Raw genomic sequence first — 47336 nt, 5'->3', positions numbered from 1 at the left:
TAAAAAAGAACGAGAAAAACAGAATATGTTCCTTCCCGTTCTCACTATTTCCTCCGTTAAAGTAATCTTGACCTCTATCAGAATCCTATTAATATTTAATTTTCTGCTTATATATCTCAGCACGTTCCGTTACTTCACGTACAAAATTATACGTTTCTGTTCCACGGAAATATCCATTCTTGCAGACAGGATCTTGATAATATTCCTCATGACTTTTCAGCAAAATATAATGAGCTACATTATGCTCCCAAATATAATGATTCCTTCCATATTTCTCCGAAAGCGCCATTGCATCCGTTACATGTCCACTACCCGCATTATAAGCGGCCAATACAAACTTTGTTCTTTCTGATGCATCCGGAACCTCGGCAAACATATTCTGTAATATCTTTATATACTTCACTGCTGCTTTGATGCTTTCCTCCGGATCGTGCTCTTTACCGGCAGGCACTCCCATTGCTCTTGCTGTTTTTGGCATCAGTTGCATCAGGCCACATGCACCCGCCCAAGATACTGTAGATGGATTGAAATTAGACTCTGTATAAGCCAAAGCTGCAAGCAGACGCCAGTCCCACCCTATGGTTGTCGCATATTTCTTGAACAAATCGTCATAATACGAAATCTTACCTTCCTTTACAGACAGAATTGCTCCATGTGAGACCCGCTTATTCAGTTCGAAATAACGCCGGGCACTTGCTTTAAACTCCGGAGAATTCACATGCTCCCGATGCCATTTATTGGCAGCCTCAGCCAACAACGGAGAAGTTTTCCTTACCGCCCAGGAAGAGCGTTGATCAAAACTAATTACCAATCCGATATCCAGATTCTGATAATAAGTACGGTTTATCTTGGCCACATCATTGGTAGCAATGGTATAATCAATTTTCCCTTCTGCTACCCACGTGATAAGATCCTCCTCCGAAAGACTATCCGGTTCCACTTTATGAATACGGATACCTCCTCCAAGTTCATTATTCAGATTGACAATTCGCGTATAAAACTTACCCGGATACACGTAAATATCCTTATCCACCAATTGAGTCACATCCTTCAATGCTTCTTTCCCTCTTCTCTGTACTACTACCTGATGGGTAATATGTTCCTCACCGCAATACAACAAACTGTCTTTACCCGAATTGGTCATAGCAAGATTGTAAGCTATCAGGTCTCCATCTCCCCTCAGCAAACTATTGATCATCTCCGCAGAGGAATTCATTACTTTCAGTTTCAATTTAACTCCTAATGAATGAGCAAACTGCAGTGCCAGTTCATACTGAAACCCCATCGGTTCTCCCCGATAGTTAAAATAAGAAGTAGAACTGTTGGTTGTAAGAACAACCAACTCTCCCCTCTCCTTGATTTGCGGCAAATCAAACTTACATTCTTCCTGCTGCTTCCCTCCCTGACAAGCGTACAGCACAAAGCAAGTCATCAATGCAACAAGCGAAAGCCATTTCATTTTTCAACGATTCTTTCAATGTACATTTTCAGAATTTCTATAGCTTTCTTATTATGTCCACCTTGAGGTACGATCAAATCTGCATATCTTTTTGCCGGTTCTATAAACTCCTGATGCATGGGTTTCAACACTTTCATATAACGGTCCATCACCGCTTCAGCCGTACGTCCCCGTTCCACCACATCACGCTGGATAACACGAATCAAACGTTCATCAGGATCTGCGTCTACAAATATCTTCAAATCCATTTGTCCGCAAAGTTTCTTATCACTGAGAGCCAGAATCCCCTCAATAATAATAACTTTCCGCGGTTCCAGATGAATAGTTTCCGGCTGTCGGGTACAGGTAAGGAAAGAATACACAGGCTGTTCTATTGATTCTCCTTTGCGCAAAGCCGCTACATGCTCGGACAGCAACTTCCAGTCGAAAGCATTAGGATGGTCAAAGTTAATATTCTGTCTTTCTTCTACCGGCACATGGCTACTATCCTTATAATAAGAATCTAAAGGAAGTATAACCACTTCATTTTTTGGTAAGCTTTCAATAATACTTTTCACTACTGTTGTTTTTCCGGAGCCTGTTCCTCCTGCAATTCCGATAATAATCATATCTATAAATTCAATAATTAGTTATACCTTTGTCTAAATACAAAAATACAAGAATTAATAAAATAAATAACTATGGTCAAGCACATTGTTTTATTCAAACTGAAAGAAAATTTATCTCAAGACGAAAAGCAGAACGTAATGAAAAGCTTTAAAGAGGCTATTGAAGCCCTTCCATCTACCATTACCTTTATCCGGAAAATATATGTAGGCATCAATATAAATGCAGACGAAAAATGGGATATCTGTCTGGAAAGTGAGTTCGACTCATTGGAAGATGTAAAAAACTACGCCATACATCCCGCTCACCAAGCAGCTGCCGCCATCCTCAAAGATGCCAAGCAAGACAGGGCATGCACCGATTATGAATTTTAAAACGACATTGTAATGAAAAAGATTATCAACCCTTGGAAAGATACAGAAGGATATTATTGCTTTGGGTGTGCTCCTCAAAATGAATCCGGACTTCAGATGGAGTTCTATGAAGAAGGCGATGAAATCATCAGCTTCTGGCAACCCGAAGCCAAATATCAAGGATGGTTCAATACGCTGCATGGAGGCATACAAGCCACACTGCTCGACGAGATATGTGGATGGGTTATTATCCGTAAGCTACAGACAGCCGGAGTCACTTCGAAAATGGAAACCCGATACATGAAACCTATCTATACAACGGGAGGTAAACTTACATTACGTGCTTCTATTCGGGAGCAAAAGCGAAATATCGTCATCATTGATGCTTGCATCTGCAATTCAGAAGGAGAAGTCTGTACCAGCGCCGTATGTACTTACTTTGCCTATCCGGCAGAAAAGGCCATCAAGGAAATGCACTTCCACGGCTGCAGAACAGAAGAAGAGACAGAAGATTGTCATACCCATGAGTAAAAAAGCAAGCCTCAAAAAGGAACAACATACAATTTGAAAGAAAAATATATTTTTTTACATCAATCTTTTGGATATTACAAATAAACAATTTACATTTGCCACAAACAACAAAGCAAAATGAATAAATTTACATCTACATACTTGCACCATCATCATCCTAACGAAATAAAAACGGTAGGCTGAGGTGTCGTGTAGTTATGTAGTCCAATATAAAGGCTTGCCGTTTATTCCGGTAAGCCTTTTTTATTATTATTCAAAACGTCTAACCTCTAAAAAAGAAACAATATGCTTAGAATTGCAGTACAATCGAAAGGACGCTTATTCGAAGATACAATGTCCTTACTAGCCGAAGCAGATATCAAATTATCGACTTCCAAACGCACCTTGCTGACTCAGTCTACCAATTTCCCGATAGAAGTATTGTTCCTCAGAGACGATGACATTCCTCAATGTGTAGCCAGTGGAGTGGCCGACCTGGGAATTGTTGGAGAAAACGAATTTATAGAACGCAACGAAGATGCCGACATCATATACCGGTTAGGATTCAGCAAGTGCAGACTATCCTTAGCCATTCCTAAGGAAATAGAATACAACGGAGTACAATGGTTCAACGGAAAGAAAATCGCCACTTCCTACCCATATATCCTCCAGCAATACCTCGACAAACAGCAAATCGAAGCCGATATCCACCTCATCACCGGTTCTGTAGAGATTGCACCGGGCATTCATCTGGCCGATGCTATTTTCGACATCGTCAGCTCCGGTTCTACCCTGATAAGCAATAATCTTAAAGAAGTAGAAACGGTAATGAAGAGCGAAGCCTTGCTCATTGGGAATAAAGCCTTGAGCGAAGAAAAGAAAGAAATTCTCGAGGAACTGCTCTTCAGAATCCGTGCCGTAAAAGCTGCTGAAGACAAGAAATACATTCTGATGAATGTACCCAACGACCGTCTGAAAGAAATCACAGAAGCATTGCCCGGTATAAAAAGTCCTACCATTATGCCTCTGGCTACCGAAGGATGGAGCAGTATACATACCGTACTCGACCAGAAATGTTTCTGGGAAATCATCGGAAAACTAAAAGCATTGGGCGCACAAGGCATACTGGTATTGCCTATAGAAAAGATGGTTCTTTAAAAATTAAAAGAAAACTACTATGAATACGATATACTATCCTGCAGAAAACGAGTGGAACAGTTTGTTGAAACGGTCTGCCTTGAAAACAGATGCCATACAAGAAACTGTATCCAGTATCTTAAAGCAAATCAAAGACGAAGGAGACAAAGCCGTAATAAAATTCGAAGAACTGTTCGATAAGGTACAGCTGAGCACACTTCAAGTTTCTTCGTCCGAATTTGAAGAAGCTGAGAAAGAAGTTGACGAAGAGCTGAAAGCAGCTATTCTTCTGGCTCACCGGAACATTACCACCTTTCATGCTGCACAAAAATTTGAAACCAAGAAAATTACCACACAACCGGGAGTAACATGCTGGCAAAAGGCTGTCGGCATTGAAAAAGTAGGTCTGTATATTCCCGGAGGAACTGCCCCTTTGTTCTCTACCGTACTGATGCTTGCCACTCCGGCCCAGATTGCAGGGTGTAAGGAAATCATTCTATGCACCCCACCCAACCGTGAAGGAAAAGTACACCCGGCTATCCTATATGCAGCCCAAGTATCCGGAGTAAGCCGCATCTATAAAATAGGAGGCGTACAAGCTATCGGAGCCATGGCTTATGGAACAGAGAGTGTACCTAAAGTATACAAGATTTTCGGACCGGGAAATCAATATGTAACTGTAGCCAAACAGCAGGTATCCTTGCACGATGTAGCTATCGACATGCCGGCAGGACCTTCTGAGGTCGCTGTTTTAGCCGATGGAACCGCCAATCCTGTATTTGTGGCTTCCGACCTACTCTCTCAGGCAGAACACGGAGCAGACAGTCAGGCTATTCTGATAACCACATCCGAAGAGCTTCTCAAGCAGGTGGAAGCCGAAGTCGTGCGCCAGCTGGAAGAACTTCCCCGCAAAGAGATTGCTCAAAAGGCCTTGGAAAGCAGCAAGCTGATTCTGGTAAAAGATATGCAGGAGGCAATACGGATGACCAACGAATACGCTCCGGAACACCTCATTATCGAGACTGAAAACTACATGGAAGTAGCCGGACAAATAGTCAATGCCGGTTCGGTATTTTTGGGTTCTTATTCACCGGAAAGTGCAGGCGACTATGCCTCCGGAACCAATCATACTCTTCCTACCAACGGATATGCCAAAGCATACAGTGGCGTCAGTCTCGATAGCTTTATACGCAAAATTACTTTCCAGGAAATTACACGCGAAGGCATCAGACAGATTGGACCAGCCATCCAGACTTTAGCCGCCAACGAACACCTGGATGCACATAAGAATGCAATTACCGTCAGACTACTTTAACACAAGTTTATGAAATCTTTACAAGAACTTACACGACCCAATATTTGGAATCTCAAGCCTTATTCATCGGCCCGCGACGAATACAGTGGAGCGGAAGCATCGGTCTTTCTGGATGCTAACGAAAATCCATACAATCATCCCAACAACAGATATCCGGACCCTTTGCAACATGAACTGAAAAGCATCATTGCTTCAGTAAAGAAGGTAAGAACAGAGGAAATCTTTCTCGGGAACGGAAGTGATGAGGCTATCGACCTCGTTTTCCGCGCTTTCTGCCGTCCGGGAGTCGACAATGTAGTAGCTATCGACCCTACATACGGAATGTATCAGGTATGTGCCGATGTAAACGATGTGGAGTATCGAAAGGTACTGCTCGACAAAGACTTTCAGTTCAAGGCAGCCGACCTGCTTGCCGCATCCGACGAACATACCAAACTCATCTTTCTCTGTTCGCCGAACAATCCTACCGGAAATACCTTGAACAGAAAAGAAATATACTCTCTACTCTCCGACTTTCAAGGGATTGTTGTACTCGACGAAGCATATATCGACTTCGCCAACGAGCCTTCTTTTCTTGAAGAACTGAGCGAACACCCTAACCTCATCGTACTACACACTTTCTCCAAAGCCTGGGGATGTGCAGCCATACGCTTAGGCATGGCATTCGCATCGCCACAGATTATACAGATTCTGAATAAGATAAAATATCCGTACAATGTAAACCGCCTGACGCAGCATGAGGCTATATTAATGAGCCAGAAGCATTACGAAGTACAGCGTTGGGTGAAATCGTTATTAGAAGAACGGAAACGGCTTATCGACGAGTTCTCTGCTTTGGACTGTTGCCTGCATATCTATCCAACGGAAGCTAACTTCTTCCTTGCAAAGGTAACCGATGCCAAACAGATATACGAATATCTGGTACAACAGGGCATCATCGTCCGAAACCGTACACACATCGCTCTGTGTCACAACTGCCTGCGTATTACCATTGGTACACGCCCGGAAAACGACGCACTGCTGGAAGCATTAAAACAGTTTCACCCTTCTCAAGCATTATGAAAAAACAAGTATTATTCATCGACCGAGACGGAACATTGGTCATAGAACCTCCTATCGACTATCAGCTCGACTCCTTCAACAAGTTGGAGTTCTACCCCAAAGTGTTCCGCAATTTATATTTCATCCGTCAGAAGATGGATTTCGAGTTTGCCATGGTCACCAATCAGGACGGCTTGGGTACGGCTTCTTTTCCGGAAGACACCTTTTATCCGGTGCACAACTTTATATTGAAGACTTTCGAACAAGAAGGCATTACGTTCGACCAAATCTTTATCGACCGCAGTTTTCCCGAAGACAATGCTCCTACCCGAAAGCCTCGCACCGGTATGCTGACTCAGTATCTGGATAATCCTGACTACGACTTGGCTCACAGTTTTGTCATCGGAGACCGTGCGACCGACGTAGAATTGGCATTGAACTTGGGATGTAAAGCCATTTTGCTCCAAAACGACAAGTCTCTGCTGACTTCTCCCGAACTGCAATCTGTCTGCGTACTTGCCACAACCGACTGGGATAAAATAACCGAATATCTGTTTGCACAGGAACGTACAGCAGAAGTCCGGCGTACCACACACGAAACAGATATCTATATCCGGATGAATCTGGACGGTGAAGGAAAATGCAACATTTCTACGGGACTGAAATTCTTCGACCACATGCTGGAGCAGATAGCCAAACATGGAAAAATCGACCTCACTATACAAGCACAAGGAGATCTGGAAGTAGACGAGCATCATACCATCGAAGATACTGCCATTGTATTGGGCGAATGTCTTTATAAAGCCTTGGGAAGCAAGCGTGGAATAGAGCGCTACGGTTATTGCCTTCCGATGGACGACTGCCTGTGTCAAGTGGCTCTCGACTTCGGAGGACGGGCGTGGCTGGTATGGGATGCCACATTCAAACGCGAGAAAATAGGAGAAATGCCTACGGAAATGTTTCTTCATTTCTTCAAGTCGCTGAGCGATGCCGCCCACATGAACCTTCATATTCAAGCCAAAGGTGAAAATGAACATCACAAGATAGAAGGTATTTTCAAAGCCTTTGCCCGAAGCATACGGGCTGCCGTACGCCGCGACATTTACCACTACGAAATACCTTCCAGCAAAGGCAGTCTGTAATCCAAGAATCGGCAGGTTGCAGGAGTTATCACGTACTGCAATCGACGACGTCGGCTGTAAAATCGGCAACGTTGGCTTTATAACCGACGTCGCCGACCGTGCAGCCGACGTCGTCGGATACAAAACACAAGCGGTATCATGTAAGGATTATTCCATATCCTAAACGACTTATCCGATACACATACCACATAAAAAAGGGTGTATTTCTCTCTTTCATTGAGAAGTACACCCTTTGCTATCTAAGAATAAGTTTTATTCTATTCCATCAAACTTACTGATGTTGTTCACGCAACAAATCGTTGACAGTTTTTACCGGATTGAAAGTACTCAAAGGCACTTCTACAAACACAGTGCTCCAGTCGCTCATCGAACCGTTCCACAAACCTGGCAACTCAAGTGCTTTCAGGTCTTTACCATTCTTCGACTTGTAAGAGATGAATCCTGTAGCTTTGTCTACATAATCCAGCAAATTGAATTTGTTACCTTTGTAGTCGCGTATTGCACAAACCAAATCAACCGGATTGAAGTGTGTACCCTGTTCGAACATAGCTTTCTTTTCCGGATCCTTCATGTCAATCTGCGAGCTTTCCAAAATCTGCAAAGAAACAGTTCCATCAGGATTGTAAGCCAAGAACGGGCCACCACCCGGTTCGCCTACATTCTTCACCATACCACATACACGCATCGGGCGGTTCAGTTTCTTACGCAAATAGATTACCAGGTCGGCATCTTCCAAATCCTTGATGTCTTCCTTTCGGCAACGCAACTGCTGCTGTACGAAACGGATAATGGTTTCCAACTGATCGTGGCTATAATGTCCGCCATCCAGCAACTTCAAATACTGGAAAGCCTGCTGCTGCAAAGTAACCAATACACCGGCCAGCAACTTCTTATAAGTAACTGTATCCCCTTTCAGTCTGTCTGGTACTACGTTGTCAATATTCTTAATGAACACGATATCCGCATCCAGATCGTTCAGGTTTTCAATCAATGCACCATGACCACCCGGACGGAATACCAGTTTGCCATTATCGCGGAAAGGTTTGTTTTCCATATCGGCAGCCAATGTATCTGTGCTCGGTTTCTGTTCAGAGAAACTTACATTGAAGCTTACTCCATACTTCTTGGCATATTCTGCCACTTTTTCTTCAACCAGCTGGCTGAACAAAGCCTTGTGTTCGGTAGAAACGGTAAAATGTACATTTACCTGTCCGGTTTTACCAGCTGCATACAACGCTCCCTCAACCAAATGTTCTTCCAACGGAGTGCGAACGCCATTCGCATAACGATGGAATTTAAGAAGTCCTTTAGGCAACGCTCCATAATTCAAGCCGGCACCTTCGAGCAAATTAGAAACAACAGCCTTGTAGTTGTGTTCTGCAACCAGTGCATCGATATTTTTACCGGTATTGTCCAAGCAAGCAGCATTCAAGTCATTATAGAAAGCAAAGCTATGAATATGATCGAAGAATTTTTTCTCGAAATCAGTAGTAGGTACGCTATAGTCTGCTCCTAAAAATTCAAACAGGTTTTTGAACATACGGCTGGCTGCTCCCGAAGCCGGAACAAACTTCACGACCTTTTTATCAGTATCTTTATACGCATCCCATGCAGCCAGATATTTTTTCTGTTCGTCTGCATCAGCAATCATAATTCCCCTGTTTTCCACCGAGGCTGCTCCAGCCAATTTTAAATAAGGAAAGCCTTTTTCAAAACAAGCCAACTGTTCAGCAATCTGCTGTTCTGAAATCCCCTTTTTTGCTAATAATTCCTTGTCTTCGTGTGTTAACATATATGATAAATTTAATAAGTTAATATAAACGGTCTATCCTAATAACTTTGCCCAAATGTATAAAAAAACCTGCAAGATTATCAAAAAGAGAAAGAAAAAAACTATCTTTACCCACAACGAAATGAATGCATGTCATGGAAAAGCAAGATTTTTTTAATCCTAAAGAGTATAAACAGCTATTTACACTATACAAAAAACTTCTGCAACTATCGGGAGATACTCTTCAAAAAGATGACTGTAAACATCTAAAAACACATCTTATAAAAGTCATGTCGGAAGGAAACATTCCACGCAATGCATTCGGCATGAATCCGATTATCAAAGATATGCAGACAGCCGTAATTGTAGCTGAAGAAATTGGTATGCGCCGGGCTTCCATCATTGGCATCATGCTACACGAGTCTGTAAAGTATAATCTATGCACATTGGAATCTGTACGGCAGAAATACGGAGAAGATGTAGCCGGTATCATACATGGCCTGGTAAAAATCAATGAACTTTATGCCAAAAGCCCTACCATAGAATCGGAAAATTTCCGTAATCTGCTGCTTTCTTTTGCTGAAGATATGCGGGTTATTCTGATTATGATAGCCGACCGTGTCAACTTAATGCGACAGATTAAAGACAGTGACAACGAGGAAGCTCGTCTGCAGGTATCCAATGAAGCTGCTTATCTTTACGCTCCATTGGCTCATAAACTGGGCTTGTATAAACTGAAATCGGAGCTGGAAGATTTATCGCTGAAATATACCCAGCACGATATTTATTATCATATCAAGGATAAATTAAATGCAACCAAGGCTGCACGAGACCGCTACATTGAAACTTTTATCCAACCTATACAAAAGAAACTGGAAGAAGCCGGACTGCACTTTCATATGAAAGGACGTACCAAATCTATTCACTCCATCTATCAGAAGATGAAGAAACAGAACTGTCCTTTCGAAAATGTGTACGATCTCTTCGCCATACGTATCATCCTTGACTCTCCTCTTGAAAAAGAGAAACAGGAATGCTGGCAGGCTTACTCCATTGTAACCGATATGTATCTGCCTAACCCCAAACGTTTGCGCGACTGGCTTTCTGTGCCCAAAAGCAACGGATACGAATCTCTTCATATCACAGTAATGGGTCCGGAAGGAAAATGGGTAGAAGTACAGATACGTACCGAGCGTATGGATGAAATAGCAGAAAAAGGTCTGGCAGCTCACTGGAGATATAAAGGAATAAAGGGAGAAACCGGACTGGATGAATGGCTGAATTCTATCCGCGAAACACTGGAGAATGCAGACAGTGACATGGAAGCAATGGACCAGTTTAAGCTGGATTTGTACAAGGACGAGGTCTTTGTATTTACTCCTAAAGGTGATTTGTATAAGTTACCGCAAGGAGCTACCATTCTGGACTTTGCATTTACCATCCATTCCAACCTGGGATGCCGGTGTATTGGTGCACGGGTAAACGGCAAGAATGCCCAACTGCGTCAGACACTGAACAGTGGCGACCAGGTGGAAATCATGACTTCGAATACCCAGACTCCCAAACAAGACTGGCTGAACTTTGTTACTACGTCGAAAGCCCGTACAAAAATACGTCAGGCACTGAAAGAAATAGCAGCAAAGCAAACTCAATTTGCCAAAGAGACATTGGAGCGTAAATTCAAAAACCGCAAACTGGAATATGATGAAGCGGTATTGATGAGACTGATTCGTAAATTGGGCTTCAAGACGGTCACCGACTTCTATCAAAGTATTGCCAGCGAAACGATGGACATCAACGAGGTCATTGACAAATATCTTGAACTGCAGCGTAAAGAAAATGAACAGCGGGATGAAATTATCTACAGAAGTGCCGAGAACTTCAACATACAGCAAAGTACAGAAGGAAAAGACTATTATAAAGATGATGTGCTGGTAATCGACCAGAATCTGAAGGGAATAGACTTTAATCTGGCACGATGCTGCAATCCTATTTACGGAGATGAAGTGTTTGGATTTGTAACCATTTCCGGAGGTATCAAAATACACCGCTGCGACTGCCCCAATGCAAAGGAAATGAAAGCACGCTTTCCTTACCGCATCGTACGCGCACGCTGGGCAGGCAAAAGTACCGGCAAGCAATATCCTATTACGCTGAGAATTGTAGGACATGATGATATAGGAATCGTGACCAATATCACTTCTATCATAAACAAAGAAAACAGTATTCTGTTGCGCTCCATCAGTATTGATTCACACGACGGACTGTTTTCAGGAATGCTGACTGTCATGGTAGATGATACCTCTAAACTGGAAGCACTGATAAAGAAAATTAAAACAGTAAAAGGTGTAAAACAGATAAGTAGAGGATAATTAAAATGTTAAAAAACAAACGAATCGCCTGATAATACAAACAAAAGCAGTATTTTTAGACGTTTTTTAATAATGAATAAAAATGAAAAAGATTTTTCTTACAACCTTATTTTTAGTATCAAGTATCTTGATTGTACTGGCACAAGGTACTGCGGAGATTACATTCGACAAGACTACACACAACTTTGGAACTTTCTCTGAAAATAATCCTAAAGTAACATGTAAATTCCAATTCAAGAATACGGGAGACGGACCATTGGTTATCCATCAGGCTATTGCCTCATGCGGTTGCACTGTTCCACGCTATCCCAAAGAACCAATCAAACCGGGAGAAGGTGGTGAAATTACTATAATTTACGATGGAACAGGTAAATTTCCTGGACATTTCCGCAAGTCTATCACACTTCGTACTAACGGAAAAAAAGAAATTACCAGACTTTACGTAGAAGGAACCATGATGCCTAAAGACGACAAATAAATTTAGAATACAAAACATAAGGCCAATCCGGTACCACTGCCAGATTGGCCTTTCTTCTTTCTCTCTTTCTATAAAGTGTTATATGTCTGAAAAATCAAATTAGATTAGAAAAGAATACCCAAACGGAATCCGACATCACTCTGTCCGTCGATATCTCCCAATAAGGTTTGAGTATGATTGGTTGCATAGTTATAAAAACCTGCTACATGAAAGCCAAAACGTCTGTCTGTTCGAGGATAGATTTTCAAACCAATCTCTGGAGATACATAAAAGCCCCAAGCCTCATCATACAATCCTCTGCTGCCATAATATGTGGTATTGCGAGCAAACATTGTTCCAAGTTTCACTCCCACATAGGGCTTTACGTGCGAACCCTCATACAGATTATATGATGTAGTAACACCAAAAGGAAGCTGATAGGCAGAACGCTGCTGATCTGTTGTAAGTGATTCTGTAGGCGACAAAGCTAATGTTTGGCGACCTACATATTTATGATTAGTATGAAAATTGGCAAATACTCCAACCTCCCATTTGGGAAGTACCTCATAAGCAACCTCAAAGTTCATTCCCCAACCACTTATTTTCTCTGCAAAATCAGTACCTAACGGAGCATTCATCTGCCAGTCTACTGTAAAATGCAACTTTTCAGAATTCCATTGTGCATGTGCCTGCACGGTAAAAAACGATAATGCACAGGCTACTATTGCTACTTTTCGAAACAATTTATTTGTCTTCATATTATATCCTCCCCTTAATTGTTACGTGTAATATAATCCGACTGAGCAAAAGCCTGATCTACACCATCCAACAAAAACAACAGATTGGTTTTTCCATTGCCATAACTATAGCCCGATGCACTGGCATACCATACCACAGGAAGCTGTTTATTTTCATCCCCTTCCTCTTTTGACGTCAAGTCAACCATCTCAATAATCAATGCATTGGTATCATAAGAATAAGATACAGGATACGGATAATACCATCCTCCCCACCAGTCTCCCCAGAATCCCCAGTTCCACCAGCCATTCCAATAGCCACCTGTTACAATCTGAGTAGATTGGGCAAGATACGACAACTGTAAACCAATATTTGCGTCTTCTTTTTGTTCTGGTTCTGTCAGACGTGTATACCCTCTCTCATTCATATACTGTTCTACTTTGGAAATAAGTTGCATTGCATTCTCGTCTTTCCAATAAGTTGCTTTATATCCACCTATTTCCAATATACTATCTGGCAGAAAATAAGTCTGATATTTGCCAAAATCCACATTGTTGTCGTGATCTGTATATACAACCAAGTTGGCATCCATTTGTCCAAAATCCGGATCTTTCTCGCATGACATCATCCCCAATGTCATACAAGCCAATAATAACATTTTTTTCATAAGTCTCAACAATTTTCTTGTTTTATACTAAAACGAGCGTCCTTTATACACATTACTCTTTTCTATAGGCAATAATGCACCTGACAAAGAAAGTCTATTTGAATTAAAATTCGGTGTAATGTCTACTGAAGCATTATTTCCTCCATTAGGTAAGAAAATGTCTATACGAGCAGAAATTCCAGTACCCATCACATTCATAGACACTCGAATATTATTCTTCTTGTCTTTTTTCACTTCATAGTTGGTAAGCTTACCTTCTACCGTTACTCCTCCAATACCATTGGGGCCGCTTACCGGAATATTGAAAGCAACCTGTACCACAGCTTCATCACCGTTTACAGAAACAAAATTAGTATTCGAAGACACGTAAGCAGTCTGGCCATATTTAAAAACTACACGATCTGCTTCCAATGTAAAAGCCTTCTGATTAATAGCTTGTTCTGCCTCACAGAACATAAGACTGTCTAAGCGTGCCTGCAACTCTTTCTTTTGTTCCCGAGTCAATTCTTGCTCCGGAGTCTGTATTTGAGCATACCCTCTCATTGAGATCAGGGCTACTACCATGAAAAATAAAATCCGTTTCATAATCTCCATTTTTTAATGTTCATCTATAAAACAACGAAAAGAGAATTTCGCTGCATGAAACTCATTTAAAAAAGTATAAAAGCATCATAAAAGACACATGTTATCTCTTTTCTTTTTATATTTAGATATTCAATAGTAAGAAACCTTAAACTTTTATCTATATGAACAGCATTTCAGATATAACCATGCTTATAGCCGTCATTGCATTGGCTATGTGGCCCATCGCTTTATTCATTCTCCACTTTTTGAATGAACGCAAAAGAAAACTGGAACATATCGAACGAATGACAAAAAACGAACTCGACGATATCTCAACTCAAGACCTTGTCCTCAGTGTATTGAAAAAAATAGGATGCCAACCGGAAATCAATTCTGAAGAACATATATGTTTCAAATACCAAGGTGAAGACTTTTACATTGCAACCGAACCGGAAAACCGGTTCATCATGATATGGAACCCATGGTGGGGATCCATCAGTACAGATAATGAGGCACTGCCATTCTTAAAAGAAATCATTAATCTAACCAATATAAACTCTCTTATTACTACAGTCTATATGGCCGATGAAGATGAAAAGACTATAGGCCTGCACTCTCGATGTCATACCTTCTTCTCCCCCAATGAAGGAGAATTGGAAGAACACATGAAAATGCTATTGGATTCGTTTTTCGATACACACAATGCCGTAAAAGACAATATGAACCAATTAAGCTCAGCTGCAATAAATGAAGAGACCCAAAAAGAGCGTGTAAAAATCAAAGGATTTGCTGCATATAAAAAAGAAAATACAGTCCCCATAGATCCTGAAACTACAAAATAATATACCTTTGCAACCATGAAACAAACATTAGAAGACAACAAAGGTATTCCATCCTCCTTATTATGGACTTTAGCCATCATCTCCGGTATATCCGTAGCTAATCTGTATTACAACCAACCACTACTAAATCGGATTAGTGAAGACTTAAACATATCCGAGTTTACTGCCAATCTTATCCCTATGGTTACACAAATAGGTTATGCACTGGGATTGCTGTTCATTATTCCTTTGGGTGACTTGTACAAGCGGAAACATATCATTGTAACAAACTTTCTGCTATTGGCTCTATCCATGTTCGGATTTGCCATATCCAGTCATATATACTTTACCTTGGCAGTATCTTTGATTACTGGAATCTGTTCGGTAATGCCACAAATCTTTATCCCCATTGCCGCACAATTCTCCCAACCAGAAAAGAAATCACAGAATATCGGTATATTGGTAAGCGGACTACTGACCGGAATTTTAGGTTCACGGGTCGTCAGCGGTATAGTAGGAGAATATTGGGGATGGAGAACCATGTATTATATTGCAGCCATTTTAATGCTGCTCAGTATTCTTGTCGTTATACGTACCCTTCCCAATATGCCCGTCAACTATAAAGGAACTTATTGGGGGCTGATGAAATCTGTTTTCTCTTTCATCAGAGACAATGCTACATTGCGTATGGTTTCTGCCCGCGCCGGACTGTGTTTCGGATGCTTTCTGTCTTTATGGGCCTGTCTTGCCTTCAAGATGAGCGGTGAACCGTTTTACGCAGGAAACAACATCATCGGTATGTTAGGGTTATGTGGTATAGCAGGAGCCATGACCGCTTCACTGGTAGGTAAGTACGTCCGTATATTGGGCGTGAGAAAATTAAACTACATCGGATGTTCCATCATGATTCTATCATGGATTATACTATATGTATTTCAAAACAGCTATATCGGAATCATTGCCGGTATTATTTTGATAGACATTGGTATGCAGTGTGTGCAATTAAGCAATCAGACTTGTGCACTTTCTCTGGCTCCTCATGCATCCAACCGAATGAATACAATTTTCATGACCACTTACTTTTTAGGTGGGTCGTTGGGAACATTCCTTGCCGGAACTTTCTGGCACAGTTTTGAATGGGCCGGTGTAACAGGAGTAGGTATCTGCATGGCCGCCTGCTCCATGCTCATCACTCTTTTTACCAAACATTAAGTTCCATTTTATGAATCAATCTGCTATTTATCCTAAAGACTGGCTATCTATACACCCCTATACAAGTCAGCAGCCCTCAGACAAATACTTTATCGATTTGTCCAACCAGTTATATACTGTTTCTATCCCGGAAGAACTCCCGGTTCATTTCCGGAAAAAGCTCTGTACATATACGGCTGCCTATCTGGAAGACATTATTTCCAATCTTGGTTTATGGAACAGCTTCCGCCAAGAACATCGTCGTCTTTATCATACTGCATTACCTTTTTATGCGGTTTCCACCGACTATATAGATGAAGAAGTAAACGAAGAGGATATTCGCTTTATTATATGGAATACATGGCAGAAGGCACTCTACCCTCACAGTTATATCAACCCTAACGACGAGCGGATTCATCGCCTGTCCCAATCATTCTATCAAATTTTATGTAAGGCATACGAAGAAGCTCCCGAAAACGATGTACTGGAAAACTATTTCCACGATTTCAAAGATGAGAAGGATGCCGACCGGAAACTGACCTGGCTATTCGGACACACCTATCTGACTGAACCATCCATGCAGCCTTATATCGAACGAGTTACTCCCAAGGACCGATTCATTATACCTACCGGACCATTGGCACTGTTCTTGCACGAATGGATGGATTTACTGAGCAAGAATGCTTCGTGGAAACAAATCAAAGGACTGTACACTCCCGAACCGGTTATTCCACTGAAAACAAAAGAGAAGAATGCCAACACCTACCAGCGTTTTACCAATGGAAACAACGGCAAACATATTGCCTACCTCAACGGATACGGCGAGTTACGCCATTTCCTTACCCAAATATTGGGATGGGCAGACGATGATGAACATACACTGCCACAAATGAAAAACCACCGGAACTTTATTTTGGTGAGTAATCCGGAAAAAGGTATTCTGCTGGCCAAAGACATTTGCGAATACATTGCAGACAGCGCCAACAAGCTATACAATAAAGAAGAGGCTCAAAAACACGCTTTCCGTCTGCTCACCGAAGAAACAGTCTGTCCGCCCGACTTACTGTCTTATTGCATCGAGCATCAGCTCATTCCAGATGCTCAGTTGCCGGTGCATGGCGAACAGGAATTAGTACAGCGTAATGCCGACTTCATAGCCCGTCATTCTCTCCTGTATTATTATCGAGGAGACTAAAAAGATACTGAAAGAACAATCAAGCCATATAAAAAAGGATTCTGCAATTTTCCTTACAAGAAGATTACAGAATCCTTTTATATATAATCTCATTAAAACGGACTATAACTCTTTCAGTTCCTTATACAAGCGCTGTACCGGAAGCCCCATCACGTTATAGTACGAACCTTTCAGTCCGGTCACACCTACAAAGCCAATCCACTCCTGTACTCCATACGAACCGGCTTTATCCATCGGATGGTATTTCTCTACATAATAACCGATTTCCTCGTCCGACAGCATATCGAATGTCACTTCCGTTACCGAAGCAAAAGACTTCTGAAAGTCTACAGTCGTCAGACAAACTCCGGTAATTACCTGATGCGTACGCCCCGAAAGCATGCGCAACATACGGCAGGCACCAGCCTCATCTACAGGCTTACCCAGCACCATGCCGTCTACATACACTATCGTATCAGCTGTAATCACCAACTCATCCGGCTGCAGGGAAATACGATATGCATTCGCTTTTTCCTGGGCAATGTAAACCGGTATTTCCTCTCCGTTCAATGACTCCGGATATGTTTCGTCTATACCCGGTACAATCTTCACTTCGTAATCCACTCCCAGGCCAGACAAGAGTTCGCGGCGGCGTGGCGAATTGGAAGCCAATATTATCTTATATTTCTTCAAGTTATCGAGCATAACCAACTCCTTTCTTACCAGCCAAAAGCAGCTTCGTGAGACATCCATTTACCTTGAGCACGCAATACCTGTTCTACCACGTCACGTCCACAGCCATATCCCCCGTTACGATGAGAGATATATGTACAAACCGCCTTTATTTCGGGAGCAGCATCAGCCGGACAGCAAGGCAGTCCTACCAGACGCAAGACTTCATAATCGGGAATATCATCTCCCATATAGAGCACCTCTTCTGCTTTCAGATTGTATTTCGAAAGAAAATCGGCATATTCTCTGGTCTTGACAGCAGCCCCCATATAGATATCCTTGATACCCAATCCTTCGTAGCGCAAACGTACAGCCTCGGTTTTTCCTCCGGTAATGATGGCTACATGCAACCCACATTTCACCGCAAGCTGAAGCGCATATCCATCTTTAATATTGACGGTACGCATAGGTTCTCCATTGGGGTGAAGAACGATGGTTTCCGCACTCAGCACACCATCTACATCAAAGACCAATGCCTTTATTTTTGTCAAATCGTAATTTATCATGGTTTCTGATTTTTAGAAATCGTATAATTGTGAATATTCTTACTTATCTGTTCGTACATAGCTGCCAGTTCCGGTTCGGAAGCCAACATCTCCAGATGACGTTCGATGACGTTTACATCATATCGGCAGGCCGGACCTGTCTGTGCTTCTACTGGCGACAAGTGATGTACCTTACGTGCCGTTTCGTCGATAAGCGGAAGCATAGCCTCAAACGGCAAATGCTGTGCAGACAGCAAATGTGCACACACGGCATACATATGATTTGTAAAATTGCAGGCAAATACTGCTGCGATGTGCAGATAACGGCGCTGTTCGGACGTAGCTTCGTAGACTTTAGGAGACAATGTACTTGCCAACTCTTTCAACAAATGCAAGTCGTCTGCCACACAGGCTTCTACAAAAAAAGGAACTTCAGCAAAGTCCACCGGTCGCTGCTTACTGAAAGTCTGCATCGGATAAAGCACTCCGTAGCGTACAGCATGACCTTCCCATACACTTTGAGGCATGCTGCCGGCAGTATGCACAAACAAGGCTTGCGGATTTCTTTTTACCAGTACCGGAATCAAATCCTGCAACACTGCATCTTTTACCGATACGATATACAGTTCTGCTTCTGCCGTTACATCCTCCAGAGAAGTAGTATAAGCACAGTCCAACAGTGTACCCAATGCAGCGGCAGACTGCTCGGTACGACTGTATACCTGACAGACTTCATATCCTTTCTCCTTCAAGACCTTTCCCAGATGTGTAGCTACATTTCCTGCACCAATCAGTGCTATTTTCATCAGTCTATCCTTATTCATCTTTCATTTTATTTCATTTGGACGACAGCCAATAGAGCAATACCCCTATCAACAACAATGTAAGTGGAAGCAAATAGGTTGACACCTGTCCTAATAAAGCAGTCACCAATGCAATATTCTGAATGAGCCAGATACCAGCTAAAATAAGTCCTACCGATTTGTCCGACTTAAACCACAGAAATGTAACAGCTGCATACAGCAACATAGTATCCTTCTGCATTACCCAATCCAGATTATAATCGGAGAAGTCAATCCATTTGTCCAACAGATACAACACTCCCATCAGTACCAGGAAAACTGCCGTAGCCTTATATGTATCCTTTTGCGAAGAAACCTTAACAGCCATGCTTACTGTCCTCCATACTTATTAATATGCACTTTCTCCCATTGCAGATGTTCCTCGTTGAAAGGCTTCCGTTCCATTCCCTTATGCCCGATGGCAATAATAGACAACACCTGAAGCTGCAAAGGAAGCCCCAATATGGCACGCACATACTCATCAGACGGCATTCCGGTAGCCACATAACGTTCGCGTACCTGAATCCAACAACTGCCCAATCCCAAATCTTCTGCCTGCAACTGTATCAGAATAGAAGCTACCGAAGCATCTTCAATCCATACGTCACTGGCCAAAGGATCGGCTGCAACTACAATCGCAAGTGCAGCCTCTTTCAGAAAAGCAGAGCCCGATTCCTTGCAACGAGACAACTTGTCGAGGGTTTCCTTGTCGTCGACAACTATAAACTGCCAACAATTGCTGCGCTTGGAAGAAGGAGCCATCAGAGCGGCTTTCAACAAAGTCACCACTTCTTCCTGAGTCAATTCCTCCTCCGTAAACTTACGCATGCTGCGTCTGTTTTTGAGTAAATCGCTGAAATTCTCCATAAATTAAAAGTTTTAGCCAGACAAATATAAGAGTTAAACTCGGAATGCTCAACAAAAAATTATATATTTGCATAAAACGATGAGTATCCGACTGACTACATATTATAATTCCAAAGATCTTCCCTCCCTGCCCGGTTCGAACATCTTCCACTCTTCAGAGTTGTTTCAAGTATTGGAACAGACCTCTGGATATCAGCCTATCATGCTGGTAGCTACGGAAAAAGAGAAAGTCATCGGCAAATTATTATGTATCACAAGGCGTAACTTCCGTCTGCTGGGCTTTACGAATAAGACTTATGTTTACGGCACCGGAGAATACTTTACGACACCAGGCAAAGAGGAAGCAATTTTCGGCGAGTTCCTTTCCTATTTTACCCGGCGATTTTCCGATCAGTCCTTTCTTATCGAATTCCGCAATTTAGAGAAGCCTCTTTTCGGATACAAATATTTCCGGCAGAACGGATACTTCCCGATACGATGGTTACGTGTACGAAACTCCATCCACCATGAAACAATAGACAAATGGATGAGCGCATCGCGCAAGCGCCAGATAAACCACGGCATAAGAAACGGAGCCGTTATAGACATTGCCCACAACGAGCAAGATGTAAAAGCCTTTTTCTCTATGCTGAAAAAATATTATTCTCCCAAGATACACCGTTATCTCCCCGATTACTCGTTCTTTATATCACTCATCCGCCAATCCGGCAACAAAGAGTTAGGAAAAATCTTTTTAGTCAGGTATAAAAACAAAATTATAGGAGGTGCAGTCTGCCTGTTTTCGGGCAATACCGCTTACCTGCTGTTCTCCGGTGGTATGAGAAAGACATACGCCCGATTGTATCCGGGAGTTTTATCCGTATGGAATGCCATGACATACGCAGCCAAACACCAATATACACATTTTGAATTTATTGATGCCGGCCTTCCTTTCCGCAAATACAGTTACCGCGATTTTATCCTACGCTTCGGAGGGAAACAACTCAGTAGCCGACGCTGGTTTAAAATCCGCTGGAACTGGCTGAACAAACTGCTTATCAAGATCTACGTATAACCATAACCCCTATTCCACTGTACGTTATTTTATCTTGCAAATAAAGTATTTTTACATGGTGAGATAAAACATATAGCCCACGTCGTTGAATATATAACCAACGTCAACGGCTATACATCCAACGACGCCGAATCTGCATCCGACGTCGCCGATTAAAAGGAAGGACTTACTCCATAGAAGATAAATCACTGAAAAACAAAATTTTTCCATTATCTACAATATTTATACTTCCCGTTCATCTCATTTAATCCTCGCCGTATCACTACAAAATAAAAAACATCACCCATTAAAATAAATCTTGCAAAAGTTTCGTTTTTCAGCACAAAATTACTTTCTTTGTGCAACTGATAAATGAAACTTTAAGCTTAATACCAATAAAAAACAACACGATTATGAAAATTTCTCACATCGAACATTTGGGTATTGCTGTAAAAAGCATCGAAGAAGCCCTTCCTTATTACGAAAACGTACTTGGTTTAAAATGCTATAATATTGAGACTGTAGAAGATCAGAAAGTCAGAACAGCCTTTCTTAAATGTGGCGATACCAAACTGGAGTTGCTTGAACCGACTTGTCCGGAAAGTACAATTGCCAAATTTATAGAAAACAGAGGCATGGGAGTACATCATGTAGCATTTGCAGTAGAAGACGGAGTAGCCAATGCACTGGCAGAAGCAGAAACCCAGGGTATCCGACTCATCGACAAAGCTCCACGCAAAGGAGCAGAAGGATTGAACATTGCATTCTTACATCCAAAATCTACAATGGGAATCCTGACCGAATTATGTGAAAAATAATTTCAGAAGATGAACTGATTTTTCAGGATTCAGCAACTGCAAAAAGAAATAGAGGTGTATCAAAACAAAATGATAATATCGTTTTTGACATTCTGAACGTAGCGAAAATCTCAAATGCAATCATGAGACAGGCTTTGCCGAAATTATCCCTTCGCTATGTTCAGAATGCAATCTTGTGTTAACCTTTTGCTTTCAACTCTTCCCTCTCTTTGCTGCTGCAAGCCTGAAATCTCCATCTTTTATTTATCAATCAATAAATATTCTAATACCATGAGTAACCAACTTGAAAAAGTAAAAGAGCTGATTGAACTACGTGCCCAGGCTCGTTTGGGTGGTGGTGAAAAAGCAATCGAAAAACAACACGCAAAAGGAAAATATACAGCCCGCGAACGTATCGCCATGCTATTGGACGAGGGCAGTTTCGAAGAAATGGATATGTTTGTCAAACACCGTTGTACAAACTTCGGTATGGACAAGAAACATTATCTGGGCGATGGTGTCGTAACCGGTTACGGTACAATTGAAGGACGTCTGGTATATGTATTTGCACAGGACTTTACCGTATCGGCAGGTTCCTTGTCGGAAACTATGTCTCTGAAAATCTGTAAAGTGATGGATATGGCCATGAAAATGGGTGCTCCTTGTATCGGTATCAACGACTCGGGTGGTGCACGTATTCAGGAAGGTATCAATGCACTGGCAGGATATGCTGAAATTTTCCAGCGTAACATTCTTGCTTCGGGAGTGATTCCTCAGATTTCGGGTATCTTTGGTCCTTGCGCCGGTGGTGCAGTGTATTCTCCGGCATTGACAGACTTTACTTTGATGATGGAAGGTACATCGTATATGTTCCTTACCGGACCTAAAGTAGTAAAAACTGTAACAGGTGAAGATGTTTCGCAAGAAGATCTGGGAGGTGCAAGCGTTCACTCTACCCGTTCGGGAGTAACCCACTTCACTGCCTCCACCGAAGAAGAAGGTCTGGCATTAATCCGCAAGTTGCTGAGCTACATTCCTCAGAACAACCTGGAAGAACCTCCTTATGTAGACTGTACAGACCCTATCGACCGTCTGGAGGATTCCTTAAACGAAATTATCCCCGACAGTCCTAACAAGCCATACGATATGTACGAAGTCATCGGAGCTATTGTAGACAACGGTGAATTCCTTGAAATACAACGTGACTTTGCCAAAAATATCATTATCGGTTTCGCACGTTTCAACGGCCAGTCTGTAGGTATCGTGGCAAACCAGCCTAAATTCCTTGCCGGAGTATTAGACTGCAATGCATCTCGTAAGGGTGCACGCTTCGTACGCTTCTGCGACGCATTCAACATTCCTATCGTATCTTTAGTCGATGTTCCAGGATTCCTTCCGGGTACCGGACAAGAATATAACGCAGTCATTCTGCATGGAGCCAAACTGTTGTATGCATACGGCGAAGCTACTGTTCCTAAAGTTACAGTTACTTTACGTAAATCGTACGGAGGTTCACATATCGTAATGAGCTGTAAGCAGTTGAGAGGCGACATGAACTATGCATGGCCTACTGCAGAAATCGCAGTAATGGGTGGTGCCGGAGCCGTAGAAGTATTGTATGCAAAAGAAGCCAAAGAAGCTGCAGATCCTAAAGCATTCATGGCTGAAAAAGAAGCAGAATATACCAAACTGTTTGCCAATCCGTACAATGCTGCCAAGTATGGCTATATCGATGATGTAATAGAGCCACGCAATACACGTTTCCGTATCATTCGTGCATTGCAGCAGTTACAGACCAAGAAATTGAGCAATCCAGCCAAGAAACATGGCAATATTCCATTGTAATAACCTTAAAAAAAGAGTATTTATGAACAAACATAAAGCCGGAATATTCCTATCCTTGCTGCTGTTGGCTGTTTTCAGTTCCTGCACCAAGCAGAAACCGAACAACAAGCTGGTGATTAATGAAGTCTTAGTAGACAACCAAAGTAACTTCCAAGACGATTATGGTATTCACAGCGGATGGATTGAAATATTCAATAAAGCATATAGCACAGCCGATCTGGCAGGATGTCTGCTGAAAGTAAGCAGTCAGCCAGGAGATACCATTACCTATTTTATTCCTAAAGGTGATGTATTGACCAGCATCAAACCACGCCAGCATACTTTATTCTGGGCAGACGGGACTCCAAGAAGAGGAACATTCCATACCAATTTTGTATTAGACAAAAACAATGCCAACTGGATTGGTCTTTATGACTCGGGACGTAAACTTCTGGACCAGGTCGTAGTACCTGCCGGCATTCTAAAAGCCAACCAATCGTATGCACGCGTCAGTGATGCAGACAACCAGTGGGAGGTAAAAGACGACAGTGCTGAAAAGTATGTAACTCCAAGTACTAACAACAAGACGATAGAAAGCAATCCTAAAATGGATAAATTCGAACAACACGACCCAGCCGGAATCGGTATGGCTATTTCTGCCATGAGTGTCGTATTCTTAGGATTGATTCTGCTTTATATCTGCTTTAAATTTATCGGTAAGACAGCCATCGTTTTGCGTAAACGCAATGCAATGAAAGCACATAATATTACAGATAAACAAGAAGCAAAAGAAAAAGGACTGGGAGAAGCACCGGGAGAAATCATCGCTGCTATTTCAATGGCACTTCACGAAGCTCAAGGAGCCGACCATGATGTGGAAGAAACCATTCTTACCATCAGCCGTGTGAAACGAAGCTATTCTCCTTGGAGTTCAAAAATCTATACTTTGCGCGAAACGCCTCATAAAAAATAATCTCTAAAGAATAAAACAATGAAAGAATATAAATATAAAATTAACGGTAATCTCTATAAAGTAACTGTAGGCGATATAGAAGACAACAACGTACGTGTAGAAGTAAACGGTACTTCATACACTGTAGAATTGGAAAAACAGGCTAAACCCAAAATCAAACCTGTAGTACGTACTGAATCTACTACACCGGCAGCACCTCCTACTCCAATCAGCAGACCAGCTGTAAGTGGTGGTAAATCGGGTATTAAATCACCGTTACCAGGTGTTATTCTGGAAATTAAAGTAAAAGAAGGAGATACTGTAAAACGCGGACAAACACTGATGATACTGGAAGCCATGAAAATGGAAAACGATATCAAGTCTGACCGCGACGGTAAAGTGACAGCAATCAATGTCAGCAAAGGAGAATCTATTCTGGAAGGTACGGACCTTATAATCATTGAATAATTATGGGAGAATTTGTTAGTTTTTTACAAAATAACTTGGCAGATTTCTGGACATATACCGGCTTCTACAATGCAACATACCAGCATATTATCATGCTGCTCATCGGTATATTCTTCATTTATCTTGCCGTAGCAAAAGAATTTGAGCCAATGTTGCTCATTCCTATCGGATTTGGTATTCTGATAGGCAATATTCCATTCAATATGGAAGCCGGATTGAAAGTAGGTATTTACGAAGAAGGCTCCGTGCTCAACATTCTCTATCAGGGAGTTACATCCGGATGGTATCCGCCGCTTATCTTCCTGGGAATTGGTGCCATGACCGACTTCTCGGCTTTGATATCAAATCCAAAACTGATGCTAATCGGTGCAGCCGCTCAATTCGGTATATTTGGAGCTTATATGATTGCACTGGCAATCGGATTCGATCCGATGCAAGCTGCCGCTATCGGTATTATCGGTGGAGCAGACGGTCCTACGGCTATCTTCCTCTCCTCCAAACTGGCACCTAACCTCATGGGAGCGATTGCTGTATCAGCCTACTCATACATGGCATTAGTTCCAGTGATACAACCGCCTATCATGCGTTTACTGACCACCAAACATGAACGTCTGATTAAAATGAAAGCTCCTCGTGCTGTATCACATACAGAGAAAGTAATGTTCCCTATCGTAGGTCTGTTGCTGACTTGCTTCCTTGTACCGTCAGGTCTGCCGTTGCTGGGTATGCTTTTCTTCGGTAATCTTTTGAAAGAAAGTGGAGTTACACGCCGTTTGGCAGAAACTGCCCGTGGTCCGCTGATTGACACTATTACCATTTTGTTGGGACTCACAGTAGGTGCTTCTACTCAAGCTTCCGAATTCCTTACTATGGACTCTATCAAAATCTTTGCATTGGGAGCGTTATCATTTGTAATCGCGACTGCATCCGGAGTTTTATTTGTCAAGATATTCAATCTGGTTCTGAAGAAAGAAAATAAAATCAATCCGCTTATCGGAAACGCAGGTGTATCTGCAGTTCCCGACTCAGCCCGCATTTCGCAGGTTATCGGTTTGGAATACGATCCAAGCAACTACCTCTTGATGCATGCCATGGGTCCTAACGTAGCTGGCGTTATCGGTTCTGCCGTTGCTGCCGGTATTTTACTGGGATTCCTTATCTAAAAGATGTTTATTTATACACTATAAGAAGAGGCTCTTATCAAGGGTCTCTTCTTTTTTATATCATTTTTAAGCAAAAATCAAAATCTAAACTATTGATTTATGTCATTAAAAATAAAAGATATCTCATATTTTTCCAATTTTTATTCTTACTTGATAAGACTGCTGTATATCTTTGCACCCGCAAATCAAAACTAGACAAGAAGATGTTAGAAAACAAAACTGTAAAGTACCATATTCCGCAGAACGGAATATACGTGTATGTTCGTACTAATGAAAGCAAAACCGAAATGATTGTTTTAAACAGTACCGACAAAGAACAAGTACTACCCAACAATCATTACAACATCTTGACAAAAGATCACAAGGAAGGGAAAGATATCTCGAGTGGAAAAAAAGTAGACTTTACCCAAAACTTGATTTTAGCAGCACACCAATCTATGATTATTGAATTTGGAAAATAAAAGTAAAGGTCGGTACATATAGTTTACCGACCTTTACTTTTTTATCACAAAAGTTTATACCATATCATCTCCTGTTTTAGCAAATGTTACACGAATAGTCTTATGGAAAGGTATAAAGCGTGATATCACAGCAATCACCAATGTCACAATAAAAAGCCATCCCAGCATTTCTTTTAAAGCTAACAACAAGCTTTGCTGCTGTAAAGTAGTATAAAGTGTTGAAGTAGCCAGCTGAGTAGCCTCCATATATCCATGTCCCTGAGAAAGATTACTGGTCAATGCCTGAGAAAATTTCATAGAAGAGAGTGGATCCACCTCCGTCATAGTTTCCGACAAAGAAAACATGTATTTCTGCTCCAAATGATAAAGCACATTACTATAAAAAGATGTAGCTGCAATAGGAGTTAAAACAGAGCGGAATATTATCAGAAAAAAAGCATTCGACAATAAGAACTTTGGGTTCAAGTCTTCTACTGCAAACAAAGCAAAAGCTATAATCAGCGTCAACATCCCTACTCCACGTAAAAAGACAGGAAAGTAAAGCATTTCATACGTGCTATCCGGCGAAATTCCAAAATATAAAATTCCGAAGAAAACAACAAAGCATCCCATTCCTCCTGCTATCAGAAAACGGAAGCGCCAACGCTGCCAACGAAACCACCAGAAACAGATAAATGCCCCCAATACATATCCCGGCAACAAAAATATATAAAGAGAATAAGTATGTGTCGTATCTACTTTCAAGATAACGGACAAATAGTTGGTAAGCAGAGTAGTAGACGTACTGAAAAACATGACCAACATCATATAGAAATATCCGATAATTGTTTTAGTATGATAAAGCGGCATCAAACTTACATAAGGTTTTCGGGAATGTCGCTGAATCCAAATGAAAAAAGCGACCAAGACAGGAGCTATTACAATATACCAGCGAATCTTTTCTGAAGCCATCCAGTCCAATACCTTTCCGTAATTGAACACATACATCAACATCAGCAATGCCACAGAAATAAGAAACATTTCCCGTATATGCAGCTCTGATAATGGGATGGATTTTAAAGGACGATTATGACGATAGCAAACGATTACAGTCAGAATAGACAGCAACAATAAAGCCATCATAAAATAATACATATACTTCCAATTGTAATGATAAGCCAGTTCTGCAGTCAGTACCATGGAAAGCTGTCCTCCTCCATACACCAAAGGATAAAAATAAGAATAAAATTCACTTCGAATCTTCTTAGGACTGAAAATCGTCTGTGCATAACGGATAAACCACAGCATCAAAAAACCTTTCATGAAACCAATCACAAAACTGCACACAATCAATACATCCACATTCTGCGAACGGGCACAAATCCAACTGAGAAAAAATTGGAGAACAAGATTACACAGCAAATGAAACTTTGCAGAAAAACTATCCAATATTTTAGGGACAATAGGATATGCTACAGCCATACCGGCAGAAGCAGCATAATACCCCATTGTTATATCTTCTGTATTTGTACCTAACGTATTCGAAACTTCCAGCATGCTTCCTGTATACGAACCATTCAGCATTGTCACCGGCAGAATCACAATAAACACACTTGCCAATGCAAGCCAGTCAGGTACCCACTTCCTTACCGGAAGTCCCAATTGAACCATCTTTATCATCGACGTAAAGCTTCTGTTTCTACCATCATACCCGCCCGTAATTTCTGCATATCTTCAAGTTGTACATCTTCCAAATCAATACGCACCGGAATACGCTGCTGCACTTTCACAAAATTACCGGCAGAATTATCAGTAGGAACCAATGAATACTTTGAGCCAGTAGCTTCCGAAATAGCACTGACTCTTCCTTTAAAGACACGTCCTGGCAATGCATCCACTTTTATACGAACCTCCTGCCCTATGTAAATATTGGAGATTTGTGTTTCCTTATAATTAGCCGTAATCCATTTATCTTCACTCCTAACCAGATAAGAAATTACCTGTCCGGCCTGTACAAGCTGTCCAACATCCAATGTACGTCTTCCCATATAGCCATCATATGGAGCAACCAATACCGTATACGACAAATTCAATTTAGCCAAATCTACATCAGCTTCTTTTCTCAAGATAGCTGCCTGGGCACTGGTTGTTCGCTTGCTGGTTTCCGAATACTGAGACAATGCGGCCTTTTTTTGCCCAATCAATGCATCGTATCGCGCCTGAGCAGCTTCATATGCAGCCTTCGCTTGTTCGTATTGCTGCTCTGGCACAGACTCCTCTTTCAGCAGACGTTCAAAGCGATGATAGTCTTGCTCATACTGCCAGAGTTTAGCTTTTGCCTCAGCTATATTTGCCTCTTGCACAGCTACATTTGTCTGCGAGGTCTGAATACCTGAGTGCAGAACTTCCTGTGCTCCCCGGGCATCCAACAAAGCTGCTTCTGCTTCTTTTACCTTAATCTGATACTCCCTGTTATCCAATACCAACAAAGTATCTCCACGATGCACATACTGATGCTCTTTAAACCGTACTTCTTTCACATAACCGGTAGCACGGATATTCAAAGGAACCACATACTGATCTACAAAAGCATCATTGGTCACTTCATAATTAATATACTTCCAAAAATAAGTTGCAGTCCACCATAAACCAGAGACGGCCAAAACAATACATAATATATTCAACAATATATTTTGTAAACGTAGTTTCTTTAATTTCTTATGCTTAACTTGTAACTCTTGTGACATATTCTTCTTTTTATAATCTTCCACAAACCTTCTGAAGCTGATAATAAGTATAAATAACCCGTGTACGGGCATTGGTCAGCTGCAACTCCACATTAAGACGTACCGTATTCGCATCCAACAAATCGGTCAGAATTGCCAACTGATTCATATAACGGTTTTGCATAATACGATAATTCTCTTCTGCCTGACGTACAGAAAGCTGAAGAGCCTCCACCTCCTTCAATGCTTCCTGATGCCGAAGATAAGCTGTACGAATCTCTACACGCAAATGTTGCAATTGAAGTTCCTCCTCATTCTGACAAGCATAAACAGCCAGCCGACTCTCTTTCTTCTTATGATTGTTCTTATAAAGCGAAGACAACGAATACGACAAAGAAAGACCAATGTTCCAGTTATTATTATACAAATCGGCCATTGTACGCGATATAGGTCGTGCCAATGTATTTGATGCATAAAGAGATACTTGAGGAAGCGATGCAGAACGCACTCCTTTCACCTCATTTTTAGCCAACTCAGTCTGTTTCCGAAGCCATTTCAAAGAAGGTTCTTCCCGATATGCTTCTTCCCAATAAGCTTCATAATCCTCCAACAAAACAGGCATCGAAAACAAAGAGGTGTCCGGTTTTAACAGATAATCTTCCCTGATACCCAACAAAATAGCAAGCTGTTGTGAAAACAACCTGATATTATTCTCAACTTCAGTCAAAGACAAACGGTCGCGTGTAAGTTGCATTTCGCTACGAAGCACATCATTATTCGTAATCAATCCCTCACGTTTCATCCGACGAATGTCAAACAAACGCAGTTCCGATTCTTCAATCTGGCGCGACAAAATTTCATGCTGTTTATATAAGCTGAAAAGAGACATGTATTTTTCCAATAAATCCAGTTTCAATGCAGCACGATGTGCATCAGTCTGTAAAGATACAGCTTGATGTTCCAGTTGGGCTTTTTTCACCGCATAACGGATTTTTCCACCTTCATACAAGGGCTGAGTGAAATCCACTGCATAATTCTGTGACCAATCCGGTGTATCCGGATAAGTTGCATCAGACAAACCATGTTCAAAGACGACAGGCTGCCCCAATACACCTCCCTTCAGACCAATCTGAATGTCCGGCAATTTCATGGAAGAAGCTGTTTTGATACGTTCTTCTGCCATCTCCAGCTGAATCCGGTCGACCTTCAACTGAAGATTATGTTCAACTCCCCATTCAAAAAGACGGTCGAGTGTAAGAAATAAAGAATCCGAAGGTAAAGAAGCCTCCACGATAGTAGGAGTACAACATATCGCTGCACACAATACCTTTTTAGCTATTTTCAAGTACATCATATACAGCTTTCAGTTCCGACATCATGGTCCTGATTCCTTCTAATCCTATCGCACGTTCGGCATACACATATACCTGGTCCAATATCGGACGAATCTGTTCACGAAAATTTTCTCCCTCCGGAGTAAGAAAGACCAGTTTATTCCGCCGGTCATTCGGATCTTCCTGACGATATACGTACCCTTTCTTTTCCAGGTTATTCATCAAATTGGTCAGACAGGCCTTATCTTTTGCTGTACGTTCTGCCAATACCTGTTGAGTTATCCCCTGCTCGCGCCATAAACTACTCAACACCTGCAACATCTCAAATGTAATTCCGGCATTGTTTTTCTTTAATGTCCGTTGCATAGAACGACGAAAAGCCATTCGGGTACGAAATACCTGCAACATAAGTTCACGAAATTCGCTTCCTTCTCTATTCATTACTCAATTTTCTCTTAACGGATGCAAAGGTAGTACGAATTTCCTAAATAGTCAAATATTTGACTATTCAATTACAAAAAGACAATATCCCTCTCGTTCACATTCTACAAATTACAAAGAATTTGATTCCGGCATCTCTGTTTTTCTCATACTAAACTCACAGCCACAATACTGCTGATTGTAAAAGTTATATTCCTTAATGATAGCTATCCTACGCTCGCTCAATCCACCTTTCCTCCAGTTCTGATCCCACCAGATAACATCCGGATACGCAGCAACAGCCTCTTGTCCAGCTTCATTAATCTGTTCCAGACTCTTCCAGCGCGACGAGGCCAAGGTGGTAGTAATTACAGAAAATCCATTTTCGTGTGCATAACGTGCAGTTTCTTTCAGACGTAGTTTAAAACATTTCAAGCAGCGTCCTCCACGCTCAGGTTCATTCTCCAATCCTTCCATCGCACAGCGCCATGCCTCATGATTGTAATCAGCATCTACAATATCCAATCCCAATGACTGTGCATAACGCGTACATTCATCTTTACGGATAAGATACTCCTGCAACGGATAAATATTAGGATTGCAATAATAAATGGTAGGGCGTACACCGTGCTGCAACAAACACTCAATAATAGCCGATGAGCAAGGTGCACAACACGTATGCAGCAGCACTCGGTCTGCTCCTCCCGGCACTTCCAGTTTAAACTTCTTCTTCATCTTTTTACCCCTCAGGCTTCTTTAAATAAAGGAAGTAATACATCGGGAACTTCCACCCCATGGTCCTTGATACGAGTTAACACATTTTTCGCCTCCTCTGTCAAGGTAAAATACATCTGTCTTTTATCCTGTTCACCCAACACACGAGTCAGAAAACCTTTCTTTTCTGCAGCTCCCAGCACCTTGGAAGCATGCGAAGCAGAAAGTCCGGTACGCTCTATCACTACACCGGCAGATACCCTCTCATTTCCAATACTACACAATACCATAGCCTCATTCAATGAAACACCGTAAGTATCCATCAAACGAGACTCTAAATCAGAGAGAGCCGTAAACAGCTCTCTCATAATACAAATGCATTTTATTTTTTCCATAAAAAATCAAATGAACAAATTTACATTGGCCTGCTCTGCACGCTCCATATAGGTAGCTACTCCACCCAACGTCACATTGTCGAGCAACTCCTCTTTCTTCACTCCCATTACATCCATCGACATCTGGCAAGCAATAAACTCCACTCCATTGTCGATAGCCTGCTGACGAAGCTGTTCCAGTGAGTCGATACCTTTTTTACGCATGATATAGCGCATCATACCGGTACCCATGCCTCCCATATTCATTTTAGAGAGTTTCAGCTTTCGGGAATGAGACGGAAGCATCCAACCAAACATACGTCCGAAGATATCTTTCTCCACACGAGGCTTATGTACTTTCTTTATCGCATTCAGTCCCCAGAACGTAAAGAAAAGAGTCACCTTCTTGCCGGTAGCTGCTGCTCCATTGGCGAGTACAAAAGTAGCCAAAACCTTATCCAAATCATCACTAAAGACAATAAAAGTTTTTCCCATATCTGCCGGCAATGAGGTTTCCTTCGAAGCAGGCAGAGCAGTATGTTTCTCTACCACAACTTTATACGTACCCTTTTCCGAACTTTTAGAGATAAATCGATGTCCCGTTGTACGGCACCACGCTTCTGCATCGCGCGGGAAGGCCATGTCTGTAGATGTCACCTCCAGACGTTCTCCCTCGCTCAAGTCTTCCATATTCTTTTTCAGTTTCATGATAGGACCGGGACACTGTATGCCACAAGCATCTACCTTTATCACTTTCACCACCTTCTCACCAACCGGTTGAGCCTGTGCGGAAGCTGTCTGAGTATGAGTTCCGCTACATGCCGAAGGAGGATTTACCGGTGTCACAGCAGCTTTATAAGTCTTGATACCACCTATCAGATTACGTACATCCTTATATCCGTTGTCTTTCAATATATTCGATGCCAGATAACCACGCAAGCCTACACCACAAAAGAGATATACCGGCTTATCCTTTGGAAGATCTGCCATACGAGAGCGCAGCTCATCGAGCGGTACGTTCACAGCCCCCTTGATTGTTCCCAAAGCAAACTCATCTGCAGTACGCACATCGACCAGCGTCACTGTACTTAAATCGGTCTGCTGCAGTTCACGCCAGTAAAGCGGTGTCATCTTTCCCGACAAAATATTTCCTGCCACATAACCCGATACGGCAACCGGATCTTTGGCCGAGGAGAAAGGAGGTGCATAGGCATGCTCCAAAGACATCAAATCGTATACGGTTCCCTGATGTTTGATAACCAGTGCATACTCGTCTATACGTTTGTCTACCCCATCGTATCCCACAATCTGCGCACCATACAATCTGCCGTCTTGCGGAGAGAAAGTAATCTTAATATCCATCTGCAAAGCTCCCGGATAATACCCTGCATGTGAACCAGAGTGAATTGTAGCCGAAAGATAAGGTATGCCAAACTGCTTCAGACGCTTGGCAGGAAGTCCTGTAGAAGCCACAGTCATTTCAAATACTTTTGCTATAGAAGTGCCGATGGAACCTTCATACTTCACTTTGTTTCCAAACACCATATTGTCTGCCACAATACGAGCCTGACGATTAGCCGGTCCGGCAAGGAAGTTCAGCCAAGGCTTTCCGGTTATAGGATGAGGATATTCGATAGCATCGCCTACTGCATAGATAGACTCATCGGACGTCTGCAAGTACTCGTCTACATAAATACCCTTCATCTCGCCCAACTTCAAACCAGCTTCTGCCGCCAGACGAGTTTCGGCACGCACTCCGATAGAAAGAAGCACCAAATCGGCCTCCACCGATACTCCCGACTTAAACTTGACAGATATTCCGGAAGCAGTCTTTTCGAAAGCCTCAACCGCCTGCTCCAAATACAGACGCACTCCCTGCTCCTGCAAATGTTCGTGCACCAGAGAAGCCATCGAATAGTCAATCGGCGCCATTACCTGATTGGCCATCTCTACCACACTTACCTCAGCACCGGCATGATGCAGGTTTTCGGCCATCTCCAGTCCGATAAAACCACCTCCTACTATGACAGCCCGTTTTACCGGTCTTTCCTGCATATAGTTTTTAATACGGTCTGTATCGTATACATTTCGCAATGTAAATATGCCCTCACTGTCTATTCCCGGAAGAGGGGGGACTACCGGAGAAGCTCCCGGCGATAACAAGAGTTTATCATAGGTTTCCTGATAAGTAGAACCATCTGCTGCACGTACTGTGACCGACTTCTGTTCAGGGTTGATAGCGATTACTTCCGAACGGGTACGTACATCGATATTAAAACGCTTTCCAAAAGCTTCGGGTGTCTGTACAAACAGACGGTCGCGCTCCTCAATCACTCCTCCTATATAATAAGGCAAACCACAGTTTGCATACGAAATGTAAGCACCTTTTTCGAATACAATAATTTCTGCATTCTCTGTATTTCTGCGAATACGGGCAGCAGCTGTTGCTCCTCCTGCTACCCCACCAATGATAATATATTTCATAACTTTACAATGTAATTATTTTCTAATGGAAACTTTTCACAAAGGAATAATATTATTGCGAGATACAAAAATTTCCACAGGAAAATATTTCCATATTAATAATTATTAACCAAGAGCATAAAAAAAGCCCGAAAAAATCGGGCTTATATAAAAGGAGCTTATAAACTCCCTGCTATGTATTTGAGCAAAATAATCTGCTTACTGAACAGCGGTACAATCGACGACGCCGGATATCCGGCCGACCACGACAACTGCACAGCCAGCGACGCCGGCTGTACATACGACGTCGCCGAATATAACACTCAACGGGTATTAAAGAGATACGGTTCTTATTATTAACACTTTATCTACTCCGAATATTTCCGGCTCTGATAAGCAATACGCGGTGTACCATTGGCTACATAAATAATGCCACATCGTACAAACCCTTGCTTCTCAAGAATATGATGCATCACTTTATTGTCTGCATGCGTATCGACACGCAAATTGGCAGAACGGTTCCGACACCAGTCTATGCATTGAGCTGCTACTCCACGATACGCCCCATCGGAAGCCAGACGATGAATAACATAATACGGTTCTTCATCCAGCCAATTTCCATCTTCAATACGCGCATAAGTAGGATCGGGACCCTGTATAAAACAGAAAGTACCCACAATATCACCCGACTCTGTCGTACACACATAGCAATGCGAAGCAGCTATTTCCCCGGCAATCAGTTCCCGCTGCGGATAACCGTTTATCCACTGATGAGCATTTCCGACAGATACCATAAAAGTACGGGCCGCCTCGAATATCTCCATCAGCCTGTCCAAATCGTGTGCTTCAGCCAAGCGTATCTGCATCGTCATATCCTATCCTCCTCCTGCTTTAATCCCAAAGATTCAGTTTATTTTTCTGTGCTTCCTCCAGTGAAACGGTCTTTACGACTTTCTTTCCACTCTTCTCACAAAGTTCACGATACTCGTTTTGCAGTTCTTCCACAAAAGCCGGACATTGTTCCGGGCTCAGCAACTTGGCCATTACAGAAGCATTCTGCGATGCATCGCGCATATACACTACCGGTGCATGATAAGCCGGAGCAATCTTCAGTGCGGTATGCAGTTTGGATGTAGTAGCCCCTCCGATAAGCACCGGAATATCCAGTCCGGCACGCTCCATCTCAGACACTACATGCACCATTTCTTCGAGCGACGGCGTAATCAGCCCGCTCAAACCTACAATGTCCACTTTCTCACGAATAGCAGTTTCTACAATCTGCTCAGCCGGCACCATTACTCCAAGATCAATCACTTCATAGCCATTGCATGCCATTATCACTGATACAATATTCTTTCCTATATCATGCACGTCACCCTTTACCGTAGCAACCAGAATTTTTCCTGCACTACGTGCGCCCTCTTGCTTTCCGGCTTCAATATACGGTTGAAGAATAGCCACTGCCTTCTTCATGGTACGGGCAGTCTTCACCACCTGTGGGAGAAACATCTTTCCTGCGCCAAACAAATCACCCACATGATTCATACCCGCCATAAGCGGACCTTCGATAATGCTCACTGCATTAGGATAGCGGTTCAAAGCCTCCTGCAAGTCTTCTTCCAGAAAATCGCCCAGCCCCTTTACCAATGCATATTGCAAGCGTTCCTCTACCGTAGTACCCTCACGCCATTTCAGATGATTGACAACAGCTGCAGAAGTATCTTTATTTTCTTTTTCTGCCTTCAAACGCTCAGCCGTTTCTATCAAGCGTTCGGCTGCATCGGGACGACGGTTCAACACTACATCTTCTATGCGCTCCAGTACATCGGCTGGAATATCAGTATACAATACCGATGTAGCCGGATTGACAATACCCATATCCATTCCCTCACGGATAGCATGATACAAAAATACCGCATGCATTGCTTCGCGGATATAGTTATTTCCACGGAACGAGAACGAAAGGTTACTTACCCCTCCGCTAATATGTGCACCGGGTAAATGTTTTCGGATCCATCCGGTAGCCTGAATAAAATCGACGGCATAATTATTATGTTCTTCAATCCCCGTAGCTACAGCCAGCACATTGGGGTCGAAAATAATATCTTGAGGAGCAAAACCGACTTTTTCGGTCAGAATACGATAAGCACGTTCGCACACTTCTATCTTGCGTGCAAAGGTGTCCGCCTGTCCTTTTTCATCGAATGCCATTACAATGACTGCTGCTCCGTAACGACGGATTGTACGGGCATGCTCTATAAAGATATCTTCTCCTTCTTTCAGCGAGATGGAGTTGACAATACATTTCCCCTGTACGCATTTCAAACCGGCCAGTACTACTTCCCACTTGGAAGAATCTATCATAAGAGGGACACGGGCTATTTCGGGTTCCGAAGCAATGAGATTCAGGAAAGTAGTCATTTCTTCGGCAGCATCAAGCAGACCGTCGTCCATGTTGATATCAAGAACCAGCGCACCATCTTCTACCTGCTGACGGGCTATAGAAAGTGCTTCTTCATATTTTTTCTCGTTGATGAGACGAAGGAACTTACGCGAACCCGCTACATTGCATCGCTCTCCCACATTGACAAAATTAATTTCGGGAGTAACCTCCAGAAGTTCCAGTCCCGACAGCCACAACGACTGTGGTTCAGGAGCCGGAATATGAGGCTTGGCATCCTTTATCAAATCCTGATAACGGGCGATATATTCTTCGGTCGTGCCACAACATCCACCTATGATATTGACCAGCCCCTCATCAATGTATTCCTTCACCTCGGCAGCCATCTCCTCGGGCGACTGGTCGTATTGTCCCAAACTATTAGGCAATCCGGCGTTAGGATAAGCACTGATATAATAAGGAGCACGCTTGGCCAGCTGTTCTAAGAATGGTTTCAGCTGTCTGGCACCGAACGAGCAGTTTAATCCTACAGAAAACAAATCGGCATGCTGTACCGATGCGAGGAAGGCATCAAGTGTCTGTCCGGATAAAGTACGTCCGGCAATATCCGAAACCGTAACCGACAGCATCAGAGGAAGCTTGTGCCCCATTTTCTGCATAGACAATTCGGCTGCCTGTATAGCCACCTTGGCGTTGAGGGTATCGAATATGGTTTCAATCAGAATAGCATCTACTCCTCCTTCAATCAGAGCCTCCATCTGTTCACAATACGCCTCCAGAAGTTCATCGTAAGTCAGAGCACGGAAAGCCGGATTGTTGACATCGGGACTCATCGAACAGGTTTTATTGGTAGGACCTACCGATCCTGCTACAAAGCGTGGCTTCTCCGGATTCTTTTGGGTGTATTCATCGGCAAGACGTCGTGCCAGACGAGCTGCCTCCAGATTGATTTCCCGGCAATAGGCCTGCATATGATAATCGGCCATTGACACACGGGTTGCATTGAATGTATTGGTTTCTATAATATCGGCTCCCGCTTCGAGATAGCGCCGGTGAATTTCCTCAATGACATCCGGACGAGTCAGGCACAGCAGGTCATTGTTTCCTTTCAACTGTCCTTGTATTTCTCTGAAACGCTCGCCTCTGAAATCACTCTCTGTCAAGTTGTATTGCTGTATCATCGTACCCATTGCTCCGTCGAGCACCAAGATACGCTCTTTTATCTGTTGTCGCATTTCACAAATTCAAAAACTCTCAAAACTATAAAATCAAAAAATCATATATATGGCACAATAAACTATCGTTTGAACATTCTGTCCATCATGCGCTTATCATCTTTTTCTTTCAAAGACTCACGTTTATCGTACTGTTTTTTACCTTTTGCCAAGGCAACTACCAGTTTGGCAAGTCCTTTTTCGTTGATATACAAACGAGTGGGGACAATAGTAAAACCTGTTTCCCGTGTACCACGCTCCAACTTACGCAACTCTTTCTTGGTAAGCAGCAACTTACGATCACGACGAGCTGCATGATTATTGTACGAACCGTAGAAGTACTCGGCCACGTGCATATTCTTCACCCACAATTCACCCTTCGAAAAAAAACAGAATGTATCTACCAGACTGGCTTTTCCCTGACGGATTGATTTTATTTCCGTACCTGTCAGCACAATACCTGCCGTATAGGTATCGATAAATTCATAATCGAACGAAGCACGCTTATTTTTTATATTAATATTACTTGCAGTAGGTTTCATCAGTTCAATATTATAGATAACTTAGTAAATACAAATTCAATAATTGCCGGACAAACCAATACTATCAAGGTCATTACCACCGTATAACCTGTCAGTTTATCTTCCGCCACTTTCAGCATCTGTCTCGCTCCCTCAAACACGACAACAATGGTATAAATCTGCAAAATCCAATGCAGCAGCATGATAGAGAAAAGCCCACTGACAATATCCAATACAAAAGTCACAACCATAGAATATCCCACAAACTCCAGTATTCTATCGTACGAGTCTGCACGGTCAAACCAACGGCGTCCTATCTTATCTACCAGATAAGCAGCTAAAAAGAAGCCTCCAAACAAAGCTACAGCCAGTGCACAGCACTGTGTCAAGGCAATCTGAAATACATCGGGGCTAAACTCTCTCCCGATAAATGCACCTCCAAACTCCGACAAGCCACACAAGCCAATCATCGGATAGACGAAATTAGGCATTACCAGTCTCCCCTCTTTCCGTTCGGCTATTTCGTTCCACGCCTTTGCAGGCGCTGACAACAATAGTATAATACGCTGAAATATTTCTTTATAACTCAATGTAATTCTCCTTTCCTGTTAAATGTATGAAATGCAAAAATACAAAAAAGAAGAAAATATACGAGAGGCTTTATAATGAAACTTTTGAAAAACAGACAGGATTAAAGATTATTTCACTCCTGCGACTACATCCTCCACCACCACAACAAGACAAGCCGGTCACATCTCCTTAAACAATAAAAAAATCAGATAAAGAAAGAATTTCTCCTCTCTTTATCTGATTTTCCATACTAAATGTTCTTTTAATATATCATATAGAAAACATGCTCAAATGTATTCTATACAGTTTCAGATATATTATTCAGCCTGTTCCTGAGCTCGCATTTCGCAAACATATGTTTGTTTACTTTTCTTTTTAGAATCCATTGTTGGAACATAAGTAGAAGCAGTTTCGTATTCAACTTCTATTTTTTTCGGATAAGTACCGTTTAAAGTTTCATAAGCTCTGATTGCCGAACGCAAATCAAAATACTCATAACAATACGAATAAGACATTGTATAATCGGCAAGTGCATCTTCTGTTTCTACATTTAAAATCTGATAACGAAGCTTCAATTTCATCACATCATTTTCAGCCTTTGTTGCTGCATCATAATAAAGAGTGAATTTATGATTCTTCAGTTCAGTATCCAATGTTTCACTTACAGTTGACTTGTGTAGATAAAACAATGGATTCAAGATCAAATAGTCGTTATACCCCCAAATCAACACACTTCGAGTATTGAATCCTGAAAGAGAAACGGTTCCTTCTTCCGGTATTGCCTTATCGCTTACTTCACCTTCTGGAAGATATTCCGGAGTCCCTATCACTGTAATATCTTTTCTATCTCCCTGAGCAGCAAACTGTTCATAATCATAAGAGAAAGAGACCATCGCCAAATCCGATCTTTCTCCAGAAACAGTCACAGTGGTAGTAGGTATGTACTCATTGTCAGCTTCATCGACAAAGATTGTCTTACCTGTCATAATATCATAGTCTACTTTAAAAGGCCATGTCAATGTACCCGTACCTCCCGAACTTGAGGTATCCAAACAAGAAGTAATCCCCAAAGAAGCCGCAAAAGCCGCCATAACAACCACGAATTTCATTTTTTTCATAAACTTTGTCTTTATATTGTTAAATTATATTTTACAAGAGAAATAAAAGAAAAGAAACAATACTGCATCCCCATTCTTATTTTAACATTATTTTTCTATTTCTGCAAACTGTTCAAGATGTTCGTCTACGTACTCAGCAATCGTAGCAGTAACCATTTCTTCCATCTCCATGTAAGCCTCTTCTATGTCGTCGAAAGCCTCATATTGCTCGTACATAGCCATAAACTCCTCGTCTGTACGTTCTTTTTCCAAATCTTCACGATGTGCATCATATATTTTCTTTGCATCATATATCAGTTTAGAAAAGTCTTTAGCTCCAAACAGACGCATTGCTTTGGCAAAAGGATTATCGAAAATATAAGGACCATATCCGTTTTGTATTAATTGAATGAACCCTCCTTCCAGAACTTCTTCACGAAAGAAATGATACCCTAACAAAGAGTGTTGATACCCGTTGAGCAAGGGCATAGTTTCGGCATTAATCACTCCTCCTGTAATTTCCAGATATTTATCGGTAAACACTTTCAAAAATTCATCCATTCCAGCTTCCGCTCCACGCTGTAAAGCCTCGTCTTTTACTCTAATCTTATCATTATTCATAATTACCTGAATATTATTACCTGTATATAGGTATATTACAATGCTTTTTTATATGCACACAAAGATAAGGGTTTCTTCGGAAAGAGAAAAAAACATTTTGTCATTTACACCTTACAAAAGCAGGCACTCAGATAAAATATCCTTAATTTGTAGTAAAAAGTTTGGTTTACACCGTTGCAGAACTAAATAAAACGACTAACTTTGCGTGCAGATTAAGGAATAAAATCTTTAATCTCGTGGTTTACGAAATACTTATTTTTTATTACTAATAAAAACGTAAAGAATATGACTTATTCACACGAAGTTGAACACATGTGTGTTGTAAAAAAAGGACCTAATCATGGTCCGGCTCCAATTCCAGAAGAAGGAAAATGGGTGAAATCAAAAGAAATCAAAGACATTTCAGGTTTGACTCACGGTATCGGTTGGTGTGCTCCTCAGCAGGGTGCTTGTAAACTGACTCTGAACGTAAAAGAAGGTATCATCCAGGAAGCATTGGTAGAAACTATCGGTTGCTCTGGTATGACTCACTCAGCTGCTATGGCATCTGAAATCCTTCCAGGTAAGACAGTTTTGGAAGCATTGAACACTGACTTGGTTTGCGACGCAATCAACACAGCAATGCGTGAACTGTTCTTGCAGATTGTATACGGTCGTACTCAGTCAGCTTTCTCTGAAGGTGGTTTGATGATTGGTGCAGGTCTGGAAGACTTGGGTAAAGGTCTGCGTAGCCAGGTAGGTACATTGTATGGTACTTTGGCTAAAGGTCCTCGTTACCTTGAAATGGCTGAAGGCTATATCAAAACTATCGCTTTGGATGAAAACGATGAAATCTGCGGATACGAATTCGTTCATCTGGGCAAATTCATGGATGAGATCAAAAAGGGCACAGACGCTAACGAAGCTTTGAAGAAAGTAACAGGTACTTACGGACGCTTCACAGCAGAACAAGGTGCAGTTAAACATATTGACCCACGTCACGAATAATATAAGGAGGAAAGAACATATGATTAGAGAAGTAAAATTTGAAAGCCAGGACCGTCGTATCAAACAGATTCTTGCTGCTTTGAACGCTAACGGTATCAAAGACATCGAAGAAGCTAACGCTATCTGCGAACAGTATGGTCTTGATCCTTATAAAACTTGTGAAGAAACTCAGCCAATCTGCTTCGAAAATGCAAAGTGGGCTTACGTAGTAGGTACTGCTATCGCATTGAAGAAAGGTTGTACAAACGCTGCTGAAGCTGCTGAAGCTATCGGTATCGGTTTGCAGGCATTCTGTATCCCAGGTTCAGTTGCTGACGACCGTAAAGTAGGTATCGGCCACGGTAACTTGGCTGCTATGTTGCTTCGCGAAGAAACTAAATGTTTCGCATTCTTGGCAGGTCACGAATCTTTCGCTGCTGCTGAAGGTGCTATCAAAATCGCTGCAAAAGCAGACAAAGTACGTAAAGAACCTTTGCGTTGTATCTTGAACGGTTTGGGTAAAGACGCTGCTCAGATCATCTCTCGTATCAACGGATTTACTTACGTTCAGACTGAATTCGACTACTATACAGGTGAATTGAAAGTTGTACGTGAAATCGCTTACTCAAACGGTCCTCGTGCTAAAGTTAAATGCTACGGTGCAGACGATGTTCGCGAAGGTGTTAAAATCATGTGGCACGAAGGCGTAGATGTATCAATTACTGGTAACTCTACTAACCCGACTCGTTTCCAGCACCCAGTTGCAGGTACTTACAAGAAAGAACGTGTTCTTGCAGGTAAACCTTACTTCTCAGTAGCATCAGGTGGTGGTACAGGTCGTACACTTCACCCAGATAATATGGCTGCTGGTCCTGCTTCTTACGGTATGACAGATACTATGGGTCGTATGCACTCAGATGCTCAGTTCGCTGGTTCTTCATCAGTTCCTGCTCACGTAGAAATGATGGGATTCCTGGGTATCGGTAACAACCCGATGGTAGGTTGTACAGTAGCTTGTGCAGTTGACGTTGCTACTGCTTTGAGCAAGTAATTTATACTTAATCAAGATAATAAATCCCTGTAACTCTATAAGTTATGGGGATTTTTATTTTATATACACCGCATAAATGGAAGAAGATGATTTATCACTTCTCGCCTGCTTTTCTTCTTGCAAATGGTTGTAAATAGATACTGAAATTAAAACAGAATATCACTTGTAGCAGACTTGTTTTTCTAAGGTTAAGAAGTGGCTGATTATCCTTGAAAATGGACTAAAAAGAGGATATTTTGTGACCAATTTGCGACCATTTTCCCATTTTTCCAAAAGTGGTCGCAAAAATCGATTCATCTACCTAATACACAGAAAGATATATCATACTTTAAAGGACTTCCCAATGTCTAATTTTAAATGATTAAACTATGGTAAGAAGTTCATTTTCTATTCTCTTTGCCATAAGAGATAGCAGAGTTAGAAAAGATGGTACGGCATCAATAGAAATTGTACTCACAGTAAATGGAGAAAGATGTGCTTTTTCTACAGGTAAAAGAGTAAGAGGTTTTATCATCACAGCAGAACTATTACATAATGCTTACTTTGATAAAGTAAAATCACTCAAAGAAATGTTTTTCTCCTCTCCTCCATTGGGTTTTATAATTTTTTCTATAACTTACACACAGTTTATAACAAAGACGATTGGATATTCTTTTGCGACTTGTTTGATTAAAATTTATAAAGTCGAGAATAACCCAATCTACAAACAACCAATCACACCTTAAACAATTTGTAAATACTGTTCTCAATAAAAAATTAAACCATTTCTATGAAAAAGATTTTTATTCTCATCGGGGTGTTTAACACATTGTTCTTGCTAAAAGCACAAAATAAAACGGATATCCCGGTTTATTTGGATGACAAACAACCTTTGGAACTAAGAGTACAAGATGCGTTACAACGGATGACACTGGAAGAGAAGACAAGACTCAGTTATGCCCAAAGTAAATTTAGCTCTCCAGGATGTCCCCGTTTAGGCATTCCAGAACTCTGGATGAGTGACGGTCCTCATGGAGTTCGTGCCGAAATCAATTGGAACGACTGGAACTATGCAGGATGGACCAACGACAGTTGTACAGCATTTCCAGCTCTCACCTGTTTAGCCGCCAGCTGGAACCCCTCATTGGCAGCCCTATATGGAAAAGCGATCGGAGAAGAAGCGCTGTACCGTAAAAAAGATGTATTATTAGGCCCAGGCGTAAATATTTACCGTACTCCACTTAATGGCCGTAACTTCGAATATTTGGGAGAAGATCCGTATTTAGCTTCCGAAATGTGCGTTCCTTATATCCAGGAACTTCAAAAGACTGGCATAGCAGCTTGCGTAAAACATTATGCAATTAATAATCAGGAAGTCTGGCGTAATCATATCGACGTACAAGTAAGCGACCGGGCAATGTATGAAATCTACTTACCGGCATTTAAGGCAGCAGTAGAACGCGGTGGTGCATGGAGCATTATGGGAGCTTATAACAAAGTGCGTGGTATGCATGCAGCTCATAATAAACTGTTGAATAACGATATACTGAAAGGCGAATGGGAATTTGACGGATGTGTAATAAGCGACTGGGGAGCGACCCATGACACTTATGAATCTGCGATGTATGGTTTGGATATTGAAATGGGTTCTTATACAAATGGGCTGACTTCTGAATCTGAATTCGGCTATGACGACTATTATTTAGGGAAAAACTACCTGAAAATGGTAAAAGAAGGAAAAATACCAATGGGTGTAGTCAATGATAAGGCAGCCCGCGTCTTGCGACTGATTTTCCGCACAGCAATGAACCGTCAGAAACCTTTTGGATCATTAGCGAATGAAGCTCATGAAAAAGTTGCTTATCAGATAGCCACAGAAGGTATTGTATTATTGAAAAACGATGCAACCAAAAAGAACCCGGTTTTACTACCTATTGCAACCGACTCTTACAAACGAATATTAGTGGTAGGAGATAATGCAACACGTAACCTGATGCAGGGAGGAGGTTCATCGGAACTAAAACCTAAAAAGAATATCACACCTTTAGACGGACTGAAAAAGAAGTTTGGCGACCGGATAATGTATGCCCAGGGATATAGTGCAGGGCGTCAGATGTATGGACATGTAGATGAAATACCTCAGTCTACGATTGATTCTTTAAGAAATGATGCAGTAGAAAAAGCCATGCAGGCAGACTTGGTTATTTTTATTGGCGGTCTGAACAAGAATCTTTATCAAGACAGCGAAGGAACCGACCGCCTTTCCTACGGACTTCCTTACTGCCAGAATGAACTGATTGAAGCACTCGTAGAAGCCAACCCCAATGTAGTTGCAGTTATAATCAGTGGAAATGCCGTTGAAATGCCGTGGGTTAAGAAAGTACCATCTATTGTACAGTCTTGGTATTTAGGTTCTATAAATGGTGATGCTTTGTCCGATGTACTGGTTGGCAAAGTAAATCCCAGTGGAAAACTACCTTTCTCCTACCCTGTAAAACTTGAAGATTGTCCGGCACATTTGTATGGCGAGATGAGCTACCCGGGAGACAGTATCAAGCAAGAGTATAAAGAAGACATATTAGTGGGATATAGATGGCACGACACCAAGAAAATAAAACCGCTTTTCCCGTTTGGATACGGATTAAGCTATACCACATACAAATACAGCAAACCGGTTTTGTCTGCCAAAAAGATGAATGCAAATGAAACACTCTCTTTATCAGTTAAAGTAAAAAATACAGGAGCATTGGCAGGAAAAGAAACAGTTCAATTGTATATCGAGGACGAAAAGTGCTATTTACTCCGCCCGAAAAAAGAATTGAAAGGCTTTAAAAAAGTAGAGCTTCAACCGGGAGAAGAAAAAGAAATTGTCTTTACTATTCAGCCTCAACATCTACAGTTCTTTGATGACAAGAAGCATCAATGGATAGCCGAACCAGGAAAGTTTAAGGCTTATATATCCTCTTCATCTGCAGATATCAGCAATGTGGTGGAATTTGAATATAAATAATCATGGCTATCTGAAAAACAGACAAGGAAGATAATCAAACATAACACTGCCCAGGGTTTTGTAGAAATAAAGTACTCACAAAAATCTCTGGGCAGTATTTTTTATACTATAAAATATTTCATACATTTACTCTATAATTTTAAAAGCACAGCATGAATCATAAAAAACACATCGCAATCGTCACAGGTGCAGCTGGCGGGATTGGGAAGGTAATTGCCCAAATGTTTGCAGACAACGGATACGTGGTCGTTGCGGTAGACATAACAGAAACAGAGTTTGGAAATAGCGACATACACTTCCAAAAAGCAGATCTCTGTTCATACGAAGATATCTGCAAGGTATTCGAATACGCGGTACAGCATTTCGGAGGAGTACACGTTTTAGTAAACAACGGTGCCATTAGTCAGTTTTCCAAAAGTATATCCGACATCACCCCAGAAGAATTCCGTAAAGTCATAGATACCAATCTTTACGGAAGTTTTATGTGCTGCAAACAATTTATAGAAGCCAACAAAGGGATGGAATACGGTAGAATCATCAACATAGCCTCTACCCGATGGCATCAGAATGAAGCCAACTGGGAAGCTTATGGAGCCTCCAAAGGTGGATTGGTCTCACTTACAAACACTCTGTGTGTTTCCCTTTCAGATACTCCTATTACTGTAAATGCCATCAGTCCGGGATGGATACAATATTCCGACTACGAAATGCTCTCCGAAGAAGACCACAAACAGCATCCTTCTGGCAGAGTAGGTGTACCGGAAGACATTGCAAGAATGGTATTGTTTCTTTCTGCACCGGAAAACGACTTTATCAATGGGGCAAATATCGTAATAGACGGAGGAATGACTAAAAAAATGATTTACTACACCCCAGATTAAGCATAAGAAAGTAATATATTTAAAAAGTACAGCTCAGCAAGAATTTTTGCTGAGCTGTACTTTTAAGATATAT

At 41.8% G+C, this 47336-nt stretch carries 47 protein-coding genes; 23 read left to right on the top strand and 24 right to left on the bottom strand.

Features of this window, described 5'->3' with window-relative positions; genetic code table 11:
* Positions 1-88 precede the first annotated feature (88 nt).
* Both WKU26_RS10775 and udk read right to left on the bottom strand, forming a co-directional pair.
* Positions 89-1459: an MltF family protein gene (locus WKU26_RS10775; RefSeq protein ID WP_340321997.1), complete on the bottom strand. Its 1371-nt coding sequence runs from the start codon at positions 1457-1459 to the stop codon at positions 89-91.
* A complete protein-coding gene (gene udk / locus WKU26_RS10770) occupies positions 1456-2067 on the bottom strand; it encodes a uridine kinase (RefSeq protein ID WP_178266216.1) in 612 nt (203 codons plus the stop codon). Before udk ends, WKU26_RS10775 begins: the two co-directional genes overlap by 4 nt.
* Before the next feature lie 72 nt (positions 2068-2139).
* Here udk and WKU26_RS10765 point away from each other — a divergent pair, with 72 nt between their 5' ends.
* The 6 genes from WKU26_RS10765 to hisB all read left to right on the top strand — a co-directional run bounded on the left by WKU26_RS10765 (position 2140) and on the right by hisB (position 7563).
* Positions 2140-2439, top strand: a complete 300-nt coding sequence (locus tag WKU26_RS10765; protein WP_269878903.1) for a Dabb family protein — start codon at positions 2140-2142, stop codon at positions 2437-2439.
* A gap of 12 nt (positions 2440-2451) precedes the next feature.
* Positions 2452-2949 carry a PaaI family thioesterase gene (locus WKU26_RS10760; RefSeq protein WP_340321996.1) on the top strand — a complete coding sequence of 166 codons (498 nt, stop codon included), beginning with the start codon at positions 2452-2454 and terminating at the stop codon, positions 2947-2949.
* A gap of 285 nt (positions 2950-3234) precedes the next feature.
* Positions 3235-4086: an ATP phosphoribosyltransferase gene (gene hisG, locus WKU26_RS10755; protein WP_178266219.1), complete on the top strand. Its 852-nt coding sequence runs from the start codon at positions 3235-3237 to the stop codon at positions 4084-4086.
* A 19-nt stretch (positions 4087-4105) separates the two neighbouring features.
* On the top strand, positions 4106-5380 hold the full coding sequence (gene hisD / locus WKU26_RS10750; protein ID WP_340321994.1) for a histidinol dehydrogenase: 1275 nt from the start codon (positions 4106-4108) through the stop codon (positions 5378-5380).
* Positions 5381-5389: 9 nt separating this feature from the next.
* Complete coding sequence (gene hisC / locus WKU26_RS10745) at positions 5390-6442, top strand: histidinol-phosphate transaminase (protein WP_340321993.1); 1053 nt, start codon at positions 5390-5392, stop codon at positions 6440-6442.
* Positions 6439-7563, top strand: coding sequence for a bifunctional histidinol-phosphatase/imidazoleglycerol-phosphate dehydratase HisB (gene hisB / locus WKU26_RS10740; RefSeq protein ID WP_340321992.1), 1125 nt, complete (start codon positions 6439-6441; stop codon positions 7561-7563). Before hisC ends, hisB begins: the two co-directional genes overlap by 4 nt.
* A 271-nt stretch (positions 7564-7834) precedes the next feature.
* Here hisB and WKU26_RS10735 read toward each other — a convergent pair whose 3' ends face one another.
* Complete coding sequence (locus WKU26_RS10735; protein WP_178266223.1) at positions 7835-9355, bottom strand: DUF4301 family protein; 1521 nt, start codon at positions 9353-9355, stop codon at positions 7835-7837.
* A 134-nt stretch (positions 9356-9489) separates the two neighbouring features.
* On the opposite strand from WKU26_RS10735, the gene WKU26_RS10730 reads away from it, so the two are divergent.
* On the top strand, positions 9490-11706 hold the full coding sequence (locus WKU26_RS10730) for a RelA/SpoT family protein (RefSeq protein WP_340321991.1): 2217 nt from the start codon (positions 9490-9492) through the stop codon (positions 11704-11706).
* Between the two features lie 82 nt (positions 11707-11788).
* Complete coding sequence (locus WKU26_RS10725) at positions 11789-12184, top strand: DUF1573 domain-containing protein (protein ID WP_340321990.1); 396 nt, start codon at positions 11789-11791, stop codon at positions 12182-12184.
* A gap of 104 nt (positions 12185-12288) precedes the next feature.
* On the opposite strand, the gene WKU26_RS10720 is transcribed toward WKU26_RS10725, so the two are convergent.
* The 3 genes from WKU26_RS10720 to WKU26_RS10710 are packed head-to-tail and all read right to left on the bottom strand — an operon-like array spanning position 12289 to position 14153.
* The gene (locus tag WKU26_RS10720) at positions 12289-12921 is read right to left on the bottom strand and encodes an outer membrane beta-barrel protein (protein WP_340321989.1); all 633 of its coding nucleotides are present in this window, start codon (positions 12919-12921) and stop codon (positions 12289-12291) included.
* A gap of 14 nt (positions 12922-12935) precedes the next feature.
* Positions 12936-13568, bottom strand: a complete 633-nt coding sequence (locus WKU26_RS10715) for a DUF4136 domain-containing protein (protein WP_340321988.1) — start codon at positions 13566-13568, stop codon at positions 12936-12938.
* Positions 13569-13595: 27 nt separating this feature from the next.
* Entirely contained in the window at positions 13596-14153 is a 558-nt protein-coding gene (locus WKU26_RS10710; RefSeq protein WP_340321987.1) for a DUF4251 domain-containing protein, read from the bottom strand.
* A 170-nt stretch (positions 14154-14323) separates the two neighbouring features.
* On the opposite strand from WKU26_RS10710, the gene WKU26_RS10705 reads away from it, so the two are divergent.
* Genes WKU26_RS10705 through WKU26_RS10695 form a run of 3 tightly spaced genes read left to right on the top strand, consistent with a single transcriptional unit; the run spans position 14324 to position 17339 of the window.
* Positions 14324-14974, top strand: coding sequence for a hypothetical protein (locus WKU26_RS10705; protein WP_340322001.1), 651 nt, complete (start codon positions 14324-14326; stop codon positions 14972-14974).
* Positions 14975-14989: 15 nt separating this feature from the next.
* Positions 14990-16165, top strand: a complete 1176-nt coding sequence (locus WKU26_RS10700; RefSeq protein ID WP_340321986.1) for an MFS transporter — start codon at positions 14990-14992, stop codon at positions 16163-16165.
* A 10-nt stretch (positions 16166-16175) separates the two neighbouring features.
* A complete protein-coding gene (locus tag WKU26_RS10695; RefSeq protein WP_340321985.1) occupies positions 16176-17339 on the top strand; it encodes a DUF3843 family protein in 1164 nt (387 codons plus the stop codon).
* Positions 17340-17441: 102 nt separating this feature from the next.
* On the opposite strand, the gene WKU26_RS10690 is transcribed toward WKU26_RS10695, so the two are convergent.
* The 5 genes from WKU26_RS10690 to WKU26_RS10670 are packed head-to-tail and all read right to left on the bottom strand — an operon-like array spanning position 17442 to position 20244.
* The gene (locus WKU26_RS10690; protein ID WP_340321984.1) at positions 17442-18023 is read right to left on the bottom strand and encodes a Maf-like protein; all 582 of its coding nucleotides are present in this window, start codon (positions 18021-18023) and stop codon (positions 17442-17444) included.
* Between the two features lie 14 nt (positions 18024-18037).
* Positions 18038-18556, bottom strand: a complete 519-nt coding sequence (locus tag WKU26_RS10685) for an HAD hydrolase family protein (RefSeq protein ID WP_178266232.1) — start codon at positions 18554-18556, stop codon at positions 18038-18040.
* The gene (locus tag WKU26_RS10680; protein ID WP_340322000.1) at positions 18553-19341 is read right to left on the bottom strand and encodes a Rossmann-like and DUF2520 domain-containing protein; all 789 of its coding nucleotides are present in this window, start codon (positions 19339-19341) and stop codon (positions 18553-18555) included. The genes WKU26_RS10685 and WKU26_RS10680 overlap by 4 nt, the downstream gene beginning before the upstream one ends.
* A 31-nt stretch (positions 19342-19372) precedes the next feature.
* Positions 19373-19705 (bottom strand): hypothetical protein, encoded by a 333-nt coding sequence (locus WKU26_RS10675; protein WP_178266233.1) that lies wholly within the window; start codon positions 19703-19705, stop codon positions 19373-19375.
* A gap of 2 nt (positions 19706-19707) precedes the next feature.
* Positions 19708-20244, bottom strand: coding sequence for a nitroreductase family protein (locus WKU26_RS10670; RefSeq protein ID WP_178266234.1), 537 nt, complete (start codon positions 20242-20244; stop codon positions 19708-19710).
* A gap of 79 nt (positions 20245-20323) precedes the next feature.
* Between WKU26_RS10670 and WKU26_RS10665 the strand changes: the two genes are divergently transcribed.
* The 7 genes from WKU26_RS10665 to WKU26_RS10635 all read left to right on the top strand — a co-directional run bounded on the left by WKU26_RS10665 (position 20324) and on the right by WKU26_RS10635 (position 26942).
* A complete protein-coding gene (locus tag WKU26_RS10665; RefSeq protein ID WP_340321983.1) occupies positions 20324-21298 on the top strand; it encodes a GNAT family N-acetyltransferase in 975 nt (324 codons plus the stop codon).
* A 392-nt stretch (positions 21299-21690) separates the two neighbouring features.
* Entirely contained in the window at positions 21691-22095 is a 405-nt protein-coding gene (mce, locus tag WKU26_RS10660; protein ID WP_178266236.1) for a methylmalonyl-CoA epimerase, read from the top strand.
* A 270-nt stretch (positions 22096-22365) separates the two neighbouring features.
* The gene (locus WKU26_RS10655) at positions 22366-23919 is read left to right on the top strand and encodes an acyl-CoA carboxylase subunit beta (protein WP_340321982.1); all 1554 of its coding nucleotides are present in this window, start codon (positions 22366-22368) and stop codon (positions 23917-23919) included.
* 22 nt (positions 23920-23941) lie between these two features.
* Positions 23942-24871, top strand: coding sequence for an OadG family transporter subunit (locus WKU26_RS10650; protein ID WP_178266238.1), 930 nt, complete (start codon positions 23942-23944; stop codon positions 24869-24871).
* Between the two features lie 18 nt (positions 24872-24889).
* Positions 24890-25318, top strand: coding sequence for an acetyl-CoA carboxylase biotin carboxyl carrier protein (locus tag WKU26_RS10645; RefSeq protein ID WP_178266239.1), 429 nt, complete (start codon positions 24890-24892; stop codon positions 25316-25318).
* A 2-nt stretch (positions 25319-25320) separates the two neighbouring features.
* The gene (locus WKU26_RS10640) at positions 25321-26481 is read left to right on the top strand and encodes a sodium ion-translocating decarboxylase subunit beta (protein ID WP_340321981.1); all 1161 of its coding nucleotides are present in this window, start codon (positions 25321-25323) and stop codon (positions 26479-26481) included.
* Positions 26482-26684: 203 nt separating this feature from the next.
* The gene (locus WKU26_RS10635) at positions 26685-26942 is read left to right on the top strand and encodes a cyclomaltodextrinase C-terminal domain-containing protein (RefSeq protein ID WP_178266241.1); all 258 of its coding nucleotides are present in this window, start codon (positions 26685-26687) and stop codon (positions 26940-26942) included.
* Positions 26943-26996: 54 nt separating this feature from the next.
* Here the strand turns inward: WKU26_RS10635 and WKU26_RS10630 are convergent, their stop codons facing one another.
* From WKU26_RS10630 to WKU26_RS10570, 13 genes are all read right to left on the bottom strand, one after another.
* Complete coding sequence (locus tag WKU26_RS10630; RefSeq protein ID WP_340321980.1) at positions 26997-28601, bottom strand: MFS transporter; 1605 nt, start codon at positions 28599-28601, stop codon at positions 26997-26999.
* A complete protein-coding gene (locus tag WKU26_RS10625; protein ID WP_178266243.1) occupies positions 28598-29668 on the bottom strand; it encodes an efflux RND transporter periplasmic adaptor subunit in 1071 nt (356 codons plus the stop codon). Before WKU26_RS10625 ends, WKU26_RS10630 begins: the two co-directional genes overlap by 4 nt.
* Before the next feature lie 10 nt (positions 29669-29678).
* Positions 29679-30998, bottom strand: a complete 1320-nt coding sequence (locus WKU26_RS10620; protein ID WP_340321999.1) for a TolC family protein — start codon at positions 30996-30998, stop codon at positions 29679-29681.
* On the bottom strand, positions 30979-31422 hold the full coding sequence (locus WKU26_RS10615) for a MarR family winged helix-turn-helix transcriptional regulator (protein ID WP_178266244.1): 444 nt from the start codon (positions 31420-31422) through the stop codon (positions 30979-30981). The genes WKU26_RS10620 and WKU26_RS10615 overlap by 20 nt, the downstream gene beginning before the upstream one ends.
* A 111-nt stretch (positions 31423-31533) precedes the next feature.
* Positions 31534-32136 carry an epoxyqueuosine reductase QueH gene (locus WKU26_RS10610; protein WP_340321979.1) on the bottom strand — a complete coding sequence of 201 codons (603 nt, stop codon included), beginning with the start codon at positions 32134-32136 and terminating at the stop codon, positions 31534-31536.
* Positions 32137-32147: 11 nt separating this feature from the next.
* Positions 32148-32510: a MarR family winged helix-turn-helix transcriptional regulator gene (locus WKU26_RS10605; RefSeq protein ID WP_178266246.1), complete on the bottom strand. Its 363-nt coding sequence runs from the start codon at positions 32508-32510 to the stop codon at positions 32148-32150.
* 6 nt (positions 32511-32516) lie between these two features.
* Positions 32517-34973, bottom strand: a complete 2457-nt coding sequence (locus WKU26_RS10600) for an FAD-dependent oxidoreductase (RefSeq protein ID WP_340321978.1) — start codon at positions 34971-34973, stop codon at positions 32517-32519.
* 347 nt (positions 34974-35320) lie between these two features.
* Complete coding sequence (locus WKU26_RS10595; protein WP_340321998.1) at positions 35321-35818, bottom strand: GNAT family N-acetyltransferase; 498 nt, start codon at positions 35816-35818, stop codon at positions 35321-35323.
* 25 nt (positions 35819-35843) lie between these two features.
* Complete coding sequence (metH, locus tag WKU26_RS10590; protein ID WP_340321977.1) at positions 35844-38588, bottom strand: methionine synthase; 2745 nt, start codon at positions 38586-38588, stop codon at positions 35844-35846.
* Between the two features lie 62 nt (positions 38589-38650).
* Complete coding sequence (gene smpB, locus WKU26_RS10585) at positions 38651-39109, bottom strand: SsrA-binding protein (RefSeq protein ID WP_340321976.1); 459 nt, start codon at positions 39107-39109, stop codon at positions 38651-38653.
* A complete protein-coding gene (locus tag WKU26_RS10580; RefSeq protein WP_340321975.1) occupies positions 39109-39678 on the bottom strand; it encodes a Yip1 family protein in 570 nt (189 codons plus the stop codon). Before WKU26_RS10580 ends, smpB begins: the two co-directional genes overlap by 1 nt.
* A 297-nt stretch (positions 39679-39975) precedes the next feature.
* Positions 39976-40776, bottom strand: coding sequence for a hypothetical protein (locus WKU26_RS10575; RefSeq protein ID WP_340321974.1), 801 nt, complete (start codon positions 40774-40776; stop codon positions 39976-39978).
* 87 nt (positions 40777-40863) lie between these two features.
* Positions 40864-41376: a DMP19 family protein gene (locus WKU26_RS10570; protein WP_269878439.1), complete on the bottom strand. Its 513-nt coding sequence runs from the start codon at positions 41374-41376 to the stop codon at positions 40864-40866.
* Between the two features lie 285 nt (positions 41377-41661).
* Here WKU26_RS10570 and WKU26_RS10565 point away from each other — a divergent pair, with 285 nt between their 5' ends.
* From WKU26_RS10565 to WKU26_RS10545, 5 genes are all read left to right on the top strand, one after another.
* The gene (locus WKU26_RS10565) at positions 41662-42363 is read left to right on the top strand and encodes an iron-sulfur cluster assembly scaffold protein (protein WP_154044054.1); all 702 of its coding nucleotides are present in this window, start codon (positions 41662-41664) and stop codon (positions 42361-42363) included.
* Positions 42364-42382: 19 nt separating this feature from the next.
* Positions 42383-43393 carry a GGGtGRT protein gene (locus WKU26_RS10560; RefSeq protein ID WP_340321973.1) on the top strand — a complete coding sequence of 337 codons (1011 nt, stop codon included), beginning with the start codon at positions 42383-42385 and terminating at the stop codon, positions 43391-43393.
* 368 nt (positions 43394-43761) lie between these two features.
* A complete protein-coding gene (locus WKU26_RS10555) occupies positions 43762-44118 on the top strand; it encodes a hypothetical protein (protein ID WP_340321971.1) in 357 nt (118 codons plus the stop codon).
* Between the two features lie 44 nt (positions 44119-44162).
* Positions 44163-46382 carry a beta-glucosidase gene (locus WKU26_RS10550; RefSeq protein ID WP_340321970.1) on the top strand — a complete coding sequence of 740 codons (2220 nt, stop codon included), beginning with the start codon at positions 44163-44165 and terminating at the stop codon, positions 46380-46382.
* Positions 46383-46534: 152 nt separating this feature from the next.
* Entirely contained in the window at positions 46535-47263 is a 729-nt protein-coding gene (locus tag WKU26_RS10545) for an SDR family NAD(P)-dependent oxidoreductase (RefSeq protein WP_340321969.1), read from the top strand.
* The last annotated feature ends 73 nt before the right edge of the window (positions 47264-47336 follow it).

Source organism: Phocaeicola sp. HCN-40430 (genome assembly GCF_037890285.1).
In the GTDB taxonomy this organism is placed as follows: domain Bacteria; phylum Bacteroidota; class Bacteroidia; order Bacteroidales; family Bacteroidaceae; genus Phocaeicola; species Phocaeicola acetigenes.
This window is presented reverse-complemented; position numbering and strand designations above follow the sequence as displayed.

Coding starts and splice junctions, on each gene's coding strand:
- WKU26_RS10630 (WP_340321980.1), bottom strand. CDS start 28,601: ATGATAAAGATGGTTCAATTGGGACTTCCGGTAAGGAAGTGGGTACCT.
- WKU26_RS10675 (WP_178266233.1), bottom strand. CDS start 19,705: ATGGCTGTTAAGGTTTCTTCGCAAAAGGATACATATAAGGCTACGGCA.
- WKU26_RS10720 (WP_340321989.1), bottom strand. CDS start 12,921: ATGAAGACAAATAAATTGTTTCGAAAAGTAGCAATAGTAGCCTGTGCA.
- WKU26_RS10560 (WP_340321973.1), top strand. CDS start 42,383: ATGATTAGAGAAGTAAAATTTGAAAGCCAGGACCGTCGTATCAAACAG.
- WKU26_RS10670 (WP_178266234.1), bottom strand. CDS start 20,244: ATGGAGAATTTCAGCGATTTACTCAAAAACAGACGCAGCATGCGTAAG.
- WKU26_RS10690 (WP_340321984.1), bottom strand. CDS start 18,023: ATGCTCGATAACTTGAAGAAATATAAGATAATATTGGCTTCCAATTCG.
- WKU26_RS10775 (WP_340321997.1), bottom strand. CDS start 1,459: ATGAAATGGCTTTCGCTTGTTGCATTGATGACTTGCTTTGTGCTGTAC.
- WKU26_RS10605 (WP_178266246.1), bottom strand. CDS start 32,510: ATGGAAAAAATAAAATGCATTTGTATTATGAGAGAGCTGTTTACGGCT.
- WKU26_RS10700 (WP_340321986.1), top strand. CDS start 14,990: ATGAAACAAACATTAGAAGACAACAAAGGTATTCCATCCTCCTTATTA.
- WKU26_RS10595 (WP_340321998.1), bottom strand. CDS start 35,818: ATGCAGATACGCTTGGCTGAAGCACACGATTTGGACAGGCTGATGGAG.
- WKU26_RS10565 (WP_154044054.1), top strand. CDS start 41,662: ATGACTTATTCACACGAAGTTGAACACATGTGTGTTGTAAAAAAAGGA.
- WKU26_RS10555 (WP_340321971.1), top strand. CDS start 43,762: ATGGTAAGAAGTTCATTTTCTATTCTCTTTGCCATAAGAGATAGCAGA.
- WKU26_RS10715 (WP_340321988.1), bottom strand. CDS start 13,568: ATGAAAAAAATGTTATTATTGGCTTGTATGACATTGGGGATGATGTCA.
- WKU26_RS10640 (WP_340321981.1), top strand. CDS start 25,321: ATGGGAGAATTTGTTAGTTTTTTACAAAATAACTTGGCAGATTTCTGG.
- WKU26_RS10710 (WP_340321987.1), bottom strand. CDS start 14,153: ATGAAACGGATTTTATTTTTCATGGTAGTAGCCCTGATCTCAATGAGA.
- WKU26_RS10650 (WP_178266238.1), top strand. CDS start 23,942: ATGAACAAACATAAAGCCGGAATATTCCTATCCTTGCTGCTGTTGGCT.
- WKU26_RS10635 (WP_178266241.1), top strand. CDS start 26,685: ATGTTAGAAAACAAAACTGTAAAGTACCATATTCCGCAGAACGGAATA.
- WKU26_RS10695 (WP_340321985.1), top strand. CDS start 16,176: ATGAATCAATCTGCTATTTATCCTAAAGACTGGCTATCTATACACCCC.
- WKU26_RS10610 (WP_340321979.1), bottom strand. CDS start 32,136: ATGAAGAAGAAGTTTAAACTGGAAGTGCCGGGAGGAGCAGACCGAGTG.
- mce (WP_178266236.1), top strand. CDS start 21,691: ATGAAAATTTCTCACATCGAACATTTGGGTATTGCTGTAAAAAGCATC.
- hisG (WP_178266219.1), top strand. CDS start 3,235: ATGCTTAGAATTGCAGTACAATCGAAAGGACGCTTATTCGAAGATACA.
- WKU26_RS10680 (WP_340322000.1), bottom strand. CDS start 19,341: ATGAAAATAGCACTGATTGGTGCAGGAAATGTAGCTACACATCTGGGA.
- WKU26_RS10625 (WP_178266243.1), bottom strand. CDS start 29,668: ATGTCACAAGAGTTACAAGTTAAGCATAAGAAATTAAAGAAACTACGT.
- WKU26_RS10665 (WP_340321983.1), top strand. CDS start 20,324: ATGAGTATCCGACTGACTACATATTATAATTCCAAAGATCTTCCCTCC.
- hisB (WP_340321992.1), top strand. CDS start 6,439: ATGAAAAAACAAGTATTATTCATCGACCGAGACGGAACATTGGTCATA.
- WKU26_RS10765 (WP_269878903.1), top strand. CDS start 2,140: ATGGTCAAGCACATTGTTTTATTCAAACTGAAAGAAAATTTATCTCAA.
- udk (WP_178266216.1), bottom strand. CDS start 2,067: ATGATTATTATCGGAATTGCAGGAGGAACAGGCTCCGGAAAAACAACA.
- WKU26_RS10645 (WP_178266239.1), top strand. CDS start 24,890: ATGAAAGAATATAAATATAAAATTAACGGTAATCTCTATAAAGTAACT.
- WKU26_RS10760 (WP_340321996.1), top strand. CDS start 2,452: ATGAAAAAGATTATCAACCCTTGGAAAGATACAGAAGGATATTATTGC.
- smpB (WP_340321976.1), bottom strand. CDS start 39,109: ATGAAACCTACTGCAAGTAATATTAATATAAAAAATAAGCGTGCTTCG.
- WKU26_RS10655 (WP_340321982.1), top strand. CDS start 22,366: ATGAGTAACCAACTTGAAAAAGTAAAAGAGCTGATTGAACTACGTGCC.
- WKU26_RS10620 (WP_340321999.1), bottom strand. CDS start 30,998: ATGTACTTGAAAATAGCTAAAAAGGTATTGTGTGCAGCGATATGTTGT.
- hisD (WP_340321994.1), top strand. CDS start 4,106: ATGAATACGATATACTATCCTGCAGAAAACGAGTGGAACAGTTTGTTG.
- WKU26_RS10545 (WP_340321969.1), top strand. CDS start 46,535: ATGAATCATAAAAAACACATCGCAATCGTCACAGGTGCAGCTGGCGGG.
- WKU26_RS10685 (WP_178266232.1), bottom strand. CDS start 18,556: ATGATAAATTACGATTTGACAAAAATAAAGGCATTGGTCTTTGATGTA.
- WKU26_RS10730 (WP_340321991.1), top strand. CDS start 9,490: ATGGAAAAGCAAGATTTTTTTAATCCTAAAGAGTATAAACAGCTATTT.
- WKU26_RS10725 (WP_340321990.1), top strand. CDS start 11,789: ATGAAAAAGATTTTTCTTACAACCTTATTTTTAGTATCAAGTATCTTG.
- WKU26_RS10735 (WP_178266223.1), bottom strand. CDS start 9,355: ATGTTAACACACGAAGACAAGGAATTATTAGCAAAAAAGGGGATTTCA.
- WKU26_RS10600 (WP_340321978.1), bottom strand. CDS start 34,973: ATGAAATATATTATCATTGGTGGGGTAGCAGGAGGAGCAACAGCTGCT.
- hisC (WP_340321993.1), top strand. CDS start 5,390: ATGAAATCTTTACAAGAACTTACACGACCCAATATTTGGAATCTCAAG.
- WKU26_RS10550 (WP_340321970.1), top strand. CDS start 44,163: ATGAAAAAGATTTTTATTCTCATCGGGGTGTTTAACACATTGTTCTTG.
- metH (WP_340321977.1), bottom strand. CDS start 38,588: ATGCGACAACAGATAAAAGAGCGTATCTTGGTGCTCGACGGAGCAATG.
- WKU26_RS10570 (WP_269878439.1), bottom strand. CDS start 41,376: ATGAATAATGATAAGATTAGAGTAAAAGACGAGGCTTTACAGCGTGGA.
- WKU26_RS10575 (WP_340321974.1), bottom strand. CDS start 40,776: ATGAAAAAAATGAAATTCGTGGTTGTTATGGCGGCTTTTGCGGCTTCT.
- WKU26_RS10615 (WP_178266244.1), bottom strand. CDS start 31,422: ATGAATAGAGAAGGAAGCGAATTTCGTGAACTTATGTTGCAGGTATTT.